Origin of the sequence: Algibacter lectus, from assembly GCF_900112395.1 — a bacterium.
GTDB classification, from domain to species: domain Bacteria; phylum Bacteroidota; class Bacteroidia; order Flavobacteriales; family Flavobacteriaceae; genus Algibacter; species Algibacter lectus.
The window spans coordinates 807,402-865,072 of sequence record NZ_FOLN01000001.1 but is presented as its reverse complement, the minus strand read 5'-3'; the positions used below and the strand labels follow the sequence as shown (position 1 = coordinate 865,072).

At 33.5% G+C, this 57,671-nt stretch carries 42 protein-coding genes (2 of these 42 cut by a window edge); 24 read left to right on the top strand and 18 right to left on the bottom strand.

What is annotated here, in order from left to right; translation table 11 throughout:
• From BM246_RS03025 to BM246_RS02990, 8 genes are all read right to left on the bottom strand, one after another.
• Positions 1–274, bottom strand: the 5' end (the start) of a protein-coding gene (locus BM246_RS03025) for a sodium:solute symporter family protein (protein ID WP_042504503.1). It extends 1,439 nt beyond the left edge of the window; only the first 274 of its 1,713 coding nucleotides appear in the window; the start codon lies at positions 272–274; its stop codon lies off the left edge, out of view.
• A 116-nt stretch (positions 275–390) separates the two neighbouring features.
• Complete coding sequence (locus BM246_RS03020; protein WP_042498361.1) at positions 391–2,916, bottom strand: PIG-L family deacetylase; 2,526 nt, start codon at positions 2,914–2,916, stop codon at positions 391–393.
• Between the two features lie 128 nt (positions 2,917–3,044).
• A complete protein-coding gene (corA, locus tag BM246_RS03015) occupies positions 3,045–4,112 on the bottom strand; it encodes a magnesium/cobalt transporter CorA (protein ID WP_074935724.1) in 1,068 nt (355 codons plus the stop codon).
• 39 nt (positions 4,113–4,151) lie between these two features.
• On the bottom strand, positions 4,152–4,697 hold the full coding sequence (locus BM246_RS03010; protein ID WP_074935723.1) for a mechanosensitive ion channel domain-containing protein: 546 nt from the start codon (positions 4,695–4,697) through the stop codon (positions 4,152–4,154).
• Between the two features lie 69 nt (positions 4,698–4,766).
• On the bottom strand, positions 4,767–5,363 hold the full coding sequence (locus tag BM246_RS03005; protein ID WP_042504514.1) for a Maf-like protein: 597 nt from the start codon (positions 5,361–5,363) through the stop codon (positions 4,767–4,769).
• 102 nt (positions 5,364–5,465) lie between these two features.
• Positions 5,466–6,383, bottom strand: coding sequence for a geranylgeranylglycerol-phosphate geranylgeranyltransferase (locus BM246_RS03000; protein ID WP_074935722.1), 918 nt, complete (start codon positions 6,381–6,383; stop codon positions 5,466–5,468).
• A 63-nt stretch (positions 6,384–6,446) separates the two neighbouring features.
• Positions 6,447–6,977 (bottom strand): KdsC family phosphatase, encoded by a 531-nt coding sequence (locus tag BM246_RS02995; protein WP_042504517.1) that lies wholly within the window; start codon positions 6,975–6,977, stop codon positions 6,447–6,449.
• Entirely contained in the window at positions 6,958–7,728 is a 771-nt protein-coding gene (locus BM246_RS02990) for a Rossmann-like and DUF2520 domain-containing protein (RefSeq protein ID WP_042504520.1), read from the bottom strand. Before BM246_RS02990 ends, BM246_RS02995 begins: the two co-directional genes overlap by 20 nt.
• Before the next feature lie 288 nt (positions 7,729–8,016).
• Here BM246_RS02990 and BM246_RS02985 point away from each other — a divergent pair, with 288 nt between their 5' ends.
• On the top strand, positions 8,017–8,403 hold the full coding sequence (locus BM246_RS02985) for a group III truncated hemoglobin (protein WP_074935721.1): 387 nt from the start codon (positions 8,017–8,019) through the stop codon (positions 8,401–8,403).
• Positions 8,404–8,568: 165 nt separating this feature from the next.
• Positions 8,569–11,757, top strand: a complete 3,189-nt coding sequence (gene ccsA / locus BM246_RS02980; RefSeq protein WP_074935720.1) for a cytochrome c biogenesis protein — start codon at positions 8,569–8,571, stop codon at positions 11,755–11,757.
• Between the two features lie 135 nt (positions 11,758–11,892).
• Here the strand turns inward: ccsA and BM246_RS02975 are convergent, their stop codons facing one another.
• Positions 11,893–12,108, bottom strand: a complete 216-nt coding sequence (locus BM246_RS02975; protein ID WP_042498369.1) for a hypothetical protein — start codon at positions 12,106–12,108, stop codon at positions 11,893–11,895.
• A 326-nt stretch (positions 12,109–12,434) separates the two neighbouring features.
• Here BM246_RS02975 and BM246_RS02970 point away from each other — a divergent pair, with 326 nt between their 5' ends.
• The 7 genes from BM246_RS02970 (at position 12,435) to pncA (ending at position 18,637) form a co-directional block, all read left to right on the top strand.
• A complete protein-coding gene (locus tag BM246_RS02970) occupies positions 12,435–13,286 on the top strand; it encodes a DUF2911 domain-containing protein (RefSeq protein WP_042504527.1) in 852 nt (283 codons plus the stop codon).
• 190 nt (positions 13,287–13,476) lie between these two features.
• The gene (locus BM246_RS02965) at positions 13,477–14,028 is read left to right on the top strand and encodes a TetR/AcrR family transcriptional regulator (protein WP_074935719.1); all 552 of its coding nucleotides are present in this window, start codon (positions 13,477–13,479) and stop codon (positions 14,026–14,028) included.
• Between the two features lie 51 nt (positions 14,029–14,079).
• Positions 14,080–14,940: an SDR family oxidoreductase gene (locus tag BM246_RS02960; protein ID WP_074935718.1), complete on the top strand. Its 861-nt coding sequence runs from the start codon at positions 14,080–14,082 to the stop codon at positions 14,938–14,940.
• Positions 14,941–14,949: 9 nt separating this feature from the next.
• The gene (locus BM246_RS02955) at positions 14,950–15,303 is read left to right on the top strand and encodes a DoxX family protein (RefSeq protein WP_042504533.1); all 354 of its coding nucleotides are present in this window, start codon (positions 14,950–14,952) and stop codon (positions 15,301–15,303) included.
• 133 nt (positions 15,304–15,436) lie between these two features.
• On the top strand, positions 15,437–16,435 hold the full coding sequence (locus tag BM246_RS02950) for a metal-dependent hydrolase (protein WP_074935717.1): 999 nt from the start codon (positions 15,437–15,439) through the stop codon (positions 16,433–16,435).
• A 125-nt stretch (positions 16,436–16,560) separates the two neighbouring features.
• Positions 16,561–17,958, top strand: coding sequence for a nicotinate phosphoribosyltransferase (locus BM246_RS02945; RefSeq protein WP_074935716.1), 1,398 nt, complete (start codon positions 16,561–16,563; stop codon positions 17,956–17,958).
• A 73-nt stretch (positions 17,959–18,031) separates the two neighbouring features.
• Positions 18,032–18,637, top strand: a complete 606-nt coding sequence (gene pncA, locus BM246_RS02940; protein ID WP_074935715.1) for a bifunctional nicotinamidase/pyrazinamidase — start codon at positions 18,032–18,034, stop codon at positions 18,635–18,637.
• Between the two features lie 51 nt (positions 18,638–18,688).
• Here the strand turns inward: pncA and BM246_RS02935 are convergent, their stop codons facing one another.
• From BM246_RS02935 to BM246_RS02910, 6 genes are all read right to left on the bottom strand, one after another.
• Complete coding sequence (locus BM246_RS02935) at positions 18,689–19,207, bottom strand: methyltransferase domain-containing protein (protein WP_317042971.1); 519 nt, start codon at positions 19,205–19,207, stop codon at positions 18,689–18,691.
• Positions 19,208–19,276: 69 nt separating this feature from the next.
• Positions 19,277–19,573, bottom strand: coding sequence for a thioredoxin (gene trxA, locus BM246_RS02930; RefSeq protein ID WP_042498395.1), 297 nt, complete (start codon positions 19,571–19,573; stop codon positions 19,277–19,279).
• 13 nt (positions 19,574–19,586) lie between these two features.
• Positions 19,587–20,591 carry a c-type heme family protein gene (locus BM246_RS02925; RefSeq protein ID WP_074935714.1) on the bottom strand — a complete coding sequence of 335 codons (1,005 nt, stop codon included), beginning with the start codon at positions 20,589–20,591 and terminating at the stop codon, positions 19,587–19,589.
• A gap of 10 nt (positions 20,592–20,601) precedes the next feature.
• Positions 20,602–20,871 carry a heavy-metal-associated domain-containing protein gene (locus BM246_RS02920; protein ID WP_074935713.1) on the bottom strand — a complete coding sequence of 90 codons (270 nt, stop codon included), beginning with the start codon at positions 20,869–20,871 and terminating at the stop codon, positions 20,602–20,604.
• Positions 20,872–20,893: 22 nt separating this feature from the next.
• Positions 20,894–21,235 carry a rhodanese-like domain-containing protein gene (locus tag BM246_RS02915; protein ID WP_042498398.1) on the bottom strand — a complete coding sequence of 114 codons (342 nt, stop codon included), beginning with the start codon at positions 21,233–21,235 and terminating at the stop codon, positions 20,894–20,896.
• Positions 21,236–21,510: 275 nt separating this feature from the next.
• On the bottom strand, positions 21,511–22,377 hold the full coding sequence (locus BM246_RS02910; protein WP_074935712.1) for a universal stress protein: 867 nt from the start codon (positions 22,375–22,377) through the stop codon (positions 21,511–21,513).
• 593 nt (positions 22,378–22,970) lie between these two features.
• Here BM246_RS02910 and BM246_RS02905 point away from each other — a divergent pair.
• The 6 genes from BM246_RS02905 (at position 22,971) to BM246_RS02880 (ending at position 32,981) form a co-directional block, all read left to right on the top strand.
• Complete coding sequence (locus BM246_RS02905) at positions 22,971–23,798, top strand: universal stress protein (protein ID WP_074935711.1); 828 nt, start codon at positions 22,971–22,973, stop codon at positions 23,796–23,798.
• A 195-nt stretch (positions 23,799–23,993) separates the two neighbouring features.
• Positions 23,994–25,619 (top strand): tetratricopeptide repeat-containing sensor histidine kinase, encoded by a 1,626-nt coding sequence (locus BM246_RS02900; protein ID WP_175489768.1) that lies wholly within the window; start codon positions 23,994–23,996, stop codon positions 25,617–25,619.
• 1 nt (position 25,620) lies between these two features.
• Entirely contained in the window at positions 25,621–26,283 is a 663-nt protein-coding gene (locus tag BM246_RS02895; protein ID WP_042504545.1) for a response regulator, read from the top strand.
• Positions 26,284–26,527: 244 nt separating this feature from the next.
• Positions 26,528–27,823, top strand: coding sequence for a family 43 glycosylhydrolase (locus BM246_RS02890; protein ID WP_074935709.1), 1,296 nt, complete (start codon positions 26,528–26,530; stop codon positions 27,821–27,823).
• Between the two features lie 147 nt (positions 27,824–27,970).
• A complete protein-coding gene (locus BM246_RS02885) occupies positions 27,971–30,223 on the top strand; it encodes a tetratricopeptide repeat protein (protein ID WP_231961811.1) in 2,253 nt (750 codons plus the stop codon).
• A gap of 208 nt (positions 30,224–30,431) precedes the next feature.
• Positions 30,432–32,981 (top strand): adenosylcobalamin-dependent ribonucleoside-diphosphate reductase, encoded by a 2,550-nt coding sequence (locus tag BM246_RS02880; protein WP_074935708.1) that lies wholly within the window; start codon positions 30,432–30,434, stop codon positions 32,979–32,981.
• A 71-nt stretch (positions 32,982–33,052) separates the two neighbouring features.
• Here the strand turns inward: BM246_RS02880 and BM246_RS02875 are convergent, their stop codons facing one another.
• Genes BM246_RS02875 through BM246_RS02865 form a run of 3 tightly spaced genes read right to left on the bottom strand, consistent with a single transcriptional unit; the run spans position 33,053 to position 36,288 of the window.
• A complete protein-coding gene (locus BM246_RS02875) occupies positions 33,053–34,114 on the bottom strand; it encodes a mandelate racemase/muconate lactonizing enzyme family protein (RefSeq protein ID WP_042504547.1) in 1,062 nt (353 codons plus the stop codon).
• Positions 34,114–35,184, bottom strand: a complete 1,071-nt coding sequence (locus BM246_RS02870) for an N-acetyltransferase DgcN family protein (protein ID WP_074935707.1) — start codon at positions 35,182–35,184, stop codon at positions 34,114–34,116. Before BM246_RS02870 ends, BM246_RS02875 begins: the two co-directional genes overlap by 1 nt.
• Positions 35,185–35,226: 42 nt before the next feature.
• A complete protein-coding gene (locus tag BM246_RS02865; RefSeq protein ID WP_042504551.1) occupies positions 35,227–36,288 on the bottom strand; it encodes a pyridoxal-phosphate dependent enzyme in 1,062 nt (353 codons plus the stop codon).
• A 472-nt stretch (positions 36,289–36,760) separates the two neighbouring features.
• Between BM246_RS02865 and fsa the strand changes: the two genes are divergently transcribed.
• The 9 genes from fsa to BM246_RS02815 all read left to right on the top strand — a co-directional run.
• Positions 36,761–37,417, top strand: a complete 657-nt coding sequence (gene fsa, locus BM246_RS02860; protein ID WP_042504552.1) for a fructose-6-phosphate aldolase — start codon at positions 36,761–36,763, stop codon at positions 37,415–37,417.
• Between the two features lie 124 nt (positions 37,418–37,541).
• Positions 37,542–40,370, top strand: coding sequence for a DUF5060 domain-containing protein (locus BM246_RS02855; RefSeq protein WP_231961810.1), 2,829 nt, complete (start codon positions 37,542–37,544; stop codon positions 40,368–40,370).
• Between the two features lie 59 nt (positions 40,371–40,429).
• Entirely contained in the window at positions 40,430–44,515 is a 4,086-nt protein-coding gene (locus tag BM246_RS02850) for a two-component regulator propeller domain-containing protein (RefSeq protein ID WP_231961809.1), read from the top strand.
• A 489-nt stretch (positions 44,516–45,004) separates the two neighbouring features.
• A complete protein-coding gene (locus tag BM246_RS02840) occupies positions 45,005–47,605 on the top strand; it encodes a glycoside hydrolase family 3 protein (protein WP_175489767.1) in 2,601 nt (866 codons plus the stop codon).
• Positions 47,606–47,632: 27 nt separating this feature from the next.
• Positions 47,633–50,632 (top strand): SusC/RagA family TonB-linked outer membrane protein, encoded by a 3,000-nt coding sequence (locus BM246_RS02835; RefSeq protein WP_074935702.1) that lies wholly within the window; start codon positions 47,633–47,635, stop codon positions 50,630–50,632.
• Positions 50,633–50,649: 17 nt separating this feature from the next.
• Positions 50,650–52,143, top strand: a complete 1,494-nt coding sequence (locus BM246_RS02830) for a RagB/SusD family nutrient uptake outer membrane protein (protein WP_042498428.1) — start codon at positions 50,650–50,652, stop codon at positions 52,141–52,143.
• Positions 52,144–52,287: 144 nt separating this feature from the next.
• A complete protein-coding gene (locus tag BM246_RS02825; RefSeq protein WP_074935701.1) occupies positions 52,288–55,614 on the top strand; it encodes a VCBS repeat-containing protein in 3,327 nt (1,108 codons plus the stop codon).
• A gap of 183 nt (positions 55,615–55,797) precedes the next feature.
• The gene (locus tag BM246_RS02820; RefSeq protein ID WP_074935700.1) at positions 55,798–57,060 is read left to right on the top strand and encodes a carbohydrate binding domain-containing protein; all 1,263 of its coding nucleotides are present in this window, start codon (positions 55,798–55,800) and stop codon (positions 57,058–57,060) included.
• 16 nt (positions 57,061–57,076) lie between these two features.
• Positions 57,077–57,671, top strand: partial view of an endo-1,4-beta-xylanase gene (locus BM246_RS02815; protein WP_175489766.1) — the start only. The gene runs 773 nt beyond the window's last position; 595 of the gene's 1,368 nt are visible here — the first part of the coding sequence; the start codon lies at positions 57,077–57,079; the stop codon falls past the right edge of the window.

The window sequence follows — 57,671 nt, the reverse complement described above, 5'->3', positions numbered from 1 at the left end:
TACAAATAACTACCATAGCTATTGGTAAGCCAAAGTAAAATTGAACAAAGCCCATACCATCATTAAAGGCTTGCCCTGGTGTTGATAAAAAGGTGATAGCACTAGCTTGTGTAGCCATAACTGATAAGCCAATAGTCCACCATTTAGAGGTGTTCCCGCCTTTTAAATAATCTTGTACATTACGGCTGCCTCGTGTTTGGTATGTTCCGTAAGCTACTATGGCTATTAGTGTAAAGCAAAGTACGGCCCAATCGATCCAATTTAAAGTTTCCATAAATTAAAAGGCTTTTGTAATTAAATAAAACAGAATAAAATAGATGGCGTTGGCAATTAAAACTACAGAATATAATTTTAACCAAACTGGTTTTTTGGGTTGATTTTCTTCCATAATTAATCGTTTAGTTTTGCTTCTTGTTTTAAATCTTCTTTACCAATAGAAAGCATGTTTGCAAACAGTCTATAAGCACCAGAAACACCAGCAGGGAATTCTCTAAAAAAGCTTAAGCCAGTATAAATAAAGTAGCCATTACCGTGTTTAGCAACAAGTAAACTTCCTTTTTTATCGGTTTCACCTTTATCATGCATAGATAAAATAGGAGTAAAGGCAGGTGCCCAATTACTTGGGAAATATAAACCACGTTCTTGCGTCCAACCTTCAAAATCGTGTTGTGTAATTTTGTTAGGGTAATTTAAAACGGGATGTTCAGGGTTTAAAAATGTAACTTCTGCTGTTTCATCGGTAACTCTATCACGAGAAAGTGTAATATCAAAAGGTGCTAAATTATCAACTTTTAAGCGATGATTGGTGTTGTACTGTACAATCATATTTCCGCCTTGAGCGACAAAATCGAACAATAAATCTTGCTTAAATTTTATTTCTTCAACCGTGTTATAAGCTCTAATACCAACCACAACGGCATCAAAATTACTTAGGGTTTCGGCATTAATTTCGTCTGGTTTTAAAATACGAACTTGATATCCTATTTGTTGTAAACTTTCTGGAACTACATCGCCAGCACCTTGTATGTAGGCAATATTTTCACCCTTCTTTTTAATATCTAAACGTACAATTTTGCTTTCGCTTGGTAGTAAAACCGTTTGGAAGGGAATATGGTCGTAATCAATTTCAATTAGTTCTTTGGTGTAATCTTTAGCGTCAATGTGAACCATAGGGCTAATAGTACCTTCACTTTGGTTTTTAGGAGGAATTACAGTGAAAACTAAGGTTTGCTCTTCGCCTTTATTTTTAATTGAAATTTTTTGGCTTTTAGGAAATATGCTCCAGTCTTTTGGATGACAAATTTCTACAGATCCTTCTAAGTCATTTCGGCCAGCTTTTACTACAACGGAAATATCGTGCTGTGCATCAGAATTTAAAATAATAACCTTTTCGGTGATTTTAGCAGATACTTCTGGGATAATTTCAAACGGACGATACAATTCACCTTTTTCTGGTTTAGAAAAACGATAAACCACATTTTTAGTGAACGTAATAGGTGTATTATTTATAAGAAGATTAAAATCTACTTGGTAAACTCTAGGTGTTTCGGGTAAACCAATTAAACTCGTATCATCTACTTGATACATACCTAAAGTTCCTTTTTTAGTTAACCAATAAGGTGTAGTAGGTGTTTGATGGCTACCAACTTTAAAGGTTTCTTTGAAGTTGAATTTGGTGTTTTCTGTTAATTCAATATGTTTAGAAATATTTACACTATTGGCATTTTTAATGCTTTCCAGTCTAATATTTTGATTGCTTCGGTTTAAAACTTCAAGATCTAAGGTTACGGTTTCGTTTTGAGTTGCCCACGGTGTTTCTGCCGATGCTTCTAAATATAAACCAGCACACATCGATATAATCGACTTTAACGCTTTTGTTTTTTGAGTTTTCCAGTGTTCGTTTTCTATGTTTTGAAGTAATTTATAGGCTTCAATTAATTGCGGAAGATGCTGGGACGGATCTTTAAAATTGAAATTATCCTCCACTTCATATAAAATATCTCCAATAGCTTTTCCGCCTTTTACACGATTCCATGAGGTGTCAATACCTTCAAAAATATCTTTGTTTTCACCTAGAGGATCACCTTTTAAAAACTCAATGTATTCGTTTTGCGATCCACGATCTAACACACGACCAAAACCTTGACATAAATGCTGACTTCTAGCTTGTGCCGCAACCTCGTTATTCGATAAGCCTTTTAACGGATAGTACACACCAATATCAAAAGTTAGCATGTTGCTTTTGTCAACAGCATTAAATTTTTCTTCGCTACCATATGCCCACCAACTTGTATTGTAAAATAGGCGTTTTGGTTGCCATAAATCGGTTTGTTTTAATTGATCGGGATAAGCCGTATTTTTGTTTGCTAAATCAAAAGCTTCTAAACTTAAAATGGCAGAACTGGTGTGATGACCATGTGTGCTGCCCGGAGTTCTATGGTCGAACCTGTTAATAATAACATCGGGTTTAAACTGGCGAATGGCTAAAACTACATCGCTTAAAACTTGATCTTTATTCCATATTTCTAAAGTTTCATCGGGATGTTTAGAGTAACCAAAATCGTTAGCTCTAGAGAAAAATTGTTCGCCACCATCTACACGTCTTGCAGCTAGTAATTCTTGAGTTCTAATAACACCTAATAGTTCTCTTATTTCTGGGCCAATAAGGTTTTGTCCGCCATCGCCACGTGTTAAAGATAGGTAGGCTGTACGAGCTTTAACTTCATTAGACATGTATGAAATTAATCGGGTGTTTTCATCATCGGGATGAGCAGCAACATATAATACCGAACCTAAAAAGTTGAGTTTTTCAATAGATTCGTAAATCTCGGTAGATGTTGGTGTTTTGGGTTTTTGTGCTTGTAAAAATGAAACAGTAAAAACTAGTAATATAAAATAATACTTCGTGCTTTGCATAAAAAAGGTAGTTAGCTAAGCTCCAAATATAGCAAAGATTGAAAGGGTTTAAGTTGGTTTTAATGTTTCTTTAACTTTATGTTTTTATATGAGGAAGTCTATTGAGTTTTTAGACATATTTTGAAGGTTTACAACCATTTTTTCTTCTTAAAATAAATAAGCATTCCTATAAAAATAACAATCATTACACCCCAAAGAATAAAATAAGAATGTTGATAGTGGAGCTCTGGAATATAGTCGAAATTCATACCATAAATACCAGCAATAAAGGTTAAAGGAATAAAAATGGAAGCCATAATGGTAAGTACTTTCATTACCTCATTCATTTTATTACTAATGGTTGTCATGTACATATCCATTAAACTCCAAATCATCTCGCGGTAAATATCTATGTTTTCTGAGACTTGAATAAGGTGATCGTAAACATCACGATAGTAGTTAAGTGTTTGTTTAGAAATTAAAGCATTGTCACTTTTTTCAATACGATTTATTACTTCGCGAAGCGGAAAAATAGCGCGGCGTACTTTTAGTATTTCACGTTTTAGATTTTGGATATTCTGACTGACGTCATCTGTGGCATTTCCGTTAAAAATATCAGTTTCAAAATCTTCAATTTTATCACCTAAGATCTCAATAATATTAAAATAGTAGTCGACCACAGCATCTATTAAAACATAGAGCAAATAATCGGATTCCATGGTTCTTACGCGTCCTTTTGCTGTTCTAATACGCTCTCGAACGGCATCAAAAACATCTCCTTCAGATTCCTGGAAGGATAAAACATGGTTTTTCCCTAAAATAAAACTGACTTGTTCCGATATTATTTTTTCATCTTTATCATAATACAACATCTTTAAAACAACGAAGAAATAATCTTCGTATTCATCAATTTTCGGACGTTGCGAGATGTTTACAATATCTTCTAAAACTAAAGGGTGGAAATCGAAATGTTTAGCTAGTTTTTCAATTTCCTTAACATGGTTAAGTCCATTTAGATTAACCCATGTAATAGAATCACTGCCTTTAAACTGAAAGGTTTCCGAAACATCGGTTAAATGTTTTTCTGTAAATTGAGTTTCATTATAATCGAAAACTTCAATAAAGAGTTTTTCTGAAGATTTTGAACCTGTATAAATGGCTGTTCCCGGTACTTGACCTGCTTTTTTCTTGTAGTTATGTTTTCTAGTCTTAGCCATTAAAAATTGTATTTAGATAAAGATATAAATATAAATAATTTAAATAGCATCAACACCATCATCAACAGTCTCGTCTATAGCATCTTTTTGTATTAAGGTAACGGCCTTTTGTAGCATTAAGTTATTAGGGTATGTTACTAAGTTTCCATTATCTAATCTTAAATGAATTTGAAAGGCTCTAATGTCTTCAATAATAGCTTTTATAGGGAAATCTTTATCATGAATTTCAATTTTATCACCCACTTTATACGGGAAGTTGAAAAACATAATAATACCAGAAGTAATGTTACTTAAAATAGACCAAATTGCAAATAACGCAATACCGATAACGGCAAAAACAGAAGAAAAAACAACAGCTAAATCATGTACTTGTGCCCCGAATATAAAGGATTCTATTAAAATAGCAATTAAAAATAAAGTTACGGTTATGTAACGTCTAATTAAGCGTATTCTAGCATCGTTTATACCACTTGTGTGTCCAATTTTTGTAATAGCAAAATGGATTAAGGATCTAATGATTAACAAAACAACAAGCACAATAGCTGTGTTTATTAATTCATTTTTAAACGTTTCAAAAAACTGCATGTTTTAAGGTTTTAAAATTTGCTGCAAATATACGCTAGAAAGCAAAGCAAGACGGGTTTATCTTTGTTTTTAAGCGGGTTGCTCGGCAAGCTTGTTTAAGGTTTGATAAACCAAATGCGTTGGTAAGCCCATAACGTTAAAATAAGAACCTTCGAGCTTGGTAACACCAACTTGTCCAATCCATTCTTGAATACCGTAAGCACCTGCTTTATCAAAAGGTTTAGCTGTTTTTATGTAATACAGAATCTCTTCGTCTGTAAAATCTTTAAAACTTACTTTAGTAACGGAGTAAAGTGTTTTAGATGTTGTTTTTGTTGTAAAACAAACCGATGTAATTACCTCGTGCGTGGCATTACTTAAAGATTTCAAAATTTGGAACGCATCAGCTTCATCCGTTGGTTTGCCTAAAGCTTTGTTGTTATGCCAAACTATGGTGTCGCTGGTTATTAAAATATCATTTGGTTGCAATTCATCTTTAAAGGGGGCCGCCTTTAATTGCGCTAAATAATCGCTAATTTCAAAATGCGTTAATCTATTTGGGAATTCTTCTTTAACAGGCTTTAGCCTTATTTCAAAATCTAAACCAAGATCTTTAAAAAATTGCTGCCTACGTGGCGACCCTGAAGCTAGAATAATATTGTAATTTTTAAGTTTCTCTTTAAGCATATGTTTAAAAGTTTCAGCGTGAACAACTGAGGTATATTAGTAGTTAATAAAACCTATTTATTTACGGTTTTACACGTGTATTCCAAAACTATTAGGAATCGTTTAATTTTTCAAGTTAAAATAGTAAATTAACAAGGAAAGTACGCCAAAAAACATCACCAATTTTATTAAACTACTTATTAAGTGATAGTCTTTTTTCGATTTAGCACTAAACAATTTAATACTTGTAAAAATTAGCGGACCTACAATAAAAAAGACAAAGTAACCCGTAGAAAGCATATCTTTATATAGCGAGTTTACAATGTAGTAAATAAGAATTAAAACCGGAATTAACGATAGCACAAACAAAACATTACCCGTTCTATCTCTACCAATAGCAATAGGTAAGGTGTTCATGCCTGCTTTGTAGTCACCATCAATATCTTCCACATCTTTGGCTATTTCTCGTATTAAATTGAGTAGAAATGCAAACACGGCATAATCAAAAATAATTTTAAAAAATGTAAGTTGAATGTCCCTGTTCTCTAAAGTAAGTGCGGGCAGTAGTTCAAAAATACCAACAATTAAAACACTTAGAGCAACAAGAATGGAAATTACAATGTTACCTATTAAAAGTGTCCGTTTTAAATAAGTAGCATAAACGTATAGCAAAGCCGAAATAATAACAAAAAGGGAGAAAAAAGCACTTTTACCAACAGCGTGAGATAAGTAAAAACCAACGCCAACGCCAATAAAATTTAAGACTATAAAAAGGTTGTAAGCCGTTTTTTCGGAGATAGAATTGCCAACAATAAGTTTATGTGGCTTATTTACAAAATCGGTTTCAATATCGTAAATATCATTAATAATATTTCCTGCGGCGGCAATACAAATAGTAGCAAAAATTAAAAGAGAAATGCCAATGCCATCCAAACTAATAGCAACCCCAAAAGGTTCTAGAAGCGCATACTTAACTAATAATTGCGTTAAGGCAATCATTAATAAATTCTTCCATCGAATAAGATTTAAGACGTTAAGCATTTATGAAATAAAATGAATAATTAAAAAAGTAAAACTGCGAGGTCGGATAATGAAATTTACAAATTAGTCAAACTGTGCGCTATAAAAACCGCTCCATTTTCCTTGTACTTTCAAAACCTGTTCAATAACATCACGCACCGCGCCCTTTCCGCCTTTTTTATGCGAAATATATTTAGAAATACTCTTAATTTCCGGAACAGCATCTTGCGGACAGCAAGGCAGGCCAATACCTTTCATTACGGGGTAATCAGGAATGTCGTCGCCCATATAAAGCACGTTTTCCGATTTAATATCATTAGTTGTTAGGTAGTCGTCTAGTTGCTCAATTTTATTTTTCGCACCCAGATAAATATCCTTAATACCTAAACCTTCCAAACGTATACGAACGCCATCATTTTTTCCGCCAGAAATAATGCATAAGTTATAACCCTTATCCACGGCAGATCTAATAGCATAGCCATCTTTAACGTTCATGGTTCTTAACATTTCACCGTTGGTTAAAACCGAAACCGTACCATCGGTAAGTACACCATCTACATCAAAAACAAAGGTGGTAATATGTTCCAAATACTCTTTATAGCTTTTTTCTTCCATGTGTTTTCTGTATTGATGCTGTAAGCAGTTCGTAAATCTTTTTATGTTCAATATTGTTATCCAATATTTTTAAATGTTTTTTAATTGTTTTTTTGTCGTGGCGTTTTGCTGGGCCAGTTTGTGCTCTAAAAGGCGATAAATGCTCAATTTTTTTAGCAGTTTCTAAAATCAATGGCTTTAAAATATCAAACTCGGCCCCTTCGCTCTCCGTAATTTCATGACCAATTCTATATAACTGATTCGTGAAATTATTAACAAAAACCGCAGCCAAATGTAACACGCGCCTTTGGTCGCTATTTACCTTCTGTATAGGGCCACCTAAACTTAAGGCTAATTCCTTTAACATTGGGTAACTATCCTTGTAAATTGTTTCAATACACATCGGCACATTTGCAAAATCAAGTTCTGCACCTTTAGTAAAACTTTGTAACGGGTAGAGTACACCACGTCTGTGTTTTTTATCTAAATCGTAAACCCCAACACCTCCAGAAGTATGCACAACCACACGATCTTCAAACGGAAGTTGTTCCGATAATTCTGCAATAGCATCATCACTAACCGCCAAGATATACACATCGGCAACCTTTAAATTCGATAAATCGTCCGTAATATCAACCTCATTGCTATGCTCCGAAATCGAATCTAAACTCCTGTTATACCATTGAGAAACAGTTACATTATCTGCCTCGCGAAAACCTCTATACAAATGGCTAGCTACATTGCCAGCTCCTAAAATTACTACTGAAATCATCTTGCAAAAATACTAAGCAATTACCAATTTCAAATTAATAAATCAAAATAATTTGCGCGTGCCCCAAGGGTCGGGCTATCACTACTCGCTCCCTTCTAAGGTCGGGGAGCTCAAACAGGCCGTTCAATCCCTCACGCCTTATCCGCCAAGTCTTGGGTTTTCATTAAAACACAGCTTTCCAAAACACTTTAGTAACACGGTTTGCTGTTAAAGAATAAAAAGTATTCATATTAATGTAATCGCCTATTGAGAAGAGATAAGTATTAAAATAAATCTTAAATTTGAATTATGAAAAAAGACCTAGAAACCCGCGACGATATTTACTTATTGGTGTCATCCTTTTACATAAAAGTAAGGAAAGACGAGGTGTTAGCGCCTTTTTTTAACGATGTTATAAAAGATTGGGATGCGCACCTAGAGCGTTTAACAACCTTCTGGGAAGCCAGTCTGTTTTTAAAAACGAAATACACAGGCAATCCTTTAGAAACGCATATTAAAGTAGATGCCGATAATAAAAACACAATTACTGAGCAGCATTTCGGACTTTGGTTAAACCTATGGCTAGAAACCATCGATGAACTTTTTGAAGGCGATTTTGCTCAAAACGCCAAATTTAAGGCACGTAAAATGGGCTCATTCTTATATCTAAAAATTTTTGAAGCTAGAATGGGGTAGTGCCTCATGTTTTTGGCTTTCATTTTTCATCTAAATCAATATTAAATGAAGTAAGATATTCTTAGCGCGTTTCTACCTACTTTATTCCAATATTTTATAACAGTTTTAACACTTAAGAATAAACTTAAATCCTTAAATTTGCACGACCTTAAAAAGGCCTTTATCATGCAAAAAAAACTAGCCAACATTCTTTTCTCAACACGTTTAACTTCAGTTTTATTTATTGCTTTTGCGGCGGCCATGGCAACCGGTACATTTTTAGATGCCGGACAAGATATGTCTCCAACGCCATACTCACGTAATTTAATTTACAATACATGGTGGTTTGAAGGTATTATGGTGTTTTTCGTGATTAACTTTTTAGGTAATATAGTTCGTTTTAGATTGTACAAAAAAGAAAAGTGGGCAACGTTCATTCTTCACTTAGCATTTATATTTATACTTATAGGTGCATTTATTACGCGTTACGCAAGTTTTGAAGGCATGATGGCTATTCGTGAAGGTGACACAGAAAATTCGTTTCTTTCTCAAAAAACATATATAACAACTTACGTAGATGGTGATTTTCTAGTAGATGGAGTAGCGCAACGTCGTGTTTTAGAAACCGAAGTAGATTTTTCTGGGCGTTTAGAAAACGATTTCAATTTAAATACAGAATACAACAAACAACCTATAAATATAAAATTAGAGAAGTTTATTGTTGGGGCAGAAGAAGATATTATTCCTGACGAAAACGGAGAGTCTTATTTAAAAATAGTAGAAGCAGGAACTAGTGGGCCGCATAATCATTTCTTAAAAGTAGGTCAAGTATCTAGTGTTCACAATGTGTTATTTGCATTAAATAAACCAACCGATGGAGCTATAAATATTACTTTAGAAAACGATAATCTAACTATTAATTCGCCTTTCGATGGTGAATACATGACCATGGCAACACGTGCTCAGGGTTTACTTGTAAAAGATAGTATACAGCCTTTAATTTTACGTTCTCGATATGTTATTGGGAACATGCAAATTGTATTTCCAAAACCTGTTGTTAAAGGTGTTTTTGATGTAGTTAAAAAAGCACAATTTCTTAAAAATGATGAAGATGGTGTGGTGTTGAAAGTAACCGCCAACGGAGAAACTAAAAGTGTTGGTTTACTCGGAGGTAAAGGTACTAACAGTAGTTTTAAGCAAATTAAAGTAGGGGGATTAGATTTTGCTTTTAAATATGGATCTAAAAAAATTGAATTGCCATTTTCTATTAAATTGAACGATTTTGAGGCCGAACGCTATCCTGGAACAGAAAGAGGTTACTCTGCATATTCTAGTGAGGTTACGGTTTTAGATGAGCGTGAAGAAGATTTTGATTACAAAATTTTTATGAATAATATTTTAGATCATGATGGGTATCGCTTTTTTCAATCGGGTTTTGATCCAGATGAAAAGGGAACTATACTTTCTGTAAACCATGATTATTGGGGATCATTAATTACCTATATTGGTTACTTTATGCTTTATTTTGGCATGATGGCTATTTTGTTTTCTAAGCATTCTCGTTTTGGCGATTTAGAAAAACAACTCAAAAAGTTAAAAGCTAAAAAAGCTAAGACTTTGGCAGTTGTGCTATTATGTTTTGGATTGCAAGGTTTTGCTCAAGAGCATTCGGCAAACGATGGGCACAACCACAGCAACAAGCCAACAAAAACACAGATAGATTCTGTTTTAAGAGCTAATATTACTCCAAAAGAACATGCCTCTGAATTTGGAAATTTGGTTATTCAGGATTTAAGCGGACGTATGATGCCTGTAAACACTTATGCATCGGAAATGCTTAGAAAATTAAGCAAGCATGACTCTTATGAAGAGTTTGATGCTAATCAAGTGTTTCTGTCTATTCAAGAAAGTCCACAGTTATGGTACAATGTGCCAATTATTTATTTAAAAACTAAAAAAGCCGATTCTATTCGCCATATGATTGGTGTAGATTTAGATGAGCAATATGCCACGTTAGCGGATTTTTTCACCGAAAGGGGAGAATATATTTTAGCGCCTTATTTAGATGAAGCCTACAAAGCACAAGTGCCAAATGGTTTTCAGAAGGAATTTAAAGAAGCCGATCAACGTGTAAACTTATTGTTTAATACAGTTGAAGGACGTTCATTAAAAATATTCCCAATTCCAAATGATGATAACCACAAATGGATTTCTAATTTCGAATTCAAAGAAGATCCAACCGTTATAAAAGATTCACTTTACAACAATTTTGTGAAAAGCGGATTCCTGGCATATTTATATACTTTAAATGCTGCTAAAAAATCTGGAGATTTCTCTGAAGCTTCAAAACTTCTAAAGGCTTTTAAAGATACACAGCACAGATATGGTGGTTCGGTAATGCTTAGCGATCAAAAAGTAAAAACAGAAGTTCTATATAATAAGTACGATATTTTTAAAAAATTATTTAGCTGGTACATGTATGCAGGTACAATAATGTTTGTCTTGTTAGTTTTTCAAATATTTAAATCACATAGTAAAGGTTTAAGCACGGCAATTAAAGTATTCAAGTTTATCGTTATCGGTTTGTTTGTGCTGCATACAGCAGGTTTAATTGTACGTTGGTATTTGTCTGGTCACGCGCCGTGGAGTGATGCCTACGAGTCTATGATTTATGTAGCTTGGGCTACTATGTTGTTTGGATTACTGTTTGGAAGAAAGAGTGATTTAACCATGGCTTCTACCGCTTTTGTAACCGCAATGATTTTAATGATTGCGCATTGGAACTGGATGGATCCTGCTATTGCTAATTTACAACCGGTTTTAAATAGTTATTGGTTAATGATACACGTGGCAGTAATTGTTGCGAGTTATGGACCATTTACATTAGGTATGATTTTAGGTGTGGTGTCGTTATTCTTAATGATTTTCACCAATAAGGAGAATAAAGAAAGAATGCTCCTTAATATTAAGGAGTTAACAGTAATAAACGAAATGGCCTTAACCGTAGGTTTGGTTATGCTTACCATAGGGAACTTTTTAGGAGGTATGTGGGCTAATGAAAGCTGGGGACGTTATTGGGGTTGGGATCCAAAAGAAACTTGGGCACTTATTAGTATCATGATTTATGCCTTTGTAATACACATGCGTTTAGTACCAGGATTACGCGGACGTTGGTTTTTTAACCTTTGTTCTATAATCGCTTTTGCAAGTATATTAATGACGTATTTTGGAGTAAACTTCTACTTAGCAGGTTTACATAGCTACGCTAGTGGCGATCAAATTGTAAGCGTTAAGTTTATACTTATTGCTTGTGCAATTGTAGCTGTACTTGGGGCTTTTGCTTACCGAGGGCATGTAAAATATTATAAAAAATAGAATAGGCAAGAATTTTAATCTTGTCAATAAAAAAAGCAGTATTTCATAAGTTATGAAATACTGCTTTTTTATGAAGTAAATTAATGCTTCCTAAGTGTTTTTGCTAGCAATAAAAATACTAACAAGACCTTGTTCTTAAGGTCTACCTTTTAATCTTTTTTCAATTTTTTGTTTAACTGCAGTCAATCGCTTCATTAAGTCCATTATTTCTTGGTCTTTATCAACCTTGTATACGTCGTTTAGACTTAAAATAAGGTCTTTAACCTCTCTCGAAGCTTCTATTCGTTCACTGGTAGTTTTAAAAGTATGTTTGCGTTGTTCAAATTCAACCGCTTTTTCAATTAGTTCCATATATAATAATCGTTTTTCTAGTAATTTTTTTGGAGTAAAACACATTGTGTATTATTCACAATTCGACAATATAATAAAATATTATAAATTTTTTGATTTTACAGCAAAAATTTAGCTAAATTTTAATGATTGAGAGGGTTATATATTCAAATTAAGGGTTTTTATAGTTTATTCTGAAAAAAAAAGAGTTGTTTATAGAACTTATCAAAATGGTATTTTTTACCTTATTTAAAGCTTTTTTACTAATATTATTTTTTTAAGCTTTTGTTAACAATTATCGGTCTTTTGATGTGTAATTTTATAGCATATTAATAATCAAAACTAAGATGAAAAAACTACTATTAATTTTATTAGCATTTACTACGGTTTACACAGTAAATGCACAGATTGAAACGCCACAACCAAGTCCAAAAGCAAAATTTGAGCAAAAAGTGGGATTAACGGATATTACTATCGAATATTCTAGACCGGGAGTTAAAGGACGTAAAGTTTTTGGAGATTTAGAGAGCTTTGGAACTATTTGGAGAACAGGAGCAAATGAGAATACTAAAATAACATTTAGTAATGATGTTGAAGTTGCAGGAAAAGCATTAAAAGCTGGTACCTATGCTTTATTTACACGATTAATTTCGGCTACAGAATGGGAGTTTCTTTTTTACACCGATACTAATAATTGGGGAACACCTCAAAATTGGGATGATAGCAAAGTAGCTGTATCTGCAAAAGTAGCTGTAGAACCAATTCCGTTTGTAGTAGAGACATTTACTATTGATATTAATAGTATAACTAATAATGGAGCTAAGCTTGAGTTACTTTGGGAGAACTCTTATGCTGCAGTACCATTTACTGTTCCTACAGAGCAAACCGTTTCAAAAGCTATCGATAAAGTAATGGCTGGTCCTGGTGAAGGAGATTATTATGCTGCAGCTGCTTATTATTTAGCTGAAGGAAAAGACATGAAAAAAGCAACAGAATGGATTGATAAAGCTGTTGAGATGACTAAAGATAATCCTCGTTTTTATTACTTACGCAGACAAGCATTAATTCATGCTGCAAACGGTGATAAAGCAGGTGCTATTAAAGCTGCAAAAGAATCATTAGTTTATTCTAAGAAAGCCGGTAACGATGGTTATATTAAAATGAACACAGCTTCTTTAAAAGAATGGGGTGCTATGTAAAATAGTTTTACTGTGTGTAATTAACAGGCCTTAATTATAATATTGAAAAACTCAACGGTACTATATCGTTGAGTTTTTTTATGTTTAGAATTTGGGGGTGGTAAGCTATTTAAATATTGATTTTGTTATCAAAGTTAAATAATTATTAAACCAATTGGAATATTCATTCCAATTGGTTTATATTTGCAATGTGAATAAGAAAGAATCCATATTATTAGCAGCTCTTAGCCTTCTTACAGAAAAAGGAGTTCATAATACACCTATGTCAGCTATTGCAAAAGCAGCAGGTACAGGCATGGGAACTATTTATAACTACTTCCCAAACAAAGAGTTATTGATCAATGAGATTTATGTAAATATAAAGGAAAGTGAAAAATCTGTTTTTATAGACTTTAGTTTAGAGAAGCCCATTAAATCACAGTTTGAGAATTATTTCAGTTCAATTATTGACTTTTTTATCAATAATCCATCATATTTTAAATTTATGGAGCAATTACAAGCTTCACCCATAATCACTGACGAAAGTAGGACAGTGGGTGAGAAATCAGTAGCTCCTGTATTAAATTTATTAGTGAAAGGAAAAGAAGAACGTATTATCAAAAATATTGAAATAGATGAAATGCTAATATTCATTGGTGGTGCTATTTTATCCTATTTAAGATGGTATTTTAATCAACCCGAAGTAAAACCGGTATCTCTTGAAAACCAAATACGAATGGTTTGGGACGCAATTAAAGAGTAAAAAAAATTTATTTAACAACTGGAGTGAATATTCATTCCATAAAATTTAGTTATGAAAAAAAGCATATTAATTACAGGAACGTCAACAGGTGTAGGATTCGAAAGTTCAATTCTATTTGCGAAGAACAATTACAAGGTTTATGCAACCATGCGAAATCTAAAAAAGGCAGAAGCATTAAAAAAGAGAATAGAAGAAGAAAATTTAGACATTGAATTGTTATCTTTAGATGTAACAAGCATCGAATCTATTCAATCTGCTGTTAATATCATTATAGAGAAAGATGGTAAAATAGATGTGTTGCTAAATAATGCAGGAGCAGGTTTTGCAAAAACTACCGAACAATCTACAGAAGAGGAAATTAGATGGGTTACCGAAGTTAATTACCATGGTGTTGTATTCTGTACGCAAGCCGTGCTCCCTTTTATGAGAAAACAAAAAAGTGGTCAAATTATTAGTATCACTTCAGTTGGTGGTTTAATTGGGCAGCCTTTTAATGAGTTATATTGTGGAGCCAAATTTGCTGTAGAAGGCTTTATGGAGGGTTTGGCGACTTACGTTAGTGATGCTTTCAATATTAAAATTACATGTGTAGAACCAGGAGGAATAGCTACCGAGTTTATGACATCTGCTATTGAAAAAACAGCTAAAGAGGGACAATTCGCAACAGGTGAATATTTACCAATTTTTGAAAGATATATGGCAGGAAATCAAAAAAGAGCTGAAGAAAGCACAGAGCAAGTTTACCAAACAGGCGCCGAAGTTGCCAATGTGGTTTTAAATGTGGCACAAAATGAAAACCCACCATTAAGAATTCGAACTTCGCAATGGGCTGAAGATTTTTGTGAATTAAAAACAAAAGCAGATCCGGATGGAACTAAAATCGTGAACCAAATAAAAAATAGCTTTCTATAAATACTACTTATGAAAATAATATATTGGTCCTCTACAGTAATAGTTTCTGTTTTTCTTCTGCTAAGTTCTTATTCTTATATCTTTAGTAAAAGCACCATTGATGGGATTAAGGAATTAGGTTTTCCTGATTTTTTTAGAATAGAATTAGCAGTGCTTAAATTTATAGCTGCAATTTTATTAATAATACCAATGGCACCGTTACAATTGAAAGAATGGACTTACGCAGGGGTAGGCTTGTTTCTTCTAACCGCATTAGTCGCTCATATCAAGCATAAAGATTCAATTTTTATAATGGTATTGCTAGTTGTTTTAATGGGGGTTTTAATGGTTTCAAATATTTATATGAATAAATACAGTAGATAATGCACCGTAAAATAAATTATTAGTGCAAGCCTACTTTTGGTTAAGCTTGTACATTTTCAAACAGGTAATTTTAGCTAAATTAGATGTTTAAACTCATAACAATTTTTATAATTAGTCTACTTTTACAACCTATATGGATTCATTAACTCAAATTGTATTAGGAGCCGCTATTGGCGAGGCTGTTTTAGGTCGGAAAGTTGGAAATAAAGCTATGCTTTATGGTGCTATCGCGGGTACTATTCCAGATTTAGATGTGTTTGCCTCATTTTTTACAGACACAGTTTCTGCGCTTGCCATACATCGCGGATTTACACATTCTATTGTGTTTTCCGTGCTTTTTGCTCCTATTTTCGGGTGGCTTGTTTCTAGGTATGAAACGTATAAGAATTTTAAAGATTGGTCTTGGTTGTTCTTTTGGTCGTTTGTTACGCATCCTATTTTAGATGCACATACCACATGGGGAACTCAGTTGTTTTGGCCTTTCGATTTACGTTTGGCTTTCAAGAATATTTTTGTTATCGATCCGTTATACACCATACCTTTTTTAGTTTTTTTAATTTTGGCTATGCGCCAAAAGCGTACCACCAAAAAACGACGCTTGTATAACAACATGGGCTTAATTTTAAGCACATCTTATTTAGTGATAACTTTGCTTTTAAAATGGGTTTCTTATACTAAATTTGAAGCTGCTTTAAACAATCAAAACATTGCATATTTAGAAATTGATACGAGACCTTCACCTTTAAACACCATACTTTGGAGTGCAAATGTGCAAACTGAAGATGCTTATTTGCTTGCTAATTATTCGTTTTTTGACACACAACCCATCACTTTTGAAAGCTATCCTAAAAATCATGAATTATTAGGTAATCTTGTTGAAGACGAAAGTGTAAAACGTATGATTGCTATTTCCGAAGGCTGGTATACTATCAATAAAAAAGATAATGTGCTTTATTTTAATGATTTACGATTTGGATTGTTGAGTTTAACGCCCAAGGCTGAAAATTTTGTATTTAAATATAGAATGGATGTTGATGTTTCTGGAAAGGTTACTTTTACTGAAGAACCTAAAGATAATCGTGATGGAAAAAAGCTAATTTCTGAATTATGGCAGCGATTAAAAGGAAATTAATTTCAGTTTTTTTAGTAAAACATCACCATTTTTTCGTGTAAATCTTTTTCAGTTAATTTCTTTCGCATTTGATATAAGAAATCTTTGCTATTTTGAATATCTTGTCAATCAAAATTAAAAATCTCATGAATATTACTGCTGCATATACCGATCTATACCAAATCACAATGGCTCAAGTCTATTTTGAAACCAAACCCGATGGACGAGCGGTATTCGATTATTATTATCGACATAATCCATACAACAGTGGCTATTCCATTTTTGCTGGATTGGAAGATGTATTGGATATTCTTGAAACTTTGAAGTTCTCAGATTCAGATATTTTATATTTAAAAGAAAAAGGCTTCGAAAATGAATTTTTAGAGTATTTGAAAAACTTTAGATTTAGAGGAAATATTCGTTCTAGTAAAGAAGGTGATGTTGTATTTCCAAATCGCCCGATATTACAGGTGGAAGCTAATATTATTGAGGCTCAAATTATAGAAACCGTTTTACTCAATATTCTTAATTTTCAAACTTTAATAGCAACTAAGGCGAGTAGAATTAGGCGCAGTGCTAAAGATGAAATTCTATTAGATATGGGCTTACGTCGCGCTCACGCCACGGGTGGTTATTATGCTTCTCGAGCAGCTGCTATTGGCGGTTTTGATAGTACAAGTAACGTTAAAGCAGCCGAAGATTATAATATTCCATCATCTGGTACTATGGCACACTCGTTTATTCAAAGTTACGATAGCGAATTAGAAGCTTTTAGAGATTTTGCAAAAGTGCGTCCAGAAAACTGTGTGCTTTTAATAGATACTTATAATACGCTTAAACTAGGACTTCCAAATGCGATTAAAGTAGCAAAAGAAATGGAAGAAAGAGGCGATAAATTGTTAGGAGTACGTTTAGATAGTGGTGATTTAGCGTACTTATCTAAAAAAACAAGAACAATTTTAGATGAAGCTAACTTGGAGTATGTAAAAATTGTAGCGTCTAATCAGTTAGATGAATATGTTATTAAAAGTTTGAAGGAACAAGGCGCACCAATTGATGTTTTTGGAGTCGGCACCAATTTAGTTACCGGTAAACCTGATGCTGCTTTAGATGGTGTTTATAAACTATCGGAGTACAATGGAACGCCAAGAATTAAACTTTCTGAAAATATTATAAAGGTGTCATTACCTTTTAAAAAGCAAGTTTACCGTATGGTAGATGCTAATGATATGTTTTATGGAGCAGATGCAATTGGACTTTTTATTGAAGATGAGGTTTCCCAAATGGAACACCCTTTTGATATTACTAAAAAATTAGATTTGAGTCCATTTAAACACGAACCACTTTTAGAAATGGTTATGGAAGAGGGAAAAAGAGTAGTGCCAACACGCACGGTTACCGAAATTTCAAAATATTCTCAATCTCGTTTAGAGCAACTTCCTAATGAATATAAGCGTTTTCAAAATCCGCATATTTACAAAATAGGTTTAAGTCCTTCGCTTAAGGAAGAACGTGATGCTTTAATAAAAGAACATAAAATATAAATTGAGCAGAAGAGATTAAAAGCGATACAGAGTTTTTGTTCTTTTAAAACGGTCGATAATAAAAAGTTATATTATGAAAACGCTTCTAATAATTGATGTACAAAACGATTTTATGCCTGGTGGATCGCTTCCCGTTCCCGAAGGTAATCATATTGTACCCGTAATTAATAGTATTCAAAATCACTTCGATTTGGTTGTGGCTACACAAGATTGGCATCCAGAAAATCATATTAGTTTTGCTGCTAATCATGAAGGGAAATCTAATTTTGATGAAATTCAAGTTCATGGAAAACCACAAATCTTATGGCCTGTTCATTGCGTGCAAGGCACTTTAGGTGCAGAACTTCATGCCGATTTAAAGACTAAAAGTTATGAAGCTATTTTTAGAAAAGGAACAGATAAAAGTATTGATAGTTATAGCGCTTTTTATGATAACGGACATTTAAAATCGACTGGCTTAGCAGGTTATTTAAAGGAAAAGGGCACTACAGAACTTTACTTATCCGGATTAGCATCGGATATTTGTGTTTATTTTTCTATTTATGATGCTGTTGAAGCTGGATTTGATTGCTTTTTTATTGAAGATGCTTCTAAAGCACTCGATAATGAAGGGTTTGTTGCTATAATGGAAAAAATGATTGCTATGGGCGTGAAAATTATAAATTCTGAAACTATTTAAATCCTTTTTATTCTGAAGAATAATTATAGGTTTTTAGAATTTCTTATAAATTTAATGATCAAGTTTTTTGAGCCTGATAAATAATTCTCGTCCTGCTCTTGTTTGATGAGAATTATAGCATCCATTCATCAATGAAACATCAAAATAAGGTTTGAAATATTCTAAATATTCAGCTTTAGAACCACCAAAAGGCGGGCGTGTTTCATTTAAAGGTACATTGAACAATAAGCCTATAATTAGTCCTGTTTTGTTCAATAAGTTAAAGGCTTTTTCCGCGTAAGCGTGTCTTAAATTAGGGTTTATGGCGCAGAAAAAAGTTTGTTCCATTATGATATCGAATACCATATCAATATCGAAAAAATTACCATGAATAAGATGATTTTCAGGAAAAGATGGAACTCTTAATTTTAAATTTTCTAAGGCCGTTTTCGATAAATCTATAACATAAACATGTTTAAAACCTTTGTTGTGTAGATATTCGGCTTCATGAGAATTACCACCACCCGGAATTAAAATTTTTAAATCTTTATTGGTTAAACCATCGAAATAAGCTTTCAAAGGCGGAGATATTTCACCTAAATCCCAACCTGTATCATGTAACTTGTATCTGTTATCCCAAAAAACTCTCGGTTAAATCCATTAATACGATGCGGTAATAACATTAATAAGTTCGCTTTTTTGAAGTACGCCAGATTGTCTCCAAACTTGTTTTCCTCTTTTAAACAAAAGCATAGTAGGTACGCCTCTTACTTGGTATTTTTCAGCAATAGCTTTATTTTTATCAACATCAATTTTAATAATAGAAACTCTGTCTTTTAAATTATCTTTTACGTCTTTTAGAATAGGAGTCATCATTTTACAAGGTCCACACCATTCGGCATAAAAATCTACTAATACGGGAGTTTCTTGGTTTATTAATTCTGAAAATTTGTTCATACCTTACTTTGTTTTATTTATCGAAAGTAATATTCCAAATACCTCTAACTTCATTAATTTGATAACCGATGGCTTTATCCTGTGGGTATAAATTATTTAGTTTCAATAATACCGGGTTTTGAATGTCGCTATTTGGTTTTCCGTGACATTGTAAGCACATGGTATTTGTAGAAATAGGTAAGTACACCTGTACTTTACTGTCTGTTAAGTCTACTATGGGTTTTGGTTCTATATTATTTTCAATATCGTTTTTAAAGGCCTTAATATACGCTAATTCTTTTTTATTTGCTTGATTATTTTGATTTCTAGGTTTATCGGAAACGCGTTTAATTGTTGCATTTTGTGCTACCGACATACTATCGGTTAATGGGTAGGCTTTTATGTTACAAAAAGCGACGGCATCTAATGTGCCTTTTTTTTGAATAGTTCCCATTAAATTTTTACCTAAGACTGCCTTAGTAGCCAATGCATATTTTAGACCGCGCTCGGCATAATTTAATGTATCTGTAGAGGTGTTTTGAATTGATTTTCTCATACTTTGTCCGTTACGTTTGCGCATACTTTGAGGGCGTTGTTTACCTTGCTGTTCATTAAAATGAGCATCAAACCAATCGGGTTGGTCAATATCAAAATCATACATGTAGTCGGCTATTTGCAAGATGGTTTCTTCAGTAAAAGATAGCTTCGGCATAACCCCAAAACGTTTAACAGCACCAAACATTTTAGCATCTTCTGTGTTTGGGTTTTTAGTCCAAGATTGCATGTTTTTAATAAATTCTGCTTTTGTGGTTTGTTTATTGATATAGTGTTTTTTTATTGCAATCATTGGTGGGCCAACTCTGTTTTCCTGACTTGCAGATGGGCTATGGCAAGCGTAACAGTTATTTTCCATGAGCTGTTTTCCTGGATGATTGTTAGATGCTCTAGCTTCATCGAAAGCAGAGTATGCTTTGTTTTTAGAATTATTACAGCTAAAAAGGAATACAATTAATACCGATAAGACTAGTAAGTGCTTCATGTTTATAGTTTTATTTAGTAAACTTACCAGTTGCACAACTCACAAAAGATTTTGCTTTAGTAGTTAAATTATTATGGTCCTCTATAGATGGGTAGCCTAAAGATTTTAGTTTATTTTTTACGGCAAGTGCATCGGCTTCGTTTATGTAATTGAATGATACTTTACTATCATCGGTATGCACAATAATATTTGTAATGTTTTCAATTTCTGCTAATTTTGATGTGATTGTATGCGCGCAGCCACCACATTTTAAGTTTTGCACTATTATTGACGTTTTCATGTTTAATGTGTTTTTCACTGTTTTATTTGTAATTCAATATACCTCCTCTTAGATCGTAGATTTTCATGAAGCCCATACCTGCTAATTTATTAGCGCATCGTTTGCTTCGAGCACCACTTCTACAATATAAGTACACGGCCTCGTTTTTGTTTAACTTGCTAAATTCTAAATTAAATTCTTCTGATGATGAGTCTATATTTATAGCATTTTGGATGTGTCCGGAATTAAATTCGTCGGGAGTTCTTACATCTACTAATTGCACTTTTTTACTTTGCGTTTGTGCTTTAAATTCTAAAATATCTAGAACTTTAATGATATTATCCTTATCTGATTTAGAGCAAAACAGTGTTGAAAATATTGACATAGTTATAATTTTGTTTCTATTATTAACAGTATAATGGAGTAAAATTAATCTATTAGGCAAGTTTGGTTAGTAACCTTTGTTACATTAAGTATATTGTGACGTTCTGATCTGTAAGTCGCTGTAACAAGAATTAGAGACTCGTTTATTTACCATTCAAAATTTTGGTGTAAATGGTTTTAAAATGTATTAATAATAAGATATTTAAAAACATCTGTTACAGGTATTCTATAGCAGATGCTTTTTTTAAGAAAAAGGATATGTTGTTTACTAATAAACTAGGCGATAACGGCCTCTTTTGTTTTAGTATTTCGTTTACTAAAAGCAATAACAGGTATATCTACTCTAGTTTTTATTTCCTTTACCAAATCTTTACGAAACGGATTATCTAATCTAAACTCATGTTTACGCTCCAGCATGGCTAACATACTAGCATTTTCACTGTTAATTACACTTATAATACCCGATTTTATTTTATCGGAGGCTATGGTTTTAAAAGTCATATCGTCATAAGAAACTTGTTCTAAGAGCATATTTTTAAATTGTTCCATTCTTTCTCTAGCGGTTGTAGTATCTGTATGGTAAATATGTACTATTTCAATAAGAGCTTCAAATGGACGCACAATTTCTATAAGTTTTGTTATAGGAATAATATCTTGTTGCTCGAAATCTGTGGCATAAACAATGGTAGAAATGCATGTGTAATCAATTCCATTCGGAATCATCATAACCGGGAAATTAACACGATCTAATAATTCGTTAGCTATATTGCTGGCAAAAAATCCGCGGTGGCTGTGGTCATCTTTCATGCCTAAAATCACAAGGTCTGGCGATAATTTTTTAGCCGTATCAATAATGGCATCTTCTACTGAAGTGTTTTCAACAGCATGAATTTTTATTGGTGTTTCTCTAAATTCATTTTTAAGATGTGTTTCACAGAATTTTTTAACAATATCTTTTTTTTCTTGCTTCATTCGGTTCTGTAATTTTTCAATTGGTTGTATTACGGAAAGATGAATAGGAGGAAAATCATAAACGTGTAAAACGTGTAAATCGGCTTTCATTATGTAACTAAAACGATAAGCATATTTTAATGCGGAAGCATCGTTTTTAGTACAATCTGTGGCATATAGAATAGTTTTCATAATCTTGGGTTTTTAACATCTTAAAGTTATTGGTTTTCATTGCTTAAAAAAATGATATTTATCATGTTATCTAAAAGTGAGGTACATAGAAATCTATAAATGTGTTAGTTTTATTTCTTTTAAAAACAAGTTAATATGAAAGTGAAAACAAAAAGATAAATTTATTTTTCAAAACTGATATTTGTCATGTTTTAGTACGGGTTTAGACTGTAATTTAGCGGTATAATTGTACGTTCTTTAAAAATCAGTAGTCATAAATTTTATAACGTATTTAGACTACTATGGATTGCTAGATAAGGTTTGTTTTCGTAATACTTAATAACGTTCAATAAGGTGTATTAGGTTTTAGTAAGAGTTAATAAATGTAATCGAGCAGTTCAAAAAAAATGAAATGGGAGTTTTAAAGTCCTGTTTCTTAGTAAAGTTATAGTTGGTTAGTTCGCATTATCTCAGTAATGTGTAAAAAGGGGAGTGTTTGTTTAAAACGTTCCCTTTTTTTTGCGCTTAATTTTGAGATGAAAGTGAAATAAACTGATAAATATCATTTTTTATTTGATGCTAAATACTTAAATTGAAGCATGAAAATTTAAGTTATGAGAAAGATTTTACTACCTACCGATTTTTCTGATAACGCATGGAGCGCTTCTCTTTATGCGCTCAACTTTTTTGAACAAGAAATCTGTACCTTTTACTTTCTAAATTCGGTTGCGCTTACGCGGAATATGCTATCCAACCTTTCAGATAGATTAATAAAAGAAATGTCTGCCGTAGCAACTCAAGAACTTTTAGATTTAAAGGAATTGGCAGAAACTAGCGACCCCAACCCAAAGCATACATTTGAAACTATTTTAAGTACCCAAGATCTATATAAAGCCGTTGGCCATGCTTGTGAAACCCACGATATAGATTTGGTGGTTATGGGAACAAAAGGAGCAACGGGCGCAAAAGAGTTTTTCTTCGGAAGTAAAACAGTAAACGTAATAATGTCTATTAAAGCATGCCCTGTATTATTGATACCAGAAGAGTTCGATTTTGTTCCGCCTAAGCAAATTGCTTTCCCTACAGATTACAATCGGTTTTATAACCTAAAGGAGATAAAGCCTTTAAAAAGTCTAGCCGATTTGTATCAACCCAAAATTAGAATTGTACATATCACTGAAGAAAAGGAACTTAGTAATGTTCAGAGTTTTAATTTAAGAATGTTAAAAATTTATTTTAAAAATTACGATTTCAGTTTACATTGTATGCCAAAATATGCCGAGAAAGCTAAAGAAATTAACGATTTTATAGAAGAACTCGATATCGATGTACTAGCCATGGTGAAATATAAACATAGTTTTATTGAAAAAATAATAAACGAACCTGTGATAAAAGAACTCGGGTTTCATTGTAAAATTCCGTTTTTGGTTATTCCTGAATAATGACACATTTAATTATTATTAAATATGATTATAAATCCAATATTCTGTAGATTATTTCTGGTTATTATGTAATCGTTTTCAGTTAATATCTATTTTTATTCTTAACTACAAATAAGTTGTTATTTTTGAAGAATGAAAGTCAATAAAACTTCATTTCTTTTCTTCTGGTTTATAGCCTTAAATATTTTTTGTTTTGTGAGCCAGAACTTGGCTGCTCAGAATAAAAAAGACAGTACATTATTCTACTACAAATCTATTACCGAACTTAAAGATGTAAATTATATAGGTAAATCTTTCGAGTTTTTTCAAAAAAAAGCAGATCAGCAATTACTAGCTGGCAATAATATTAAAGCCGCCTATTATTTAGAATTAATAGCACTTGGGCAATTTAAAATGGGATTTCCTTACGAGAGTGAAGTTGCTAGTGTAAAGGCTTTGAAATTGTTAGATGCTGTAAAAGATAAAGCTAAATCTAATGATGCCAAAGGACGATTATCTAACCAATTAGGGATGATTTATCGTAGACTAGAAGATTTTGAAAATGCTAGACGTTACTATAACCAAGCTTTAGAATTAAATAAAAAAACAAAAGATAAAATTGCTATTATTACTAATATTGGTAATACCTATGCCGACCAAAACAATTTCAATAAAGCTACGGAAACTTTGTTGTTGTTTTATAATGATGCTTTGGGGCTAGAAGCCTCTGAAATTAAAGCAACTTATTTTGATAATTTTGGATATTTCAACTTAAAAATAAAGAACAATAGAGCTTTAAAAGAAATGCAAAAGGCTCTAAAAATGAGACTCGAATTAGGCGATTTATCTGGTCTTTTTTCTAGTTACCGTCACTTATCTCTTTTTTATTCCGAAAAGGGAAATAGAACAAAGGCGCGTTATTTTGCAAATAAAGTAAAATCACTTTCCGATAGTATCCAAACACCAGCCTACCAACTCGAAGCTTTGGCTTTAAAACTAAATCTCGAAAATAATTCTGATTTTAAAAAATATATCGATTTAAATAAACAGCTAATAAGTGAAAAACAGCTTAGAGAAAATAAGTTTGCAGCCATAAAATATAATTTAGGTAGAAACGAACAATTACTAGAAGAAAATGAAACCAAGCTTTTAGTTAGTGAGTTTGAAAAAGAAAAAGAAATAACCTATAAATGGCTGTATTTAACATTATGGGTTTTGGTTATTATATTGTCTATTTTAATATTTATAGCATTAAAATCAAAACACAGAGAAGACCGAGTTAAAGAAGTTTATGTTACCGAAAAACGGATTTCTAAAAAAGTGCATGATGAGGTTGCTAATGATGTTTATCAGGTTATGACGCGGCTTCAGTACGAAGAAAGCAGTGAAAAAGAAGAACTTCTAGATGAGTTAGAACATATTTATAATAAAACTAGAGATATCTCACGAGAAAGCGGAACCATTGATTTGGAAACAAATTTTAGTTTTGTTTTAAACGATTTATTATTGGTTTACGAAACGGAAGGTTTGGTTATTATTACCAGAGGTTTAATGGATATAAACTGGGATATTATTTCTGAAATAAAAAAAACAACCATTTATCGGGTGCTGCAAGAGCTAATGACTAACATGAAAAAGCATAGTGAAGCCACTCTTGTATCTATTTCTTTCAAAAAAAATAAAAATATTTTAGAGATAAACTATATGGATAATGGGGTGGGAGCCGAGTTAAATAGACTTGGCGGCCTTGAGAATGTGGAAACCCGTATTCATGCATTAAGAGGAACCGTTATCTTTAGCACCAAAATAGGTAATGGGTTTAAAGTTAACGCACGGATATAGTATGTTTAATAAAGTTTTAATTTCGGACGATTTAGGGGTTATAAACCAAGGAGTTTCTACAATTTTGAAAAATTTGAATATAGAAAATGTTTTTAAAGTTCAATATTGCGATGAAGCTTACTTAAAAATAAAAAAAGCAAAATTAGATAACGAACCCTTCGATTTGCTTATCACAGATTTATCTTTTGTGTGCGACCATAGAGAGCAAAAACTAAAATCTGGTGAAGATTTGATAACATTAGTTAGAAAAAAACACCCAGATGTAAATGTAATAGCTTATTCTGTAGACGATAGATTGCAACAAGTTAGACGCTTGGTAGCTTTAGGGATTAACGGCTATGTTTGTAAAGGGCGCAATGGTGTTAGCGAGCTGTCTCAAGCGGTGCAAAGTGTGTACGAAGGTAAGCGGTATTTTTCACCTAAAATAGCCAAGGCTTTAGACAATAAATCTAATTTAGAGATAGATATTTTTGATGTTGAATTACTCCGTAATATCTCAATAGGTAAGTCTCAAGAAGAAATAAGTGCTATTTTTAAAGAAAAAGGAGCTTCGGCATCTAGTTTAAGCTCTATTGAAAAAAGATTGAACAAACTTAAAATTCAATTAAACTCGAAAAACACCATACATTTAATAGCCATAGCTAAAGATTTAGGATTAATTTAAAAAAAAAATAGGGCTTTTACGGAAACCCGTAAAGATTAACCCTACAGTAGTAGTATTTTTGTAATAGCTATTAATAAAGCTGTAGGGAGCTTTTAAACTCTGTGTTGTTAGGGCACAGAGTTTTTTTTGTTTGTTAGAATTAATTAAATTTTGTCTCCGTTAAAGCGCCTTTCCTTTTTGTGAACGCTGTCTTGCTTTTTTGCTTATTTGTTATATTAGCAAATCACAACTAGACTAAACCACCATGCTGAAACCATTTTTGTTTTTATCTGTTATTTTTTCATTGCTTGGGAACGCTCAGAACCCAATAACGAAATCACAAGGTGTGTCCGATCCTCACATTCGGGTGTTTAATGATACTATTTATTTGTATAGTGGACACGATTCAAATCCTACAGATAAAATATGGGATATGAAAGATTGGCGGGTTTTCTCCTCTACTAATTTAATAGATTGGAAAATGGAACAAGCTATTTCTCCTAAAAATAATTACATGGCCGATAATAGTTCCGATTGCTGGGCCAGCGATGCGGCGACTAGAAATGGTAAGTATTATTTCTATTTTTCCGATAGAAAGCGCGGTATTGGTGTAATGAGTGCTAATAAACCAACCGGTCCGTTTACAGATGCTTTAGGGAAACCACTGGTTTCTCCAATGCACGATCCCACAATTTTTATTGACAATGATGAGAGCAAAACACCATATATTATCTATGGCGATAAATCCGATGCATATTACATTGCGAAGCTTAATAATGATATGATTTCTACTGCTGAAGAACCTAAACCTATTATAATAAAGGGTGCGTCTTGGGAGCAAGCTCCCGAATGGATGGATAAAAATTATTTGTTTAAGCATAATGATACTTACTATTTAAGTTGGGGACGCGAGTATGCTACATCCAAAAATATTTACGGACCTTATAAAAGTTCAGGAGCTTTTGGAAAAGGGCATCATCTAGATGAATTTGCACACGGAAGTTTCTTCTGGTGGAAAGGTCAGTTTTATCATATTTGGTGTTATTATATTGAAAATGGCTTTAAATTTAGAGAAACCATTATCTCCTATTGTCATATTGCGGATAATGGAGATATTGTTACAGATACTAAGTTTTTAGATGAACATTTTAAAAATGGAGTAGGTCAATATGATGCGTCTTGGAATAAAATTGAAGCCGAATGGTTTTATGATAAATCTGAAGGTGTTGAGAAAAAAGGAACTCGAGATGGAGGTTTTTGGTTGTCTAATATTAAAAATGGAGCTTGGGTGAAATTTGCAAATGTGAACTTTTCAAACAAGGCATCAAAAATTAAAGTTACTCTAAAGAACATCCAAGGTAAAGGGCATATTGAAATACGCAAAAATAGTATTTCGGGTTCTATAATCGGGCAAATTGAATTGGAATCTACCAAAAATGAAGAGCCACAAGAACTTCTTTCAATTATAAAAAAAATGAAAGGTAAAAAGGATATATACCTGAAGTTTTCCGGAAATAAAGCATTTAAAACAGAACTAGATTATTTTAAATTTGAAGAATAAAATAATTGTTTAATCAGAATTGAAATTGCATTTAGTAATCTCCGTTAAAAAATTTAGTTTAAGAAAATATCTTCTTTTAAAACATGATATTATTTAGGTTTTAAGCTCAAAAATTCACTTAATTTTAGAGCTTAAAATTATGTAATATTGAAATTTATAAACATAGTAAGTGCTGTTTTATTGGTCGTTTTTACGCTGTTTTCCTGTAAAGAAAAAACGCCGGAATATGTAGCCGTTTCAGGCGACATAGATAATGTTTTTGCATCAACAGCTCAAATTCCAGACAATCATTTTTTAGGAGATCAAAGTTGTAAATCATGCCATGCTAATCAATTTAAATTGTGGCAAGGATCTCATCATGACAAGGCCATGCAAGTGGTTTCAGATTCTAGTGTTTTGGGAAATTTCAATAATGTAAAATTTAAAAGCCAAGGCGTTACGTCTCATTTTTATAAAAAAGGAACCGATTTTTTTGTTAATACCGAAGGTCCAGATGGCACATATCAAGATTATAAAATAGTATACACTTTTGGTGTTACACCTTTACAGCAATACATTGTTCAGTTTCCAAACGGGCATTATCAATGCTTAAGAACGGCTTGGGATACCGAAAAAGACAAATGGTTCGATTTGTATCCAGACTTTAAAGTTGTCCATTCCGAGTGGTTGCATTGGTCTAGAGGCGGATTAAATTGGAACAATATGTGTTCCGATTGTCATTCCACAAATGTTAGAAAAAATTACGATTTCGAGTCGCATAGTTATGATACTAAATACGCCATAATTAACGTGAGTTGCGAAGCCTGCCATGGGCCAGGGAAAACTCATGTGGAGCAAGCTAATTTAAAAGGAAAAGACTATAAGTTTACGGGAGATTTAAAAATGTCGGTTGGCACGGATCCAAAAGATTTAGTAGGTCAATGTGCACGATGCCATATGCGGAGAGAGCAGGTGTCCGAGTATTTTAACTTTGAAGGTACCATGCTAGATCATTATTTTCCGGAGTTAATTAATCAAAGAACCTACCATCCAGATGGTCAAATTTTAGATGAAGATTATGTCTACGGTTCCTTTGTACAGAGCAAAATGTATCATAGTGGTGTAACCTGTATTAATTGTCATGATGCGCATTCATTAGAACTTAAATTTGAAGGCAATAATCTATGTGCACAATGCCATGTTCCGGAAACTTACAACACGCCTAGCCATCATTTTCATTCAAATAATTCCGAAGGGGCAAAATGCATTAATTGCCACATGACGGGTAAATATTATATGGGAAATGATTTTAGAAGAGATCACAGTTTTAGAATTCCGAGACCAGATTTAAGCTTAAAATATGGAACACCCAATGCGTGTGTACAATGCCATGCAGATAAAGATGATGCTTGGGCTTGGGAGCAATTTAAAAAACAATATGGTGAGCCCGATTATAAACATTTTTCAGAACTTCTTGCTCCTGGTTTAGTCGGTACAGAAAATGGATTACATAATTTACTAGAATTAGCCAAAGATACCTTGTATCCAGATATTGCAAGGGCTTCTGCTGTTAGTGGTTTAAATAATTATTTCGATGCGAATACCGTCGATAATTTAATTAGTTTTTTGGATGATAAATCGGCCCTTGTAAGAGGTGCATCTTTAGATGTTCTAGGGGCAGTAGATTCTAAAGATTATGTAAATTATTTGCTGCCAATGCTTAAAGATGATAAGCGCTCGGTAAGAGTTAAGGCCTTTTATACCTTAGGTTTTTTAGATGAAATTCAAATACCCGAAGAATACAAAGCGGTATATAAAAAAGTTAGGAAAGAATTTGATACTAAATTAAGTAGCACAGCAGATTTTGTTGGAGGAAGAATAAAAAGAGCAGATTACAACTTGCAAAAAGGTGATTTAAAAGCCGCTATTCGAGGTTATGAAAGTGCTTTAGAAATTGACAATATTAATAACATTGTACGAACCAATTTGGCTAATTTGTATTATAGAAATAACGATTTTTTAAAAGCAGAAAAGGCTTATAAAAAAATTATAGAATTAGAACCTGATTATGCAGTAACGTATTATTCGTATGCATTGCTATTGGCCGAATTAAACAGAATAGACGATGCTATAATACAAATGGATTTAGCTATAAAGCATGGTCCGGAAAACATTAGGTTTTATTATAATTTAAGTTTACTCTACGATAAAGTGAATAATTTAGAACAAGCTGAAAAAATAGCAGTACAAGGTTTAAAATTAGATACTAACAATGAGAGTTTACTCTACGTGCTCGCTTATATTTATAACAAAGGAAATCAAAGAAATAAGGCAATAAATATTGCTTCTAAATTGGTGCAATTATTTCCAAATAACACACAATATGGAGGTTTCTATAATCAATTAAATAGAGCTAATTAGCCTTGTTTAGGGGGTAAGGTGTTTTTATTATTTTTTTGATAAATTGAAATTAGTTGTTAGCTTTTTATCTATTGTTGTTTTGTAATTATTTAAAAATAAGAGTAGTGCAAAATTTTATTGAAAACTTTATGATAATTGTCATCTTTTAGGTTTTTGTTTTTGAAGACATTTAGTACGTCTTATATCAATTTAAATCTTCCAGAAAAACATGAATTCTCAAACATTACAGAAGCCCCGAAAAACATATTCTAAAGACGAGGCTTTACAAGCAGCACGTAATTATTTTAAAGGTGATGAATTGGCCGCTAGTGTGTGGTTAAATAAATATGCATTGAAAGATTCGGCTAATAATATTTACGAGAGTACTCCAGATGAAATGCATAAAAGAATTGCTTCAGAAATAGCACGAATAGAGAAAAAATATGATAACCCACTTTCAGAATCTGAGATATTTGAAGTCATTAAAAACTTTAAATATATTGTGCCACAAGGAAGCCCGATGGCAGGAATTGGAAATCCTTTTCAAATAGCGTCTTTATCGAATTGTTTTGTTATAGGAAATAATGGGGAATCGGATTCTTATGGAGGCATCATGAAAATAGACCAAGAGCAAGTACAATTAATGAAGCGTAGAGGTGGCGTTGGTCACGATCTATCTCATATTCGTCCTAAAGGTTCTCCTGTAAAAAATTCAGCATTAACCTCGACTGGTATTGTGCCGTTTATGGAGCGTTATTCCAACTCAACAAGAGAAGTAGCTCAAGATGGGCGCCGAGGTGCATTAATGTTATCTGTGTCTATAAATCATCCAGATGCAGAAGCTTTTATTGATGCCAAATTGGAGCAAGGTAAAGTAACAGGAGCAAATGTTTCGGTTAGAATTGATGATGCTTTTATGCAAGCGGTAAAAACCAATAGTAGCTACGTGCAAAACTATCCTGTAAATAGTAAAAATCCACTTTATACTAAAACGATAGAAGCTCATCGCATTTGGAAGAAAATTGTGCATAATGCATGGAAATCGGCAGAACCTGGGGTTTTGTTTTGGGATACTATTATTAGTGAGTCTGTACCAGATTGCTATGCCGATTTAGGATACAAAACCGTCTCTACAAATCCATGTGGAGAAATTCCTTTATGTCCTTACGATTCTTGCAGGTTATTGGCTATTAATTTGTTTTCTTATGTTGAAAATCCATTTACAAAACAGGCTGAATTCAACTTTAAGTTATTTAAAAAACATATCGTTATAGCACAAAGAATGATGGATGATGTAATTGATTTAGAGTTAGAAAAAATTGATAAAATTTTAGCTAAAATCGATTCAGATCCAGAGCAAGATGATGTAAAAGCTATAGAAAGAAACCTTTGGATAAATATTAAGCAAAAAGCTACGGAGGGCAGAAGAACTGGCATTGGTATAACGGCAGAAGGAGATATGTTAGCTGCTTTAGGTATTCAATATGGAAGTGAAGCTGGCAATACATTTTCCATGGAAGTGCATAAAACATTATGCATTGAAACCTACCGAGCTTCGGTAACATTAGCAAAAGAACGAGGAACTTTTGCCATTTTTGATGCAGACCGCGAGAAAGAGAATCCGTTTATTTTACGTTTAAAAGAAGCAGACAGCCAATTGTATTATGAAATGTTAGAGTATGGACGTCGAAATATTGCTTTGCTAACCATTGCTCCAACAGGGACAACGAGTTTAATGACGCAAACATCCTCTGGCATAGAGCCTGTTTTTATGCCTGTTTATAAACGAAGAAAAAAAGTAAACCCAAATGATAAAGATGCTCGTGTAGATTTTGTGGATGAGGTTGGCGATTCGTGGGAAGAATATATTGTTTTTCATCATCGTTTTAAGCAGTGGATGGAGGTTAATAATATAAAATCTTCAAAACATTTTACACAACAGGAACTCGATAAATTAGTAAAACAATCGCCTTATTATAAAGCAACATCGAATGATATTGATTGGAAAAGTAAAGTCGCTATGCAAGGCGCCATTCAAAAATGGGTAGATCACTCAATAAGTGTTACTGTTAATTTACCAAATAATGTTAGTGAAGATTTGGTGGGCGAGTTGTATTTAAAAGCATGGGAAGTAGGCTGTAAAGGTGTGACTGTTTATCGTGATGGTTCTCGAGCGGGTGTTTTAGTAGCGACAGATACTAAAGAAGAAGAACAAGCTGTAAACGATAATTTTTCAAAAAAACGCCCATTAAGTTTAGAAGCCGATGTGGTTCGTTTTCAGAATCAAAAAGAAAAATGGATTGCTTTTGTGGGCTTGGTAGATGGTAGACCTTATGAAATTTTCACGGGTTTAACCGATGATGAAGATGGTATTATAATTCCGCGTTGGGTGGATAAAGGTTTTATTATTAAAAATAGAAATGATGATGGATCTTCACGTTACGATTTTCAATATAAAAATAAACGAGGTTACAAAACAACCATAGAAGGCTTGTCTCATAAGTTTAATCCAGAGTTTTGGAACTACGCTAAACTTATTTCCGGAACCTTGAGACATGGTATGCCCATTGATAAAACAGTAGAATTAATACAAAGTTTACAGTTAGATTCAGAATCGATTAATACCTGGAAGAACGGTGTGCAACGCGCATTGAAACGTTATGTGAAAGATGGCACTAAGGCTAAAGGACAAACCTGTGAAAATTGTAATTCCAACGAATTAATATATCAAGAAGGTTGTTTAATTTGTCAAGATTGTGGAGCATCTAAATGCGGATAACCATAAAATAATAGGCATAAAAAAAGTGATAATTAAAGGAAGATATTTTCTTTAATTATCACTTTTTTATTTTAGTCTTTAATTCGTCCTAATCCGGCTGCTTTACTTGGGTATAAAATACCTTTGTCTAGCTTAAATAAGCCTTTAAAAGGATCAGCAATCATATCTAAATGCCCATCTAGATCGGCAAACTTTATATTTTGTCTAGAAAGTGCAAAGTGCAATCCTGCCGAAATACCTAATCTACACTCGTCTATACAACCTACCATAGCTTCTAAGCCCGCAGATTGAGACACCGAGTTAATATGCATGGCTTCGCGAATACCACCAACTTTCATCAGTTTTATATTCACCATGTCTACACGTTCATTTTGAGCTAAACGAAACGTGTCTTTTAGGGTTTTTACACTTTCATCTGCCATAACGGGAATACCAGTATTTTTGGTTACTTGGCCAAGAAGTTCGTCCATACCTTCTTTGGTTGGCTGTTCAAAAATTTCGATACCTACTTTTTTAGTCCCTTCAAAAAATGCAATGGCTTCTTTTACAGTATAACCTTGGTTTCCATCGAAGCGCAATTGTGTACTTGGGAACATATCACGCAAGCGTATCATTTTTTCTATATCTTCTTCTACGGAAAGTCCGCCTTTAATTTTCAGAATAAAAAAACCTTCTTTTACATAATCTCCGGCAATGCGCAAGGTATCTTCAATAGGAAGAATACCTAATGTAATACTTGTTGGAATGCTATGACGATAACCTCCTAAAAATTGATATAAAGGGGTATCGATTTTTCTAGCAACTAAATCCAGTAAAGCCATGTCTACCATAGCCAAGGCTGATGATTTTCGTTTTAGAAGTGGTTTTAAATCATGCAGAATCTCGGTACTCATAAAGCTGTTTTTTCCTTTTAAAAAAGGAATGATAATATCTTTAATGTCTTGCTCAACTTCTTGAGGAGATTCTCCTGTAACCACAGCGTCTGGTGCCGCACAACCATAACCAATAGCTAGTGTATCTGTTTCAATTTTAAGAATGAAATTTACAGCTTTCGATATGGTTTCGTAAGCGATAGTATAAGGCTCTGAGAGCTTTAAATCTAGACGCTCATATGATACATTGGTTATTTTCATTACAGTTTAGAATCTAACAATTCTATTAATTCGTCTGTGCCATGTGCTAAAACATCAAATGCAGGTAAACCTGTTTGTTTAGTGATGGCTTGGCATGCTGGGGTAATTTCATCAGCCGTCATACCTTCATGGTTTACAGTTATGGCCAATACTTTTACACCAGAAATAGTTTCAATAGCTTGAATTTGTTTTTTTAATGTATGCAATTTATAGCCAGGAAAACCATCGTATTCTTTACGTGTAGGTGCATGTTGTAAGATAACATAATCTGGACGTCCAGCAGCCAAAATTTCGAAACCACCAGGATAAGCAGGGTTCATTAAACTACCTTGACCTTCGATTACAATAACATCTGGTTTTTCATTTTTGTAAGCGCTAACAACGGCGTGTTCTATTTCGCCAGAAACAAAATCGTTAATACAGCTATCCATAATCATGCTGTATTTTGCACCTTGCATCCAAGCAGTTTGCCCAGTACCAATCATTTCTGCACTGCGGCTTGCTTTACGTAAACCTTGAACAATTAACCATGCTGTGGTACGTTTGCCAATAGCAGAATCTGTCCCTAAAACGGCAAGTTTTAAACAGTCTACTTTTTCAATGTCTCCGGAGAAAAAATGTAGAGTATCGCGATCTGGGGTTTTGCGTACATCACGAATGCGACACCCGTTTTCTTTAGCAATGTTTACTAGCTCTTCATCGTTTGTCAAAAAATCGTGTAAACCACTATCTACGTTCCAACCCAAAGTAAGCGCTTGTTTTATGGTAGCTTTAGCTTCTTGCGGTAATCTTCCTCCATCGGGAGCTAGGCCTATAACCAAGGTTTTAGGTAAAGCACCAGAGTTTTTTAATTCTTTAATAGCAGAAGTTAAATCTTTAAAAATTATAATGCCATTTTTTTTGCCGTCTAATGTTTTACCTGCATCTTGGCCTTCATATTTGCTATCAATAACGCCAACTATTTCGTAACGTTCGGTAAAACGGACTAAACCGTGAGCAGTTTTACCATTAGGTGTATTAAATGCGCCTTCACAATATACAAGTGCGCGTCCGTCTATTTTCTTTTTCATCTTTAATTTAGTTTTTAAAATATGCTTAATTAAGCGTATTTATTAGTTTTTTGCCGTTAAGACTGCCACAAAACGGTCTGGTTCAAAATTTAGTTTTTCATCGAGTTCTAGCAATCCAATAAGTCCTGCAGTTGAGGCTGGTAATATTTTTAAACCCTCTTTTTTAAGAAGAAAAGTAGCCATCTCTTTCATTTTTTTGTCACTTACGTTAAAAGCATCTCCTTCAGATTCTTTTAATGCAAATAAAGCTTCATCTCCATCAAAACTATGCCAATTTATAAGCGGTTCGTTATATATAGTTTCTTTTATAGCCTTGGGGTCTAAATCTTCACAAGAGCTTAATCCTTTTTTAAAAGAACTCACAATTGGGTTTTTATGTGAGGATGAGGCTGCTATCATTTTTGGTATACGCGATGTTTTACCACGCTTGTAAAGCGTAACAAAACCTCTATAAATTCCAGCAAATAAAGTGCCGTTAGAAACTGGTGCAGCGCAATATTTTGGGGCATCACCTAGATCTTCCACGATTTCGTAAGCTATTTGTGCATAAGCCGTAATTTGTAAAGGTGTATTGGCTCCGCCTGGATTGGCATCGTACCAACCATACTCAAAAGCATAATCTGTGCTAGATTTTACAACATCTTCATAGCTGCCTTCCAATTTAATAATTTCCGCGTTAAGTATTTCCATTTCCTTAATACGCTCGGTATGGTAACTTTCAGGAATAAACACTTTACATTTTAAGCCCGCTAAATTTGCTGCCAATGCTACAGCTACGCCATAATTACCACAGGTTGCTAGAGAAATAGTATCGTAATCGCGACGCAAAGCATCATACACCTGTGCAAAGGCAATGCGGTCTTTTTGCGTACCGGTTGGGTTGTCACCTTCATATTTAATATATAGTTGGCGAATATCGAATTCGCGTTCTAAGGCTTTTGCTCTATTTAATCCGGTATCTCCAACTTCAATATTTATAATATCTTCAAAATACTCCAATCTATCGATTAGTGATTTCGTTTTATCTTTTACAAAATCACTCAGTTTTCGAGTTTCCGAAGAGACCTTTATCTCTGCATTTTTTACGCCATCTCTTAATAACATAGCATTGTTAGATTTATTAATTGCGTATCTAATTTATACACAAAAAGAATATAAAGGTCAATTTTTTAGATAAATTTTTATTAAATTTTTGAGTACTTTTTAATGAGGATAAACTGTGAAATTTAAGGTGGTTTTTAAGAGCAATTTACTTCTGTATTTATGAGGTTTAATGGGCGATATTGATCTTTAATCGACCATGTGCTTTACCTTTTTTCTTCAAAAATTTTAAAGTTGAAAAACGAAAAGTTCTCTTTTAGTTTTAATACTATCTAGCAATAACTGTTTCTATAGATGTGAATTATGGAGCAATTCGCATCATTTGTTTCATAGAATGATTGATTTGTAATATGGGGTCGACTTTTCTGTATGTAGATTTGAGTATGAATTTTCGATTTAAGTGAGAATTTAATTTATTTCAGATAAACGAAAATTAAATAGTAAAAACTTAACGATAAAATTAAGAAAGTAAATTATGAAATTTTTTATTGATACAGCAAATTTAAGTGATATTGCAGAAGCTCAAGCTTTGGGTGTTTTAGATGGCGTTACAACAAACCCATCGTTAATGGCGAAGGAAGGTGTTACAGGAAGCGATGCAATTTTGGCACATTATAAAAAAATATGTGAGTTAGTTGAAGGTGATGTAAGTGCCGAAGTAATTTCTACCGATTATGAAGGTATGATAAAAGAGGGAGAAGCTTTAGCCGCGTTGCATCCACAAATTGTAGTAAAACTACCGATGATTGCTAATGGCGTAAAAGCTTGTAAATATTTTTCGGATAAAGGGATTAGAACCAATGTTACTTTGGTGTTTTCAGTTGGGCAGGCCTTATTAGCAGCCAAAGCAGGAGCAACCTATGTGTCGCCTTTTTTAGGGCGTTTAGATGATATTTCTACAGATGGTTTACACTTAGTAAAAGAAATTAGACATGTGTATGATAACTATAATTTTGAAACACAAATTTTATCAGCATCTGTTAGAAATACTATGCATGTTATTAATTGTGCTAAAATTGGCTCTGATGTGATGACGGGACCACTATCATCTATAACAGGTTTATTAAAACACCCTTTAACAGATAGTGGTTTGGCTAAATTTTTAGAAGACTATAAGAAAGGTAATGGGTAGGATGTGATAAAAATAATATATACTTTTAAAGAGTAAATAAAAACTAAAGTAGATTTTGGTGGATTTTAATTTAATTCTCCGAAATTTAGCAAAACAACCAATTAACCAACCAAAACTAGATATAATGAGAACATTAACAGTGATGTTTTTTTTAATTACCCAATTAACTTTTTCGCAAAATAATGATGTAAAAGTCGAAGGCGTCTTAAAAAAATGGCAAAAAATAACCTTAAATTTTAAAGGAGATACTTTTAGTGAAAGTCAAGAGGATAATCCATTTTTAAATTACAGACTTAATGTTGTTTTTAAGAATAAAAAGAAGACTTATAACGTTCCCGGTTTTTATGCTGCAGATGGTAATGCTACCGAAACAAGCGCTAAGAAAGGAAAGGTTTGGCAAGTTCGATTTACTCCAGATGAAGTTGGCACATGGACTTACGAGGTGTCTTTTAGAAAAGGAAAATATATAGCTATAGATGATAGTAAAGAAGCCGGAGAACCAGTGGCTTTTGATGGTGTAAAAGGTGATTTTGAAATTACTAAACCAGATGAACAAGCAAAAGGAAGATTGCAATATACGGGCGATAGATATTTGCACTATGCAGAAAATAATACACCATTTTTAAAAGGAGGAACGGATAGTCCTGAAAACTTTTTAGGATATTATGAGTTCGATCAAACACCTGATAAACACAGATACCAACCGCATTTTAAAGATTGGAAAAATGGAGATCCAACGTGGCAAAATGGAAAAGGGAAAAACATTATTGGTGCATTAAATTATCTAGCATCAAAAGGCATGAATTCGGTTTATTTTTTAACCATGAATGTGCAAGGAGACGGAAAAGATGTTTGGCCATGGACAGACGAGAATGAGCGTTACCGCTTCGATTGTAGTAAACTAGACCAATGGGAAATTGTTTTCGATCACATGGATAAGTTAGGTTTAATGCTACATATTGTAACTCAAGAAACAGAGAACGAATTGTTAATGGATATTGGTGAACTTGGCGTACAAAGAAAACTGTATTACCGAGAGTTAATAGCAAGATTTTCTCATCATTTAGCAATAACATGGAATTTGGGAGAAGAAAATGGACCTGTACATTGGTCTCCAAAAGGTCAAAATGATAGCGATAGAAAAGCCATGGCTAAGTATATTAAAACCCATGACCCTTACCAGAGTTTAGTGGTGCTACATACACACTCTCAACCAAAAGATCAAGATTTGTTTTTAAATCCATTATTAGGCTATCCGTTTTTAGATGGTCCTTCACTTCAAACACACGAACCTGATTTAATTCATGACATAACCAAAAAATGGATAGATCAATCTCAAAAAAATGGAAGAAATTGGGTTGTAAATCAAGATGAAATTGGCCCTGCCGATACTGGAGCAAAACCAGATAAGGACGATCCTGACCATGATGATATTAGACACAAAGTGTTATGGGCAAATTTAATGGCTGGAGGAGCTGGCGTAGAGTGGTATTTTGGGTATAAATTTGATCACAACGATTTAAAATGTGAAGATTGGCGTTCTAGAGATGCCGTTTGGGATCAAACAAGATATGGTTTAGAGTTTTTTCAGAAGTATTTACCTTTTACAGAAATGCAATCGGCCGATGGTTTAACTGATAATCCAGACGATTTTGTTTTTGCTAAAAATGATGATATCTATGCTATTTATTTACCAGAGGTAAAAGAAACAAAAATTAACCTGTTTGGTTCTAAAAAAATGTTTCAAATACAATGGTATAACCCAAGAACAGGCGAAGCATTACAAAACGGAACTATTAAGAAAATACAAGGTGGCCAAAAAGTAGACATTGGTTTTCCTCCAAATAAAGAAAAAGATTGGGTGGCTTTATTAACCTTAAAAAATAAAAAGAAAAAAGGAACTTCGGAAACTAAAAAAGAAGTAGTAACCTTAAATGCTTTAACGGATTTTGAGATAGAAACAGATAATAACAACGCGGTATATTATAAAGATAAGTCCAATAACGTTTTAGCTATAAACGCTGCAGATAAAGACCAACGCTCTAAGTTAGCTTATGCTAGTAATAGGTTTAGCGGATTATCTGGATTGTATAACTTGACGTTTATTTCTATGTCTGAGAATGATGGGGAATCGGAATACCTTATTTTAAAAAATGGTAGTATTATAAGTGAGGTAACAAACCCAGAAACAGATAAAACATTTAATGAAGCACGTCATGATTTAGGCAGGATTTTTATTGCTGAAAATGATATTATCCAAATAGCATCTAAGGCTGTTACAAATAAACAAATACCTGAAAACGATGAAACAGCCTGGTCTAGAGGTCGATGGAGTCGTTTAGTTTTAACACCCGAAGGCATGGTAACTAACGGTATGTTACAAGCTGAAACTGCTTTTACAGAAAAAGATGGGGTGTTAGAAATTGAAGCAGAGGATTTTCATTATAATTCAAAAAATGGAACAAACAGAGCGTGGATTGTTAAAACGGCTAAAGAGAAAACAGACCAAAGTAAAACCGCAAGCTCTAATAAATATATTGAGGCCTTTCCGGATACACGCGTTACGCATGACGATGTTTTAATTACAGGTGATAATTTTTTCCCTTTGCCAGGTGTTGGTGGTTTGGTTTCATATAAAATAAACGTTAATACAGCTGGTCGTTATTATGTTTGGGTAAGTGCTTACTCTAAGGGTACCGAAGACAACGGCGTTCATGCTGGTGTAAACAATACGTGGCCAGAAAGTGGAGCACGCATGCAATGGTGCAATGGTAAAAATAAATGGACTTGGTCGTCAGCGCAACGTGTACCTGAAAATCATTGTGGAACGCCAAAAACTATATTTTTAGATCTAGAAAAAGGAGAATCTATTTTATCATTCTCTATGCGCGAAGATGGTTTAAAAATGGATCGAATTATTCTAACAAATGATGTTAACTTTAGTCCTAAATAAATTGTAATAATATGCAGCTAAAAAGATGCACTAATCTTTTAATATTTTTCAGCTTTCTCTTGTCCCTAAATTTTTGGGCACAAACACCTACTCAAGATTTTAGTTTTGTTAATATCAGGGAAGGAATTTCTAAGGTAGGTATTTATTCTATCACCCAAGATCATCATGGGTTTATGTGGATTTGCACCAATGGCTCTGGGCTTTATAAGTTTGATGGTATAGATTATACGTCATATAAATTTAAAGTTGAAGACTCTACGTCATTACGAAGCAATCTTGTTTTTTCGTCGTATTTAGATAGAGAAAATCGACTATGGATTGGTACAGAAGATGGTTTAAATCTATACAATAGAGATTTAGATCAGTTTGAAAAAATACCTGTTGGTAATACCAATGAGATTGGTATTTCAGTATTAAGTATTAAAGAAGACAATCGAGGGAATCTTTTAATAGGGACTCGAGGTTTAGGTTTGTTTTTAATGAATTTAGAAACACGAGAAGTTGTTCAAGTGATTAACCGAAATCGATATCCCGCTATAAATGCCATAGAGATTTGTAATGAAACGGTGTTTTTGGGAACCAGTGTTGGGCTTCGCATATTAGATTATTCCAATAATAAAATTAGAAAACCACATAGCAACAATAATTTTAATTTCAATCTACCTATACAAACATTAAAATGTAGTTCAAGCAATAATTTATGGGCAGGAACTTACGGAAATGGCGTTTTTAAATATCAGTTAGAAGATGATACCATTACGGCATTTTCAAATTTTGAAATAAGTAATAAGCGCATACTTGCTATGGTTCAGTTGCCAGATCAGTCCTTATTAATTGGTTCTGAGAATGATGGGCTTTTTCATCTTAGCTCCAACGGAACGCTGATAAAAAGATATTTGTATCACAAAAGAGATGAAAATAGTATTCGCTCAAACTCTATTTGGTCTTTATTTCTTGATAAGGAAGAGCGTATTTGGCTAGGGTATTACAACAGCGGTGTTGCTGTAAGTGATAAACTCTTTGATAAGTTTGGCAATATAGAAAGTTTAACAAGTAATATAAACTCTTTACAAACGGGCTCTGTAACTGGTATAGTTGAAGATAGTGATGATAAACTATGGGTTTCCATGGATGGTGGAGGCATTGATGTAATTGATGTTAAAAACTCAAAATTTAAGCATATAAATCTATCTAACGTTAAGCATTATTCGGGGTTAACTAGTAACTATATCCAAACGATTTTTATAGATAGTAAAGAAAATGTTTGGGCAGGAAGTTGGGACAATGGTTTTTATATACTAAAAAAAGGAGAAAATAAATTTAAGAATTACAATGTAGAAAACTCTAATGGAAGTTTAATTTCTAATGCTATTTTATCCATCACAGAAGATCAAGATGGGATTATTTGGATAGGATCGTTTTACACTGGTATATACGCTTATAACCCAGAAACAGGTGTGCTTGAAAATTATAATTCTGGTCCATTTGAAAGCATTTCAACTACCGATGTTAGAAAAATTTTAGTCGATAAAGATAATACCATTTGGTTTGGTACTACCGCTGGGCTTTTCAAAATAACAAAAAGTGAAAATGGCCAATTGCAACTGGATTCTTTAGAAGAGCAGATGTCGCAGGCACCTAACAATCAAAAAAGTGCCAATCATATTCTGTCATTATATCAATCTTCTAACCAATATATTTGGATAGGAACGCGGGGTGCCGGACTTTGTAGATACAACAAGGAAACCAACGAGTTTAAATGGTATAATAAAATTACAGGTTTTCTAGAAGAAAATGTAACCGGAATTATTGAAGATGATGCTGGCGATATTTGGGTAACGGGTAATTCGGGAATTTCAAAGTTAAATATTGAAACAAATGAGGTAACAAGCTACTCGTCTAACGATGGCTTATTGTCCGACGATTTTAATTTCAACGCCACGTTAAAAGATGAAGGTGGAGTGCTTTATTTTGGTAATTACAAAGGTATAGATTACTTCAACCCAGAAAAATTGGAGGTAAATTCGAGCGTACCTTCTTTGTTTTTAACAGGATTAAAAATTTTCAATAAAGATGTAGTTCCAAATCAGGAAAATAGCCCACTCACTAAGGTTATTACCGAAACTGAAAGTTTAGAGTTTAATTACGAGCAAACGGTATTTACTATAGAATATACAGGGATTAATTACACAAGACCAGAAAAAAATCAATATGCTTATTATTTAGAAGGCTTCGAGGAATCTTGGAATTATGTGGGCGATCTGCAAAGTGCCACCTACACAAACCTAGATTATGGCGAGTATACCTTTAAGCTGAAAGCCGCGAATAATGATGGAGTTTGGAACGAAACGCCGCTAACACTTAAAATAACTATGTTACCACCTTGGTGGAAAACAAATGTTGCCATGGTGTGTTACATTGCTTTATTTTTTATGGGAGTATATCTTTTAAATAGAATGACTCAAAGTAGAATAAAAGAGAAGGAGGCTATTAAAAACGAACGTATTCAGCGTGCACAAGAAGATCAATTAAATGAGAAGAAAATTCAGTTTTTCACCAATATTTCTCACGAGTTTAGAACACCACTTACTTTAATAATTAATCCGCTACAAGATATTTTAAGAGATACAGGATTAAGCCTTCCGTTTACTGTTAAAGATAAACTAGATGTTATTTATCGAAATACCGATAGGCTTTATAGAATGATTAACGAGCTTATGGATTTTAGAAAGTTAGAACTCGATAAAGTTAATATTAGAGCTTCAGAATTTAACCTGGTGAGTTTAACAAAAGATGTGGTTGCTTTTTTTAAAGAAGAAGCATCTAACCGAAATATTTATCTTTCTATGGATTCCGATGTGCCCGATTTACCAATTTGGGCAGATGCGAGTATGTTAGAGAAAATTATTTTTAATATCCTGTCTAACGCTATAAAAGTTACGCCAGATGGTGGTGCTATTAATGCAGATATTTTATCTACAGACGATTTGGTTTTATTCCCTTTAATAGATGAAAAAGAACCACGTAAGGCATTAGAAATTAGAATATCGGATACAGGTCCAGGATTAGAAAAAGATCAAATAAATAAAATTTTTGAACGTTTTTATCAAATTGAAAACCTTAACAAAGGGTATTACGGAAGTACAGGTATAGGTTTAGAGGTTGTGCAAAGTTTTATTAAACTGCATAAAGGTAAAGTTGAAGTGGAAAGTGAAGTCGGTAAGGGCACCACATTCAGAATTCTACTTCCTGCTGGGAATACACATTTTACAAAAGAAGAACTTGCACCTCAGGTGGTTTCAGAAAGTGTGAAAAAGGAAAAATTTATATTAAATTCTGCTGTAGAGACAACAGAAACCGATAGCGATGCAGCAAGTGGCACTAAATCGAGTACATTACTTATTGTAGAAGATAGTGTGGAGCTGAGAAAATATTTAAAAAGTGAATTAAAAAATCATTACAAAATATTGGTTGCAAAAAATGGAAAAGAAGGCTTAAAAATTGCAAAGCAATCTATACCAGATATTATTTTAACCGATGTTATTATGCCAGAAATGGACGGCTTTGAGTTTTGTAAACAAATAAAAACGGATATAAAAACGAGTCATATTCCGTTATTAATGCTAACTGCTAAAACCAGAATAGACGACCGTATGGAGGGCATTGGTTTTGGTGCCGACGCGTATATGGTAAAACCGTTTGATATGCGTTTACTAAAATTACGTTTGGCACAATTAATAACGAGTAGAAAGTTAATATTCGATAAATATTTTGGAGATATAAGTGGTAAGGAACAAGCCGGAACTACATCTATTGATAAAGAGTTTATACAAAAAGTATTAAGCTACATTAGTGAAAATATGAGTGATTCCGATTTAAGTGTTGAGGTTTTGGCATCGCAGTTAAATTTAAGTAGAAGTCAGCTTTATCGCAAAATAAAATCGCTTACGGGCCAAACGGTAAATGAGTTTTTAAGAAAAATACGTATACAGAAGGCTAAACAAATTCTGGAAACCGGAAATTCTAATATTAGTGAGGTGTGCTATAAAGTAGGGTTTTCTTCACCTTCATATTTTACAAAATGTTTTAAGGCCCACTTCGGAATTCTGCCTACGGATGTTAAGGTAAAAGACGATGAGGTGTAAATAGATTATAGCTTCAAATTAAAGAAGAAAAACACATAAAAGCATAGTTTTTATGTGTTTTTTTATGCATTATAATCTGTGCTAAACGTATTCAATCTTAATATTTCTAGCTGCCTTATTTTAAGTATATCAATGTTTTAACATCAAGGCTGTTTTGTAATAGATGTTGCATCTTTTGTGTCAAATGTTGTAAAACATGTGTTTATAGGGGTAATCGCAACAAAATTCTCATTGTTTGCTTAATGCGTTCTATCAAAAAAGCGATTCGTCAAGTATATTTGATTTCATAATTATTGAATTTCAAAATGAAACATCGCAAAACCCTATTAAAACTTTTAGCAGAAATTTTACTGGTCTGTTTTATGCTTTTCATTTTGGTTATGATATTCAGTTTCTTTTAAACGCAAATTATATATGCTAATAACTAAACTTAACATATTGAACATTAAATATTATAACATAGCTTTTGTTGTAATATTGACATGTGTCTTGAATTCTTGTAACTCTAACAAAAAAGAGGTTGCTTTTCAATTTCAAGATGAATCGCTTATTACAGAAGCACGTGTTAACGATTTAGTATCGCGTTTAACTTTAAAAGAAAAAATATCTCAATTAAGATATGATGCTCCAGCAATAGAACGGTTAGGTATTCCTGAATACAATTGGTGGAACGAGTGTTTACATGGTGTTGCTAGAGCGGGAGAAGCGACTGTTTTTCCTCAAGCTATAGGTATGGGGGCAACATGGAATCCAGATTTAATTTTTGAAATGGGAACAGCAGTTTCAGATGAAGCTAGAGCTAAGCACCATCAGTTTATAAAAGAGGGTAAAAGACGCATGGGCCAAGGTTTAACATTTTGGACACCCAATATCAATATTTTTAGAGATCCGCGTTGGGGTAGAGGTCAAGAAACTTATGGTGAAGATCCATTTTTAACCAGTAAAATTGGTGTTAATTACATTAATGCCTTACAGGGCGATGATGATAAATACTTGAAAGTAGTTGCTACAGCTAAGCATTTTGCTGTACACAGCGGTCCGGAGAAATCGAGACACCAAGATAACTACCAAACGAATAATAAAGATTTATACGAAACGTATTTGCCAGCATTTAAGGCAGCCGTTAAGGAAGCGAATGTCTATTCCGTAATGTGTGCGTATAATAGATATAGAGATGTGCCATGCTGTGGTAGCGATATGCTATTACGAAAAATTCTTCGCGACGACTGGGGTTTCAATGGTTATGTAGTATCCGATTGTTGGGCGATAAACGATTTTTGGCAAGCCGAACATCATGGCGTTGTAGAAACACCAGCAGAAGCGGCGGCTATGGCGTTAAATAACGGCACAGATTTAAATTGCGGAAATGTTTACGACCCTAGTCTTAGCGATGCTGTTTTAAAAGAATTGGTAGATGAGGTAGCTATTGATGCTGCTGTAAAAAAACTGTTTTTAGCACGTTTTAAATTAGGTATGTTTGATGCTCCAGAACATGTAAAATGGGCAAACATTCCTTATGATGTTGTAGTAAGCGAAGCGCATTTTGCACTGTCGGAAAAAGTGGCTAAGGAATCTATGGTGTTGCTTAAGAATGAAAACGAAACATTACCACTTAGTAAAGATTTAAAATCCGTTGCTATAATAGGTCCTAATGCAAATTCTACACAAGCTTTATTAGGGAATTATCATGGTACGCCAAACCAGTTTATTACTCCTTTAAAAGCTATAAAGTCGAAATTACCTAATACAGAAATACATTATGCTTTGGGTAGTGATATTGCTACGGGATGGTCCACTTTAACACCTATTCCTAATTCGGAACTCAAAAGCGAAGGCGAAGCAGGTTTAAAAGGAGAGTACTTTAGTAATAACATTTTTAAAGGTGAGCCTGAGTTTACAAGGGTAGATAGTATTATCAATTTTGTTTGGACGCCAAAACGCCCTATTAACGATTTAAAATCTGATAACTTTTCGGTTCGTTGGACAGGAGCATTAAAACCAACCGAAAGTGGTGCATACAGAATAGGTTTAAAGGCAAGTAGTTTTGCTAAATTGTTTATAAACGATTCACTTTATTTCGAGTTTAGTGCAGAATATGAGCCAAAAACAAAGTATTTCGATACGGTTTTAGAAAACGATAAATCATACAATATTAAAATAGAGTATAACAACGTATTGTCCGATCCGCAAGCACATTTGCTTTGGGCCAAATTAGATGAAGACTTAATAACTCCAGCTATAGAGGCAGTTAATAAGGCCGATGTTGCCATATTGTTTTTAGGGCTTTCACCAGAAATTGAAGGCGAAGAAATGGAAGTGAAATTAGAAGGTTTCGATAAAGGTGACCGCTCTGAAATTTCATTACCTAAAAACCAAATAGAATTAATGAAAAAGGTGCATGCAACCGGAAAACCAACTATTGTTGTTTTAATGAATGGGAGTGCGTTGGCTGTAAATTGGGCAGCCGAAAATGTTCCTGCAATTTTAGAAGCTTGGTATCCTGGAGAATTTGGAGGAAAAGCTATTGCCGATGTTTTGTTTGGTGATTATAATCCTGGAGGGAAACTTCCGGTAACCTTTTATAAATCGGTAACAGATTTACCAGATTTTAAAGATTATAACATGGAGAATAGAACGTATAAATATTTTAAAGGAGATCCTTTATTTCCTTTTGGTCACGGACTAAGTTATTCAAATTTCGAATATTCAAACCTAAAAATAGCAGATCAAGTAACGCTTAAAGATGCTATTAATGTTTCAGTTGAAATAAAAAATATAAGTAAAGTTGCAGGCGATGATGTGGTTCAAATTTATTTAACACATTTAGATAAACAAGAGCAAAACGCAATTAGAACTTTGGTTAGTTTTGATAGAGTGCATCTAGCTGCTGGAGAGACTAAAACCTTAAATTATAAATTAGATACTGAACAGTATGCTTGGGTTAGTTCTAAAGGGAAAAAAATATTAGAACCGGGAAATGTATTGCTAAGTGTAGGAGGTAAACAACCAAATTTTACTGGTGTTGCCGATGCGAGTTCTACATCTGTTTTAAAAAAAAGAGTATTATTAACAAACAAACTAAATAAATAACTAATTAATTAACTTAAACTATTTAATATGATGAAGTTTAAACTTTTGGGTATGTTGCTTGCTATGTTCTGCATGCAAAATGCCTTTTCACAAGCAAAAACCATAAGCGGTACAGTTTCAGATACTGGAGGTATGCCTTTACCTGGTGTGTCTGTAATTGTTTTGGGTACCACAAATGGAGCATCTACAGATTTCGATGGTAATTTTTCTTTGAAAAACGTAAATATAGGAGATCAAATTACAGTAAGTTACGTTGGTATGGCTACTAAAACGCTAACTGTAGGTAATCAAAATACATTAAAAATAACCTTAGAAGAATCTCTAGAAGCACTAGAAGCTATTGTTGTAGTTGGTTACGGAAAGCAGAGTAGAGCCACGGTAACAGGAGCAGTTTCTACGGTAGATGCTGAAGAAATGTCGGCTTTACCAGTAACTAATGCAGAGTCTGCACTTCAGGGGCGTGCACCAGGAATTACTGTTGTAAACGGTGGTGTTCCAGGTTCTAGTCCGGTAGTTTTGATTAGAGGTTTAGGTACTTTTGGTAACAACTCGCCATTATATGTTATAGATGGTGTTATTGTTGGTAATTTATCTGGAATAAGCCCTAACGATATCGAGAATGTATCTATTTTAAAAGATGCATCTACTACTGCTATTTATGGAGCACGTGGTTCTAATGGTGTGGTTTTGGTAACAACTAAAAAAGGAAAAAGTGGTAAAAGCCAACTATCATTCAATACGTATACGGGGTTTCAACAAAACACGAAACGTTACAACACCATGAATACCATTGAGTATTTGCAACATGCAGGTAATTTAGGAGTTTTTCCAAACAGACCATTATCTACGTATAAAATAAATACAAACTATCAAGATGAGATATTTAGAACAGGAATGATGCAAAATCATAGTTTAAACTATTCTGCGGGAACCGATAAAAGTTCTCAATATTTTTCTGCGGAATATTTAAAACAAGAAGGAATTATTGTTAACACAGGCTTTGAGCGTTATTCGTTTAGAGCAAACAGTTCTGTTAATATCGGTAAATTAAAAGTAGGTGAGTCTATGGCGCTTTCGTTTGGAAAACAAAACCCAGAATTATCGGGTGGTGGACGTTCTTTAATTACTCATGCTATTAAAGCGGCTCCGTATTTACCGGTTTATAACTCTAATAACGATGGCGGTTTTCAAGGGCCTTCTTCATCTGCAGATGGACAAGATGCTGAAAACCCAGTACGTATTCAAACACACCCTACAAGCATTAACAAAACGTTAAGCGTTATCGGTAACTTATATGCCGATTTAGAGATTATTGAAGGTTTAAATTATAAAACACAAGTTGGTTTAGATTATTTTACGTTTGATGGAAACACATTTACGCCATCATTTAGTGATGATAGTGTTGACGGTAGTAGTACACATGCTCAAAACTATGCCGAGTATGGTAGAAGTCATACTCAAGGGCAAACTTTAATTTTTACAAACAGTTTAAGTTACAGTACAACTATTGCTGAAAAGCATAATTTAGAATTATTAGCACTTGCTGAAAAAACAGAGAACAAGAGTACAAATTTTGGTGGAAGTGCAAGAAACTTAATTACAAACGAGTTAGTTCAATTTGGTGCCACAACGCCATCTATTGGAAGTGGTTCTAGTGAAACCAATAGATTAGGTTATTTAGGAAGGGTTAATTATAACTTTGAAGATAAATATATTTTATCTGCTTCTATTAGAAGAGATGCTTCTTCAAGATTTGGTGCAAACAATCGTTGGGGAACATTTCCATCGGCTTCTTTAGGTTGGAATATTGCTAAAGAAAACTTTTTAGACGATTCTAATGTTAGTAATTTAAAACTTAGAGCAAGTTACGGTGTAGTTGGTAACGATAATATTGGAGACTATTTATACAGTGCCACGTTAACGGGTAATTTTGAGTACCCATTAGGCGATGGTAATGGAGCAGGTGTAACTGCAAATGGTGGCGCAAATCCGGATTTGAAATGGGAGGAAACTACCATGTTTAATGTTGGTTTAGATTTTGGTTTAAATAATGGGCAGTTTACTGCAAGTTTAGAATATTATAGAAACCAAAGTGACGATTTATTATTAAGCTTACCAGCACCATTATCTAATGGTATTAATGCCGGAAACATCACGGCAAACGTTGGTTCGGTAGAAACTAGTGGTGTAGAGTTAGCTTTAGGATTTAATGATTATGAAGGTGATTTTACATGGTCGGCGAATTTAAATTTAGGAACTAGTGGAAACGAAGTTTTAAGTTTAGGAAGCTTAGATGCTTTTGAAGGTGCAGCCATGAAAGATGGTAAAGGAAACATTTCTAGAACTACGGTTGGCGAATCGTTATTTCATTTTTATGGTTTAGTAAGCGATGGTATTTACCAAACTCCAGAAGAGGTAGCAGCGGTATTTACATCAAATCCAGGGCAAACTACAGTACAACCTGGAGATGTTAGGTATAAAGATTTAAATGGAGATGGAGACATTACTTCTGAAGATCGCGATATTTTGGCAAACCCTTATCCAGACTTTACTTATGGATTAAACTTAAGTGCTAATTATAAAAACTTCGATTTAAATTTATACATCACAGGTATAGAAGGTGTTGATATTTATAACACTAACAAATACGATTTAGAAGCTGGTGCCAATAGATTATTTAATGGAAGTAAATTATTACTAGATAGTTGGACACCAACTAATCCATCTACAACACAACCAAGAGTGCCAGGAGCACCACAAAACCATAGTGTTTCAGATAGATATATTGAAGACGGATCGTTTACAAGGTTAAAGAACATTAGCTTAGGTTATACGTTTACCGACGGTGTATTTGAAAATTATTTTTCAAAGTTGAGATTATATGTAAGTGCCCAAAACTTAATCACCCTAACGGATTACAGCGGATTAGATCCAGAAATAGGACAAGGAAATCAAGAATTTGGAATAGACCGTGGACTTTATCCACAACCTAAATCTGTTATTTTAGGACTTCAAGTATCATTTTAATAAAAAAGAAATAAATTATGAAAACATATAAATTAATACTTACAGCACTGTTCGGGATATTTATAGTGAATTCCTGTTCAGAGAGCGAGTTCGAATTAGCCAACCCTAATCAACTGTCTCCCGAAACTTTCTTCGCTACAGAAACTCAAGTAGAATCTGCAGTAAATGCTGCTTATGCTAACCTACAAACCATTTCATTATATGGTAGATTAATTTGGTATATGATGGATAATATGTCTCATGAGCAATCTCCAAACGGACAGCAAGAGGCCGATAAAATTACATTTTACGATTTCTCGTTCGATTCCACTAACGGACAAATTGCAGAATATTGGGACAGTTGTTTTAGAGGCATAAACAAAGCAAACTTTGTTATAGGTAATGAAGCTACTATAAATAAGATTCCAGAAAACGAATTGTCGACTGCTACAAAGGCTAAATTTATGGCAGAAGCTAAATTTTTAAGAGCGCAATATTACTGGTTATTAGTAAATAGATTTGGTAATGTGCCTTTAAGAAACGGTGATTTTACACAACCAGAAGGAAAACCATTGAGCCCAAAAGCCGATGTAATGAATCAAATTATTGAAGATTTAACTTTTGCATCAGCAAACTTATTACCAAAATCTCAAGAAGAAACTGGTCGTGCTACAAAAGGAGCTGCGCAAGCATTTTTAGGAAAAGCATTATTATACCAAAAAGAATATGAACTAGCTTTAAATTCTTTTAAGAAAATGTCAGGATACGAATTAGAGTCTGATTACTACGATAATTTTAAAGAAGAAACAGAAAATGGTATAGAGTCCGTTTGGGAAATTCAATACGATTTATCTTTAGGAACAGGAGACAAATGGTCTAGTCTTGTTGCTGGTTTTGGTAAAAATCATGCGACTTATAGAGGTCAAGATTATGGTGTGTTAGATTGGTTTAACGTATATCCATCAGATGATTTAGTGGCCGAATTTGAACCTGGAGATAACAGAATTGAAGGTAGTTTTTACTTTGTTGGAGATACATACAACAATGGCGCTAATACTTTTGTAGAAGGAGATTTTGCTGAAAATAGTGGAGATATTCGACCTATTGCTTGGAAAAAATATCAAAATTATTACAAGCAAGTTAGTGAGGTGCAGGAATCTGGAATTAACCCGAAAGTAATTCGTTACTCAGATGTGTTATTAATGATGGCCGAATGTGAAAATGAAAGACCAGGCGGTTCTCAAGCAACTGCTGTAGGGTATATTAATGAAGTTAGAGCACGTGCAGATTTAGATCCTTTATCTACTTCGCTTTCTAAATCGGCTGTGTTCGATGCTATTGTGCACGAGCGTAAAGTAGAGTTAAGTGGAGAGCAAGTACGTTTTGATGATATGATTCGTTGGGGCATCGCAGCTACAGAGTTAGCAGGTACTAATTTTCAAGCTGGTAAACATGAGCTTTGGCCAATACCAGATAAGGAAATTGCAACAAATCCAAACGTTACAGTAGCAGACCAAAATCCAGGGTATTAAAAATAGTTTAGAATTAGTTTAGTGATAGTTTTTTAAGTTGGATAAAAGCAGCACAATGTAATTGTGCTGCTTTTTAACTTTAAAAAACGTTTGTAAAAATAAAGATGTTTTAGAATTTTATTATCAACCATTAAATATTAATAAATGGAAATTAGATATTTAAAAGCATATGTAGTAAGTGTAATTTGCTTTGTAATACTTATTAGTTGTTCCAAAGAGAAAGCACAGGTGAAATCTATAGATGGTAAAATTTTTTCTTCAGTTGAGGTTTCAAAATCAGGAATAGATTTTGAAAATACACTTAGTGAAACAGATAAGTTAAACTACTTTACTTATGCTTACATGTATATGGGAGCAGGCGTTTCTGCTGGAGATATTAATAATGATGGTTTAATAGATTTGTTTTTTACAGGCAACCAAGCAGAGAATAAATTGTACTTAAATAAAGGTGGTTTAAACTTCGAAGATATTACAACTAAAGCAGGTGTTTCTGGAGATCAAAGGTGGTATACAGGCACAACTATGGTAGATATTAATAACGATGGGTTTTTAGATATTTATAGTTCCGTAAGCGGGAAGTTTGAACCTAGAAACAATCAATTATTCATCAATAATCAAGATGGTACGTTTACCGAAAGTGCAACTGCTTATGGATTGGATGATGCTAGCCATAGTATACAAGCAACATTTTTCGATTATGATAAAGATGGAGATCTGGATGTGTATGTAGCCAATTATCCGCCAACAAAATTTGGTTCGCCAACCTTTGTATATCAACAGAATATGCGAAATGTAAAAGCTATTGAATCCGATCATTTATATAGAAATGATGGTAACACGTTTACCGATGTATCGGAAGAAGCAGGTATTATAAATTTCGGATTAACATTAAGTGCTACAGTTGGCGATTTAAACAACGATTCTTGGCCAGATATTTATGTGTCTAACGATTTTGATTCACCAGATTTAATGTTTCTAAATCAAAAAGATGGTACGTTTAGCGAGGTTATAAAACAAGCGACATCGCATACAGCGTTTTATGGTATGGGTGCCGATATTTCGGATTTTAATAACGACGGAAATCTCGATATTTTTCAAGCAGATATGGATGCGGAAGATAATAAAAGACAAAAAGAAAACATGTCTAGCATGAATCCGCAGTTGTTCACCAATATTGAAAATGCGGGATTTCAAACCCAATACATGCAAAACTGTATGCAAGTTAATTCGGGAGTTTACCAGAATGGAATTCCTCATTTTTCTAATATTTCAAGATTAGCAGGAGTGTCTTCTACAAATTGGAGTTGGGGACCACTGTTTGCTGATTTTGATAACGATGGGTTCAAAGATTTATACATTTCTAACGGTTCACGAAGAGAGATTCATAATAATGATTTTTTTAATAATTTAGAAGAACTTAAGGTTGCAAACGATTCTGTCCTTTATTTAGTTGAACAAATTCCTTCAGAGAAATTAGATAATTACATGTATCAAAACAAAGGTGATTTCAATTTTAAACGTGTTAATAAAGATTGGGGTATTGAGTTCGAAGGCTTCTCTAACGGTGTAATTTATGCAGATTTAGATAATGATGGCGATTTAGAAATTGTGACAAATAATATTGACGACTATGCTTCCGTTTTTGAAAACAAAAGCTCCGAAATCAATAATTATTTAATGGTTTCATTTAAGGGGGAAAAAGCAAATGCTTTCGGTTTGGGAGCGCGCGTTTATATCACAACGGCGAATAAAACTCAAATGCAAGAGCTTACGCTTACTCGGGGCTTTGAATCTTCCGTAGCACCAATATTACATTTTGGATTAGGCAAACAAAGGGATATAGAAGTCCTAAAAGTGGTTTGGCCCGATGGGAAAATTCAGCAATTAAAAAATCTAAAAGCAAATCAAGAATTAGTATTGAGTTATGCTGATGCCATAGTTGAAGCAAAGAATAACAACGAAACGGATAGCTATCAAAAAATATTTTCTAAAGCCTCAGAAAGTTCTTTTCCAAAACATAAACACGTTGAAAATAATTTTGATGATTTTGAACATCAAGTTTTAATGCCTCACAAAATGTCGGCGTTTGGCCCTGCTTTGGCTATAGGTGATTTAAATGGAGACGGTTTGGACGATTATTTTATTGGAGGATCTCACGAAAATTCTGGAGCTATGTATTTTCAGAATAAAGAAGGTGTTTTTGAGCAGCAATCTATAAAGGCATTGCTAGAAGATAAAAGCTATGAAGATATTAGCGCACTCATTTTTGATGCAGACAAAGATAATGATAACGATTTGTATATAGTAAGTGGCGGTTATGAGTTTGCTACGCAACCAAAATTACTACAAGATAGATTGTATATTAATGATGGAGCTGGAAACTTTATACGAGCAAAACCTGAAGTTTTACCTGAGTTTTTAGTAAGTGGATCTAAAGTTTATAATGCAGATTTTGATAAAGATGGAAAGGACGATTTATTGGTTTTAGGTAGGCAAATACCAGGTAAATATCCAATGCCAGTTTCTTCTTATGTATTAAAAAATGTTGGAGAAAAAGGCAGTCCAAAATTTAATTTATTTGAAGAAAGTTACTCCAAAGTATTCGAAAATATAGGAATGGCTACAAGCGCTGTTATCACCGATTTTAATAGCGATTCTTGGCCAGATGTTATTTTAGTAGGCGAGTGGATGCCTATAAAGATTTATAAAAATATAAAAACTGGTTTTGAAGACGTATCGGAAACCATGGGGTTAAGTAAAGATACTACAGGTTGGTGGTGGAGTATTGAAGCAGGAGATTTTGATAACGATGGTGATATGGATTATATACTCGGCAACAATGGCTTAAATTATAAATATAAAGCCACAGAAAACGAAACCTTCGATATTTTTGTTAACGATTTTGATAACAACCACAAAACCGATATTGTTTTAAGCTACTTCAATAAAGGCAAGCAATACCCAGTTCGTGGTAGGTCGTGTTCATCTCAACAAATACCTGGTATTAAAAGTAAATTTAAAAATTACGAAACTTTTTCTCAGGCTACTTTGGTAGATGTTTACACAGAAAAAGCTTTAGAGTCGTCGTTGCATTACAGCGTAAAATCTTTTGCCAGTGTGTATTTAGAAAATAAAAACGACCATTTTGTTACGCATCAATTACCTATAGATGCTCAGGTATCTAGTATCAATAAAATAATAGTAAAAGATTTTGATAAAGACACGCATTTAGATGCCCTTTTAGTAGGTAACTTATATGTGTCTGAAGTTGAAACACCACGAAATGATGCTGGTCATGGATTACTTTTAAAGGGAAATGGACAAGGTGAATTTAAGGCTATGTCTGCTAATCAGTCTGGCTTTTTTGTTACTGGAGATTCAAAGGATATGCAAAGCATAGCAGTAAAAAATGAAACCTATATTTTGATTGCTAAAAATAACGATTCGTTGGATGTTGTAAAAGTGAGGTAGAACGTTGGTTTTACTATAAAAAGCAACAATTTTGTCATTCATCGCTACATTTATTATACTCAAAAAGATGGCTAAAGAATAAATTTGAGTATCAAAAATATGGATTCAATTAAAAAAATATTTCAGGTTACTTTTTTATAGTTGAAAACATATCGATAACTAAATAAACTAATTAAAACAATTATGAAAACAACTAAAATTTTAAGTTTTTTATGTTTAAGTCTGGCGTTTTGGTCATGTTCTGATGACGATGCGGTTATAGAACTAACACAACCACAATTTACAGTAACTGCTCCAGAAGGAGAGTCTGGCTTTTTTACATTCGAAAATACAACACCAAATAAAGAAGAGTTTTATAGCTTTTGGGAATTTGAAGTTGGAGGTTCTAAAGTAATCGATCAAAATGGCCCGTTAGTGTATGAGTATAAAAGTTCAGGTTCTAAAACAGTAAAATTAACTATGGTAAGTACTTTAACAAACTTACATACAAGTCAAAATATTACGGTAACCTTGCCACCGCCATCAGACATTCGTCATTTAATAAATCCTGAGAATTTGTTAGCTAATGGTTATTTTGGAGAAGGTGAAGGTAATGATTTTACTAATTGGGGTAGAAATAATGGAGCCGATAGAATGACGGAAGAACGCAGCGAACCATTAGTAGGTTCTAGAGCTGTAAAAATTAACAATGATGTTGATGGTAACGAATGGGAAACTCAATTAGTTTCAGATGCATTTCCTACCGTAGATGGTGAAAAATATACTGCTTCTGTTTGGATTAAAGGTTCTCCTGTTTCAATCCGTTTTTCTACAAACCCTGGAGTTGGTGGCGATCAGTATGCTGGTAATTACACCGCAACTTCCGATTGGGCTCAATACTCTTGGACCTTTATAGCAAACTCTGCAACAACCTTATTAGCACTAGATATGGGAAAAACAAAAGGAACATTTATAATAGATGCTGTTGAGGTTGTAAAAGGCGAAGTTGCCTTGCCATTACCTTCTAATGATAGCGAATTATTAAACGGTGATTTAGAAGCAGGTGAAGAAAATGATTTTATTAATTGGAGTCAAAACAATGGAGCAGATAGAATGACTCAAGAAACTGTAGATGTTTTAAGTGGTTCTAGAGCGCTTAGAGTTAATAACGGCGTCGATGGTAACGAATGGGAAGCTCAAATGGTAAGTGATGGTTTTGCAACCGAAAATGGAGCAGACTACACCGTATCATTATGGATTAAAGGCGATGCTGTTTCTGTTAGATATTCTACTAATCCAGGTGCAAATAGTACCGAACAATATGCTGGTGGTTATATCGCATCTGCAGAATGGACAAAATATGCTTGGACATTTACAGCAAATTCAGATACATCTTCTATAGCTTTAGATATGGGGAAAACAAAAGGAACATTTTTAATAGATGCAATTAAAGTTGTTAAAAACTAAACAAAACGAAAAAACTATGAAAAACACATTTAAATATATAATTCGTTTGGTAGTATTATTTATGGCTTTTAGCTGTTCTAATTCTTCAGATGATTCTCCAACATTTGGACCAACCGAACTTCCAGATGCTATACAAGCATCGTTCGATTTTACAATATCACTATCAGATCCAAAAGTGCTTCTTTTAAATAATACAACCGAATATTACCTACCATATACCGGAGTTTGGGATTACGGAAATGGCTCTAGCGCTATTGCTGATGGAGCAGGAGTAAAAGAGGTGACTTACGATACTCCAGGAAGATATACTATTAGCCTTACCGTATCTAGTGATGGTATTACAAACACCATTAGTAAAGATATTATTGTAGATGAAATAGGTATTTGTCTTAATGCCGTTTGTGGAAGTGTAAATACAGCGAGTTTAAAAGGTGCAGCAACTACATTTTCGGTAGGTACAATTACAAGATCGCCTTATGTTGCGGCAGGAGGTAAGCATATAGAAATTCTAAAGAATGAGTTTAATAACTTGACTTCGGAATATGAAATGAAGATGAATATTATGTATCCATCAGAAGGTAATTATGATTTTTCTGCTGGAGATGCCATTG

Excerpts from the sequence above, each read along its gene's own strand:
- BM246_RS03020 (WP_042498361.1), bottom strand. The coding sequence starts at position 2,916 with ATGCAAAGCACGAAGTATTATTTTATATTACTAGTTTTTACTGTTTCA.
- corA (WP_074935724.1), bottom strand. The coding sequence starts at position 4,112 with ATGGCTAAGACTAGAAAACATAACTACAAGAAAAAAGCAGGTCAAGTA.
- BM246_RS03010 (WP_074935723.1), bottom strand. The coding sequence starts at position 4,697 with ATGCAGTTTTTTGAAACGTTTAAAAATGAATTAATAAACACAGCTATT.
- BM246_RS03005 (WP_042504514.1), bottom strand. The coding sequence starts at position 5,363 with ATGCTTAAAGAGAAACTTAAAAATTACAATATTATTCTAGCTTCAGGG.
- BM246_RS03000 (WP_074935722.1), bottom strand. The coding sequence starts at position 6,383 with ATGCTTAACGTCTTAAATCTTATTCGATGGAAGAATTTATTAATGATT.
- BM246_RS02995 (WP_042504517.1), bottom strand. The coding sequence starts at position 6,977 with ATGGAAGAAAAAAGCTATAAAGAGTATTTGGAACATATTACCACCTTT.
- BM246_RS02990 (WP_042504520.1), bottom strand. The coding sequence starts at position 7,728 with ATGATTTCAGTAGTAATTTTAGGAGCTGGCAATGTAGCTAGCCATTTG.
- BM246_RS02985 (WP_074935721.1), top strand. The coding sequence starts at position 8,017 with ATGAAAAAAGACCTAGAAACCCGCGACGATATTTACTTATTGGTGTCA.
- ccsA (WP_074935720.1), top strand. The coding sequence starts at position 8,569 with ATGCAAAAAAAACTAGCCAACATTCTTTTCTCAACACGTTTAACTTCA.
- BM246_RS02975 (WP_042498369.1), bottom strand. The coding sequence starts at position 12,108 with ATGGAACTAATTGAAAAAGCGGTTGAATTTGAACAACGCAAACATACT.
- BM246_RS02970 (WP_042504527.1), top strand. The coding sequence starts at position 12,435 with ATGAAAAAACTACTATTAATTTTATTAGCATTTACTACGGTTTACACA.
- BM246_RS02960 (WP_074935718.1), top strand. The coding sequence starts at position 14,080 with ATGAAAAAAAGCATATTAATTACAGGAACGTCAACAGGTGTAGGATTC.
- BM246_RS02955 (WP_042504533.1), top strand. The coding sequence starts at position 14,950 with ATGAAAATAATATATTGGTCCTCTACAGTAATAGTTTCTGTTTTTCTT.
- BM246_RS02950 (WP_074935717.1), top strand. The coding sequence starts at position 15,437 with ATGGATTCATTAACTCAAATTGTATTAGGAGCCGCTATTGGCGAGGCT.
- BM246_RS02945 (WP_074935716.1), top strand. The coding sequence starts at position 16,561 with ATGAATATTACTGCTGCATATACCGATCTATACCAAATCACAATGGCT.
- pncA (WP_074935715.1), top strand. The coding sequence starts at position 18,032 with ATGAAAACGCTTCTAATAATTGATGTACAAAACGATTTTATGCCTGGT.
- trxA (WP_042498395.1), bottom strand. The coding sequence starts at position 19,573 with ATGAACAAATTTTCAGAATTAATAAACCAAGAAACTCCCGTATTAGTA.
- BM246_RS02925 (WP_074935714.1), bottom strand. The coding sequence starts at position 20,591 with ATGAAGCACTTACTAGTCTTATCGGTATTAATTGTATTCCTTTTTAGC.
- BM246_RS02920 (WP_074935713.1), bottom strand. The coding sequence starts at position 20,871 with ATGAAAACGTCAATAATAGTGCAAAACTTAAAATGTGGTGGCTGCGCG.
- BM246_RS02915 (WP_042498398.1), bottom strand. The coding sequence starts at position 21,235 with ATGTCAATATTTTCAACACTGTTTTGCTCTAAATCAGATAAGGATAAT.
- BM246_RS02910 (WP_074935712.1), bottom strand. The coding sequence starts at position 22,377 with ATGAAAACTATTCTATATGCCACAGATTGTACTAAAAACGATGCTTCC.
- BM246_RS02905 (WP_074935711.1), top strand. The coding sequence starts at position 22,971 with ATGAGAAAGATTTTACTACCTACCGATTTTTCTGATAACGCATGGAGC.
- BM246_RS02895 (WP_042504545.1), top strand. The coding sequence starts at position 25,621 with ATGTTTAATAAAGTTTTAATTTCGGACGATTTAGGGGTTATAAACCAA.
- BM246_RS02890 (WP_074935709.1), top strand. The coding sequence starts at position 26,528 with ATGCTGAAACCATTTTTGTTTTTATCTGTTATTTTTTCATTGCTTGGG.
- BM246_RS02880 (WP_074935708.1), top strand. The coding sequence starts at position 30,432 with ATGAATTCTCAAACATTACAGAAGCCCCGAAAAACATATTCTAAAGAC.
- BM246_RS02875 (WP_042504547.1), bottom strand. The coding sequence starts at position 34,114 with ATGAAAATAACCAATGTATCATATGAGCGTCTAGATTTAAAGCTCTCA.
- BM246_RS02870 (WP_074935707.1), bottom strand. The coding sequence starts at position 35,184 with ATGAAAAAGAAAATAGACGGACGCGCACTTGTATATTGTGAAGGCGCA.
- BM246_RS02865 (WP_042504551.1), bottom strand. The coding sequence starts at position 36,288 with ATGTTATTAAGAGATGGCGTAAAAAATGCAGAGATAAAGGTCTCTTCG.
- fsa (WP_042504552.1), top strand. The coding sequence starts at position 36,761 with ATGAAATTTTTTATTGATACAGCAAATTTAAGTGATATTGCAGAAGCT.
- BM246_RS02855 (WP_231961810.1), top strand. The coding sequence starts at position 37,542 with ATGAGAACATTAACAGTGATGTTTTTTTTAATTACCCAATTAACTTTT.
- BM246_RS02835 (WP_074935702.1), top strand. The coding sequence starts at position 47,633 with ATGATGAAGTTTAAACTTTTGGGTATGTTGCTTGCTATGTTCTGCATG.
- BM246_RS02830 (WP_042498428.1), top strand. The coding sequence starts at position 50,650 with ATGAAAACATATAAATTAATACTTACAGCACTGTTCGGGATATTTATA.
- BM246_RS02825 (WP_074935701.1), top strand. The coding sequence starts at position 52,288 with ATGGAAATTAGATATTTAAAAGCATATGTAGTAAGTGTAATTTGCTTT.
- BM246_RS02820 (WP_074935700.1), top strand. The coding sequence starts at position 55,798 with ATGAAAACAACTAAAATTTTAAGTTTTTTATGTTTAAGTCTGGCGTTT.